This is a genomic window from Pseudomonas sp. 1176_21 (genome assembly GCF_052850635.1).
Map to the genome: position 1 here is coordinate 1 of NZ_VXCV01000016.1, position 57,671 is coordinate 57,671.

The 57,671-nt window shown below is 66.7% G+C and carries 47 protein-coding genes (1 of these 47 running past the window's edge); 23 read left to right on the forward strand and 24 right to left on the reverse strand.

Going from position 1 to position 57,671, the window contains the following annotated elements; translation table 11 throughout:
- From cobJ to FW760_RS24495, 4 genes are all read left to right on the forward strand, one after another.
- A partial coding sequence (cobJ, locus tag FW760_RS24480) for a precorrin-3B C(17)-methyltransferase (RefSeq protein ID WP_446444068.1) occupies positions 1-810 on the forward strand: 810 nt, incomplete at its 5' end.
- Positions 811-938: 128 nt separating this feature from the next.
- Positions 939-1,730, forward strand: coding sequence for a hypothetical protein (locus FW760_RS24485; protein WP_058541565.1), 792 nt, complete (start codon positions 939-941; stop codon positions 1,728-1,730).
- Between the two features lie 55 nt (positions 1,731-1,785).
- Complete coding sequence (locus FW760_RS24490; RefSeq protein WP_116052617.1) at positions 1,786-2,511, forward strand: hypothetical protein; 726 nt, start codon at positions 1,786-1,788, stop codon at positions 2,509-2,511.
- Complete coding sequence (locus tag FW760_RS24495) at positions 2,498-3,151, forward strand: hypothetical protein (protein ID WP_116052620.1); 654 nt, start codon at positions 2,498-2,500, stop codon at positions 3,149-3,151. Before FW760_RS24490 ends, FW760_RS24495 begins: the two co-directional genes overlap by 14 nt.
- A 3-nt stretch (positions 3,152-3,154) precedes the next feature.
- Here the strand turns inward: FW760_RS24495 and FW760_RS24500 are convergent, their stop codons facing one another.
- The 12 genes from FW760_RS24500 to FW760_RS24555 form a co-directional block, all read right to left on the reverse strand.
- Positions 3,155-3,751, reverse strand: a complete 597-nt coding sequence (locus FW760_RS24500) for a MarC family protein (protein ID WP_043860475.1) — start codon at positions 3,749-3,751, stop codon at positions 3,155-3,157.
- 39 nt (positions 3,752-3,790) lie between these two features.
- On the reverse strand, positions 3,791-6,568 hold the full coding sequence (locus FW760_RS24505; RefSeq protein ID WP_043860474.1) for a hybrid sensor histidine kinase/response regulator: 2,778 nt from the start codon (positions 6,566-6,568) through the stop codon (positions 3,791-3,793).
- A gap of 92 nt (positions 6,569-6,660) precedes the next feature.
- Complete coding sequence (gene purD / locus FW760_RS24510) at positions 6,661-7,956, reverse strand: phosphoribosylamine--glycine ligase (protein ID WP_043860473.1); 1,296 nt, start codon at positions 7,954-7,956, stop codon at positions 6,661-6,663.
- A 181-nt stretch (positions 7,957-8,137) separates the two neighbouring features.
- Positions 8,138-9,745, reverse strand: coding sequence for a bifunctional phosphoribosylaminoimidazolecarboxamide formyltransferase/IMP cyclohydrolase (purH, locus tag FW760_RS24515; RefSeq protein WP_123753279.1), 1,608 nt, complete (start codon positions 9,743-9,745; stop codon positions 8,138-8,140).
- Positions 9,746-9,827: 82 nt separating this feature from the next.
- On the reverse strand, positions 9,828-10,148 hold the full coding sequence (gene fis, locus FW760_RS24520) for a DNA-binding transcriptional regulator Fis (RefSeq protein WP_003186237.1): 321 nt from the start codon (positions 10,146-10,148) through the stop codon (positions 9,828-9,830).
- Complete coding sequence (dusB, locus tag FW760_RS24525; protein WP_043860471.1) at positions 10,145-11,158, reverse strand: tRNA dihydrouridine synthase DusB; 1,014 nt, start codon at positions 11,156-11,158, stop codon at positions 10,145-10,147. The genes fis and dusB overlap by 4 nt, the downstream gene beginning before the upstream one ends.
- Positions 11,159-11,365: 207 nt before the next feature.
- Complete coding sequence (locus FW760_RS24530; protein WP_116052626.1) at positions 11,366-12,697, reverse strand: DUF3426 domain-containing protein; 1,332 nt, start codon at positions 12,695-12,697, stop codon at positions 11,366-11,368.
- A gap of 40 nt (positions 12,698-12,737) precedes the next feature.
- Entirely contained in the window at positions 12,738-13,616 is an 879-nt protein-coding gene (gene prmA / locus FW760_RS24535; RefSeq protein WP_116052629.1) for a 50S ribosomal protein L11 methyltransferase, read from the reverse strand.
- 224 nt (positions 13,617-13,840) lie between these two features.
- The gene (locus tag FW760_RS24540) at positions 13,841-14,947 is read right to left on the reverse strand and encodes an acetoin dehydrogenase dihydrolipoyllysine-residue acetyltransferase subunit (RefSeq protein WP_116052632.1); all 1,107 of its coding nucleotides are present in this window, start codon (positions 14,945-14,947) and stop codon (positions 13,841-13,843) included.
- The gene (locus tag FW760_RS24545; protein WP_116052635.1) at positions 14,944-15,963 is read right to left on the reverse strand and encodes an alpha-ketoacid dehydrogenase subunit beta; all 1,020 of its coding nucleotides are present in this window, start codon (positions 15,961-15,963) and stop codon (positions 14,944-14,946) included. The genes FW760_RS24540 and FW760_RS24545 overlap by 4 nt, the downstream gene beginning before the upstream one ends.
- A 39-nt stretch (positions 15,964-16,002) precedes the next feature.
- Positions 16,003-16,980: a thiamine pyrophosphate-dependent dehydrogenase E1 component subunit alpha gene (locus FW760_RS24550; protein WP_043860466.1), complete on the reverse strand. Its 978-nt coding sequence runs from the start codon at positions 16,978-16,980 to the stop codon at positions 16,003-16,005.
- Between the two features lie 22 nt (positions 16,981-17,002).
- On the reverse strand, positions 17,003-18,061 hold the full coding sequence (locus FW760_RS24555; RefSeq protein WP_043860465.1) for an ATP-NAD kinase family protein: 1,059 nt from the start codon (positions 18,059-18,061) through the stop codon (positions 17,003-17,005).
- 268 nt (positions 18,062-18,329) lie between these two features.
- Between FW760_RS24555 and FW760_RS24560 the strand changes: the two genes are divergently transcribed.
- Positions 18,330-20,195, forward strand: coding sequence for a sigma-54-dependent Fis family transcriptional regulator (locus FW760_RS24560; protein ID WP_116052638.1), 1,866 nt, complete (start codon positions 18,330-18,332; stop codon positions 20,193-20,195).
- A 162-nt stretch (positions 20,196-20,357) separates the two neighbouring features.
- Here FW760_RS24560 and accC read toward each other — a convergent pair whose 3' ends face one another.
- From accC to FW760_RS24590, 6 genes are all read right to left on the reverse strand, one after another.
- Positions 20,358-21,713 (reverse strand): acetyl-CoA carboxylase biotin carboxylase subunit, encoded by a 1,356-nt coding sequence (accC, locus tag FW760_RS24565; protein WP_043860463.1) that lies wholly within the window; start codon positions 21,711-21,713, stop codon positions 20,358-20,360.
- 17 nt (positions 21,714-21,730) lie between these two features.
- Positions 21,731-22,189 carry an acetyl-CoA carboxylase biotin carboxyl carrier protein gene (gene accB / locus FW760_RS24570; RefSeq protein ID WP_043860462.1) on the reverse strand — a complete coding sequence of 153 codons (459 nt, stop codon included), beginning with the start codon at positions 22,187-22,189 and terminating at the stop codon, positions 21,731-21,733.
- Positions 22,190-22,280: 91 nt separating this feature from the next.
- Positions 22,281-22,733 carry a type II 3-dehydroquinate dehydratase gene (aroQ, locus tag FW760_RS24575; protein ID WP_043860461.1) on the reverse strand — a complete coding sequence of 151 codons (453 nt, stop codon included), beginning with the start codon at positions 22,731-22,733 and terminating at the stop codon, positions 22,281-22,283.
- A 172-nt stretch (positions 22,734-22,905) separates the two neighbouring features.
- Positions 22,906-24,675 (reverse strand): protein-disulfide reductase DsbD, encoded by a 1,770-nt coding sequence (locus tag FW760_RS24580; protein WP_446444069.1) that lies wholly within the window; start codon positions 24,673-24,675, stop codon positions 22,906-22,908.
- A 165-nt stretch (positions 24,676-24,840) separates the two neighbouring features.
- Positions 24,841-26,802 carry a methyl-accepting chemotaxis protein gene (locus FW760_RS24585; protein ID WP_054916139.1) on the reverse strand — a complete coding sequence of 654 codons (1,962 nt, stop codon included), beginning with the start codon at positions 26,800-26,802 and terminating at the stop codon, positions 24,841-24,843.
- 163 nt (positions 26,803-26,965) lie between these two features.
- Complete coding sequence (locus tag FW760_RS24590; RefSeq protein WP_043860458.1) at positions 26,966-28,582, reverse strand: response regulator; 1,617 nt, start codon at positions 28,580-28,582, stop codon at positions 26,966-26,968.
- Between the two features lie 278 nt (positions 28,583-28,860).
- Between FW760_RS24590 and FW760_RS24595 the strand changes: the two genes are divergently transcribed.
- The 4 genes from FW760_RS24595 (at position 28,861) to speA (ending at position 33,099) form a co-directional block, all read left to right on the forward strand.
- Positions 28,861-29,934, forward strand: a complete 1,074-nt coding sequence (locus FW760_RS24595; protein WP_043860457.1) for a DUF2333 family protein — start codon at positions 28,861-28,863, stop codon at positions 29,932-29,934.
- On the forward strand, positions 29,934-30,470 hold the full coding sequence (locus FW760_RS24600; protein ID WP_116052644.1) for an NUDIX hydrolase: 537 nt from the start codon (positions 29,934-29,936) through the stop codon (positions 30,468-30,470). Before FW760_RS24595 ends, FW760_RS24600 begins: the two co-directional genes overlap by 1 nt.
- A 194-nt stretch (positions 30,471-30,664) precedes the next feature.
- On the forward strand, positions 30,665-31,036 hold the full coding sequence (locus FW760_RS24605) for a translation initiation factor Sui1 (RefSeq protein ID WP_043860455.1): 372 nt from the start codon (positions 30,665-30,667) through the stop codon (positions 31,034-31,036).
- A gap of 149 nt (positions 31,037-31,185) precedes the next feature.
- The gene (gene speA, locus FW760_RS24610; protein ID WP_043860454.1) at positions 31,186-33,099 is read left to right on the forward strand and encodes an arginine decarboxylase; all 1,914 of its coding nucleotides are present in this window, start codon (positions 31,186-31,188) and stop codon (positions 33,097-33,099) included.
- A gap of 100 nt (positions 33,100-33,199) precedes the next feature.
- On the opposite strand, the gene FW760_RS24615 is transcribed toward speA, so the two are convergent.
- A complete protein-coding gene (locus FW760_RS24615; RefSeq protein ID WP_054916714.1) occupies positions 33,200-34,540 on the reverse strand; it encodes an MATE family efflux transporter in 1,341 nt (446 codons plus the stop codon).
- Positions 34,541-34,687: 147 nt separating this feature from the next.
- On the opposite strand from FW760_RS24615, the gene FW760_RS24620 reads away from it, so the two are divergent.
- Positions 34,688-39,637, forward strand: a complete 4,950-nt coding sequence (locus FW760_RS24620; protein WP_116052647.1) for an alpha-2-macroglobulin family protein — start codon at positions 34,688-34,690, stop codon at positions 39,635-39,637.
- A 70-nt stretch (positions 39,638-39,707) separates the two neighbouring features.
- Here FW760_RS24620 and FW760_RS24625 read toward each other — a convergent pair whose 3' ends face one another.
- On the reverse strand, positions 39,708-40,001 hold the full coding sequence (locus FW760_RS24625) for a hypothetical protein (RefSeq protein ID WP_043860925.1): 294 nt from the start codon (positions 39,999-40,001) through the stop codon (positions 39,708-39,710).
- A 104-nt stretch (positions 40,002-40,105) separates the two neighbouring features.
- On the opposite strand from FW760_RS24625, the gene pbpC reads away from it, so the two are divergent.
- From pbpC to FW760_RS24640, 3 genes are all read left to right on the forward strand, one after another.
- Positions 40,106-42,448: a peptidoglycan glycosyltransferase PbpC gene (pbpC, locus tag FW760_RS24630; RefSeq protein ID WP_043860926.1), complete on the forward strand. Its 2,343-nt coding sequence runs from the start codon at positions 40,106-40,108 to the stop codon at positions 42,446-42,448.
- A gap of 286 nt (positions 42,449-42,734) precedes the next feature.
- Positions 42,735-44,231: a collagen-like triple helix repeat-containing protein gene (locus tag FW760_RS24635; RefSeq protein WP_446444070.1), complete on the forward strand. Its 1,497-nt coding sequence runs from the start codon at positions 42,735-42,737 to the stop codon at positions 44,229-44,231.
- Positions 44,232-44,340: 109 nt separating this feature from the next.
- On the forward strand, positions 44,341-46,014 hold the full coding sequence (locus tag FW760_RS24640; protein WP_043860928.1) for a ShlB/FhaC/HecB family hemolysin secretion/activation protein: 1,674 nt from the start codon (positions 44,341-44,343) through the stop codon (positions 46,012-46,014).
- Positions 46,015-46,106: 92 nt separating this feature from the next.
- Here the strand turns inward: FW760_RS24640 and FW760_RS24645 are convergent, their stop codons facing one another.
- A complete protein-coding gene (locus tag FW760_RS24645; protein ID WP_043860929.1) occupies positions 46,107-46,514 on the reverse strand; it encodes a response regulator in 408 nt (135 codons plus the stop codon).
- Between the two features lie 15 nt (positions 46,515-46,529).
- Positions 46,530-46,715: a Flp family type IVb pilin gene (locus FW760_RS24650; RefSeq protein ID WP_043860930.1), complete on the reverse strand. Its 186-nt coding sequence runs from the start codon at positions 46,713-46,715 to the stop codon at positions 46,530-46,532.
- 324 nt (positions 46,716-47,039) lie between these two features.
- Between FW760_RS24650 and cpaB the strand changes: the two genes are divergently transcribed.
- Genes cpaB through FW760_RS24690 form a run of 8 tightly spaced genes read left to right on the forward strand, consistent with a single transcriptional unit; the run spans position 47,040 to position 54,482 of the window.
- Positions 47,040-47,981 carry a Flp pilus assembly protein CpaB gene (gene cpaB / locus FW760_RS24655; RefSeq protein WP_116052653.1) on the forward strand — a complete coding sequence of 314 codons (942 nt, stop codon included), beginning with the start codon at positions 47,040-47,042 and terminating at the stop codon, positions 47,979-47,981.
- 21 nt (positions 47,982-48,002) lie between these two features.
- Positions 48,003-49,298: a type II and III secretion system protein family protein gene (locus FW760_RS24660; RefSeq protein WP_054916708.1), complete on the forward strand. Its 1,296-nt coding sequence runs from the start codon at positions 48,003-48,005 to the stop codon at positions 49,296-49,298.
- Positions 49,295-50,485: a pilus assembly protein gene (locus FW760_RS24665; RefSeq protein WP_043860933.1), complete on the forward strand. Its 1,191-nt coding sequence runs from the start codon at positions 49,295-49,297 to the stop codon at positions 50,483-50,485. Before FW760_RS24660 ends, FW760_RS24665 begins: the two co-directional genes overlap by 4 nt.
- Complete coding sequence (locus FW760_RS24670) at positions 50,486-51,760, forward strand: CpaF family protein (protein ID WP_043860934.1); 1,275 nt, start codon at positions 50,486-50,488, stop codon at positions 51,758-51,760.
- Between the two features lie 35 nt (positions 51,761-51,795).
- Positions 51,796-52,644, forward strand: coding sequence for a type II secretion system F family protein (locus FW760_RS24675; protein ID WP_116055284.1), 849 nt, complete (start codon positions 51,796-51,798; stop codon positions 52,642-52,644).
- 1 nt (position 52,645) lies between these two features.
- Positions 52,646-53,530, forward strand: coding sequence for a type II secretion system F family protein (locus tag FW760_RS24680; RefSeq protein WP_054916706.1), 885 nt, complete (start codon positions 52,646-52,648; stop codon positions 53,528-53,530).
- Between the two features lie 14 nt (positions 53,531-53,544).
- A complete protein-coding gene (locus tag FW760_RS24685; protein WP_043860936.1) occupies positions 53,545-54,228 on the forward strand; it encodes a tetratricopeptide repeat protein in 684 nt (227 codons plus the stop codon).
- Positions 54,225-54,482, forward strand: a complete 258-nt coding sequence (locus tag FW760_RS24690) for a DUF3613 domain-containing protein (protein ID WP_088514179.1) — start codon at positions 54,225-54,227, stop codon at positions 54,480-54,482. The genes FW760_RS24685 and FW760_RS24690 overlap by 4 nt, the downstream gene beginning before the upstream one ends.
- A 240-nt stretch (positions 54,483-54,722) precedes the next feature.
- Here the strand turns inward: FW760_RS24690 and FW760_RS24695 are convergent, their stop codons facing one another.
- Complete coding sequence (locus FW760_RS24695; RefSeq protein WP_043860938.1) at positions 54,723-55,502, reverse strand: response regulator transcription factor; 780 nt, start codon at positions 55,500-55,502, stop codon at positions 54,723-54,725.
- A 134-nt stretch (positions 55,503-55,636) separates the two neighbouring features.
- The gene (locus FW760_RS24700) at positions 55,637-56,107 is read right to left on the reverse strand and encodes an A24 family peptidase (protein ID WP_043860939.1); all 471 of its coding nucleotides are present in this window, start codon (positions 56,105-56,107) and stop codon (positions 55,637-55,639) included.
- 75 nt (positions 56,108-56,182) lie between these two features.
- On the opposite strand from FW760_RS24700, the gene FW760_RS24705 reads away from it, so the two are divergent.
- Positions 56,183-56,626 (forward strand): TadE/TadG family type IV pilus assembly protein, encoded by a 444-nt coding sequence (locus FW760_RS24705; protein WP_043860940.1) that lies wholly within the window; start codon positions 56,183-56,185, stop codon positions 56,624-56,626.
- Positions 56,623-57,671, forward strand: the start of a protein-coding gene (locus tag FW760_RS24710) for a PAS domain-containing sensor histidine kinase (RefSeq protein WP_116052656.1). Its footprint extends 1,627 nt past the window's final position; only the first 1,049 of its 2,676 coding nucleotides appear in the window; it begins with the start codon at positions 56,623-56,625; the stop codon falls past the right edge of the window. The genes FW760_RS24705 and FW760_RS24710 overlap by 4 nt, the downstream gene beginning before the upstream one ends.

A 57,671-nucleotide genomic window follows, 5' to 3' on the forward strand; every position in this document is an offset into this window, starting at 1 on the left:
GCCGGCCAGCCGATCGACCCGCAACGGATCGGGCGCGCCCGTGGCCGCCTGGCGGTGATCGGCCTGGGCCCGGGCGCCGCCGACCTGATGGTGCCGGCGGTCAAGGCCGAGCTGGCACGCGCCAATGACGTGCTGGGTTATGAAACCTATGTGCGCATGGCCGGCCCGTTCCGCGCCGATCAGGTGCTGCACTGCACCGACAACCGCGAAGAAATGCAGCGCGCACGGCATGCCTTCGAGCTGGCCGCGCAAGGCCGCTCGGTGGTGGTGGTGTCGTCGGGCGACCCGGGCGTGTTCGCCATGGCAGCGGCGGTGCTCGAAGCCTTGCACGAGTCGACGGACCCGCAGTGGCACAGCGTCGAGCTGCAGATGCTGCCGGGCGTCTCGGCCTCGCTGGCCACCGCCGCGCAGGCCGGTGCGCCGCTGGGGCATGACTTCTGCGTGCTGTCGCTGTCGGACAACCTCAAGCCCTGGGACATCATCGAGAAACGCCTGGACCTCGCCTGCCAGGCCGACCTGGCGCTGGCCTTCTACAACCCGATCTCGCGCTCGCGGCCCTGGCAGCTGGGGCGTGCCCTGGAGATCGTGCGCCAGCACCGAACGCCAGCCACCCCGGTGGTGCTGGGCCGTGACATCGGCCGCCCCGGCCAGACCCTGCGCACCCTGACCCTGGGCGAGCTGACGCCAGAGCAGGTGGACATGCGCACCATGGTGCTGGTGGGGTCGTCCACCACCTGCACCTTCGCGCGTGCCGACGGTGGCGAGTGGGTGTACACGCCGCGTTGGTATGGCGCCGGCCGCCCTGGATAGCCACAGGGTCTCGTAGGGAAAGAAAGGTGCGCCTGGAAACGGGCGCACCTTTTTTCATGCAGGCCCGGTGATAGTTTGCAGTGGCCTGGCTGTGCCGCGGCAAACCAAAACTGAACAAGGATGATGTTATGGATAACTCGACTGTGTTTCCCTGCGCGGAAAAAAGCGCTGAATTCTTCAGCAACCTGGAAGTACCGGATCTTCAGCATTCGCCGCTGTCCATGCGCGGGCTGCTGGCCAGTGAAGGGCTCGATGACGAAGCGGGCGAAGTGGCACTGATGACCAGCGAAGGCCCGACGATTCTGACCTTTGCCGACAAGCTGTCGGCGGACAAGCGCCAGATGGCCAAGGACGCCACCCTGTTCGCCGAGATGGTGGCCAACACCTCGGGCAGTATCCAGGAGCAGCCCCTGCAATGGCTGGCAGCCTACCGGGAGGCCATGCTGCACGCCGGCTGGTTCATGACCAGTTCGGACCGTCAGAGCTACAACACCAGCAAGCGCGACATCACCATGGACAGCGTGGTGCTGGAAATCGTCGCCTCGGTGGCCGGTGGCAACGCAGCCGCCATGATCCCGCTGGTTTCCAGGGCCCTCGACAAGCTCAAGGGCGACGAGGACATGATCACCCTGTTCAACAACAACAGCACCGGCGCGAGCAAGGACAGTTGCCGCATTCTGCCGTGCCTTGAAACGGATAACGGCGAAGCCGTGACACTGTTCATCGGGCTTGAATACAACAAGCGTACCGACAAGGGCGGCGCACTGTTCTGGAAGTGGGACAACGAAACCATGGACATCACTCAGGTGGCCACCATGGTCAACTGGAACGAACGTGTCTATCAGCGCAACAAAGACGACATCCACGACTACATGGGTATTTCCTCGGATAACTTCTTCAGGAAAATCAAGAAGAAGTAATTCTACCGGCACCGGTGTCAAGGCGCCGGTGCCGCTATCCTCAAGGAGTCGAGGCATGGCAATGCAGTACGAGACATGGGTCAATGGTGCGCAGCTGATTTCATTTCCCGGCGGGTTGAGCGCACCGGACAGGGATGATGTATTGAACTCCCACTTGCTGGCGCAGGTGTCGGCCAACCAGGACGGCCTGGTCACCGCCAACCCCCGGGCCTGGTTCAAGCGCAATGTGGACGGCCTGGGCCAGCTCATGTGGAGCACCCAGACCGTGCAGTCCGATGTGTCCAGGTTCGCCGGCCTGGATGACCTGAGCATCGTCGCGCTGGTGACCAGGCACCTGAAGAAGAAGTTGCCTGCGGCCATCGTGCGGCAGATGACCGGCATGCTGGAGCAGATTTGCGAACTGGCCTACGAGCACCCGGCGCGCCAGCTGTTTCGTGCCCAGGTGCTCGCGCACACCCAGGCCAGCCAGCGCACGGCGATCAACTTCCAGCTCAGTGCGTGTACTGCGCCAGACCAGGTGTTCAGCCTGTTTGTGAGCCTGGCGCTGGTGGTGCCGCTTCAGCAGGACTTTCTGCACCAGACGTTCTGCGGGGTCGACAGCCCGGGCGACGCGCTGTTCTTCTACAGCCACAAGCAGTTGTCGGTTGCGCGGTATGCGCGACTGCGCGAGATGACGGTGGCAGCCCTGGAGGACGATGCCGTTGTGCTCAGGCGGGTGGTGCCGCAGGCCAAGGCCAAGGCCGACGGCTCGCTACAAGGGGGCACCCATGACCTCCACTGAACGTTCGCAGGTGATCGGCGACAACCGGGTGTCGTTCGGTGATGGCATGGACCCTGCCGACATGCAGGACATGATGGACCTGATGGTGTACGCCGAGATGTACGCCAGCAAAGCGGTTGGTCAGCATGCCTCGCCGCAGGCCTGGAATGAGTTCCACCATGCCTGCCTGCTGCGGCATGGTTGCCGTCTGATCAGCTTTCTGTCGTCGGTGTCCACGGCTGCCCACGACCTGGCGCAGGTGCGTGCCTTCGAGGTCACGGTGGTACAGCGGGACGCCGAGGTGCTGTTTCACCAGGTGATCAGCCAGTCGCTGCGCGACCTCGACCTGGAGACCAAGGCCCGACGCCACTTCGAGTCTTCGGCCATGCCCAGGCGCGACGTGGAGAAGGCCATGCACTGCAAGATCACGCCCTGTTTCACCGATCGACGCAACCAGCCCATGCTGTGTTTCTGCGGGCTGGTGATGCGCTTTGAAGTGGACGTCGAACACGGCTTTCTGACCGATACCTACCGGCGCTACGTGACCCTGACGCCCCATGGTGGCTGCTACCTGTTCGATCGCCAGGCGTACGCGAGCCATCGCACGTTCGTACTGGCCCAGACCCGGGCACTCTCGGAAGGTTTCTTCCAGGACCGGTAGGGGCTAGAGCACCAGGTAGCCCTTGATCCCGGTGAAGATGATCTGCGCCGCCAGGGCGCACACGAACAGGCCCATCAGCCGGCTGACGATCTGCAGGCCCTGGTCGCCAAGCAGCCGTTCGATGCGGTGCGACAGAAACAGCACCAGGCCAACGGTGAAGCTGGCCAGGGCGATACTCACGATGGCCAGCAGCTTGTCGTCCCAGTGCGGCTGGCTGACGCCCATCACCAGCAGCGCACCGATGGTGCCGGGGCCGACGGTCAGCGGGATGGTCAACGGCACGATGGTCACGTCCTGCTGCACGTTGTCGGTGTTGACCGCCGACTTGCCCTGGGCCATGCCCAGCGCCGAGATGAACAGCACGCTGCCGGCGCCGATGCGAAACGCGTCGGGGGTGATGCCGAAGATGCCGAAGATTGCCCGCCCGAACAGGTACAGCAGCACGCTGGCGATCAGTACCGCCAGCGCCACGCGCCAGGCCAGCTGCTTGCGCTCCTTGCTGGAGTGGCCGCGGGTCAGGCTGATGAAGCAGGACAGGACGAAGAACGGGCTGTAGAGCACGAGCATCTTCAGGTAGACGCTGAACAACTCATGGAGCATGGCGTGGGCTCGCGGCAAAGGGGGCGTTGGGCAAGTGTATCAGTGGGGGACGGGCGCGTTGTCGGGCTGCTCGTGGGGCTTGCGGTGGGCCACCCAGTATTCGATCAGTTCGCGCAGTTGCGACAGCTCCACCGGCTTGGCCATGTGCCCGTCCATGCCGGCCTGGCGAGCGCGCTCCTTGTGCTCGGCCAGGATGTGCGCGGTCAGCGCCACCACCGGTGTGCGCGGGCGCAGGCTGACCGCCTCCCAGGCGCGCAGCTGCTGGGTGGCCGAGAAGCCGTCCAGCACCGGCATCTCGCAGTCCATCAGCACCAGGTCGTAGCGCTGCGCCTTCATGGCCTGCAGGGCTTCCTCGCCGTTGCTGGCGGTGTCGGGCTCCAGGTTGAGCTTGCCGAGCATGCCGCGGATCACCTTGGTGGAGATGTTGTTGTCTTCGGCCACCAGGATGCGGAAGTCGGCGGGCACGTCCAGCGGGGTGGCCAGGCTGGGCGGCTGCATGCCGAGCATCTGGCCCTTGCTGCGCTGGGCCAGTTCTTCGGCCAGGGTGGTCTTGAGGGTGTAGCCGGCCACGGGCTTGGCCAGGATGCGCTTGACCCCGGCGTTGCGGGCGATGACCTTGCTCGGCGCATTGGTGATGCCGGTGAGCATGATGATCAGGATGTCGTGGTTCAGGCTCGGATCTTCCTTGATCTTGGCGGCCAGTTGCATGCCGGTCATGCCGGGCATGTTCTGGTCGAGCAGCACGGCATCGAAGTAGTCGCGCAGGTGCGCCTTGGTGCGCAGCAGGGCCAGGGCTTCCTTGCCCGAGGGCACGGCGCTCACGTTCATGCCCCAGGCGCTGCACTGCTGCACCAGCACCTTGCGGCAGGTGTCGTTGTCGTCCACCACCAGCACCCGGGCATCGCGCAGCGGGCCGTCGAGGTCGGCGGCGGGCTGTTCGAGGCGCTGCGGGTCCAGCGGCAGGGTCATCCACAGGGTGTTGCCCTGGTTGTGGCTGGTCTTGATGCCGAACTCGCCCTGCATCAGGGCGATCAGTTGCTTGGCGATCACCAGGCCCAGCAGGCCGCCGAGCTTGTTGCTCGACAGCACGTGCTCGCTGTGCAACTCGGCCTGCAGCAGTGCCTCGCGCTCGCTGGGCGGGATCGGTTCGCCGCTGTCCTGCACGGCCAGGCGCAGGCGCGGGCTGCTGCCGCGCTGGTCCAGTGCCACCACCAGCAGGATCTCGCCCTGCTCGGTCTTTTTCAGGGCGTTTTCCAGCAGGCTCAGCAGGGCCTGGCGCAGGCGCGTGGGGTCACCGCTGATGACCCGCGGCACCTGCGGCTGGGTGAAGCTGATCAGTTCGATGTTCTGCTGTTCGGCCTTGGCCCTGAAGATGCTCAGGCAGTCCTCGATCAGGGCGTTGAGGTCGAACTGCACGTCATCCAGCTCGATCTGGCCGGACTCGAGCTTGGAGATGTCGAGGATCTCGTTGATCAGGGTCAGCAGCTCGTTGCCGGCACTGTGGATGGTCTGTACATAGTCGCGCTGCTTGACCGACAGCGGGGTGCCCAGCAGCAGTTCGGTCATGCCCAGCACACCGTTCATCGGGGTGCGGATCTCGTGGCTGATGCGTGCCAGAAACTCTGCCTTGGCGTTGATTTCGGCGGTGCTGGCGGCCAGCTCGCGGCTGGCGCTGAAGCGCGCCTCGCTGATGCTGCGCAGGCGCTCGCCCAGGGCCATGTTGAGCAGAAGGCCGGTGAAGGCGGTGAACCCCAGCAGGATGAACAGCAGCCATTCGGTGGGGGTGCGGGTAAGGCCCAGCAGCGCCGGCAGCACCACCAGGCAGCCCAGGTTGAACACCAGCATGGCCAGGCTGAACAGGCGCGCCGGGGCGAAGCCGCGCACCCAGTGGCAAACGGCCGTGATCAGCATGCTCAGGCTGGCCAGGGCCACCAGCGCGTAGGTGGCCAGGTTCAACGGCAAGGTGTCGACGAACAGCAGCAACAGGCCGCCGATGGCGATCAGCAGGATCTCGCCTTGCAGCAGGCGGGCCAGGCGCGGCTGCTGCAGGGGGGCGAAGAAGCGCAGGGTGAAGGCCAGCCCGCAGAGGCTGGCGAGCAGGGCGGTGAGGTAGGCGGCCGGGGTCTGCGAAGTCTGCCAGAGGTTCCACGGCCCGCTCAGGTTGAGCAGGATCAGCGCGCTGAGCAGCATCAGGCTGTGGTAGCCGGCCAGCCACAGGCTGCTGGTGGAGCGCGAATAGCCGAAGCGCACCAGGTTGTGCAGGATCAGCATGCCCATGCAGCCGAACAGCAACCCGAACAGCAGTGGCTGGCGCTGGTCGGCGGCGGCGCTCACGGCGGGCATCAGGCTGATGCCGGGCCGCAGCTGGTGCTCGGAGACCAGCCGCAGGTAGAGGTCCTGGGCCTGGTCGCTGCTCGGCACCGCCAGCAGGTGATCGTTGGTGGTCAGGCTCACCGGGCCGTTGGTGTCCGGGCGGCCGTTGTGGGACTGCTCGATCAGCCGGGCGCCGTCGACCACATACAGGTTCAGGTGCGACAGGTCCGGGGCGAACAGGCGCAGTACCTGTTCGGGCTGGTGTGGGGGCAGGTGGTAATGCAGCCAGAGCGCCTGCTGGGGCTCGGCGGCATCGAGCTGGTTGAGCTCGATGGGACTGAACTGGTTACGGTAACGCTCGGAACGGATGTCGCTCAGTTGCAGGTTGGCCTGATCGTCGAGCAATACCGACCACCCACTGCCCGAATCGGCCGTGGCCGGGAACAGGCAGAGCAGAGTCAGCAGGCTGACGGTGAGTCCAATGGCAATCCTGAGCCAACGCACGAGATATCCCTTCCTAGCCAAATGCCGGTTTGCAACTATGCGCGGCGTGCCAAGCCGAAGGCAAGGCCCCTTTGGAGCCTTGCCGTGTCAGCTTACTCCTGGTGCTCGCCACGTTCACGGGCGATGGCGCGGTAGCCGATGTCGGTGCGGTAGAAACTGCCGTCCCACTCGATTTCGGCGGCCAGGCGGTAGGCCTGCTGCTGCGCGGCTTCGACGGTCTCACCCAGGGCAGTGGCACACAGTACGCGACCACCGCTGGTGACCACCTGGCCGTCCTTGAGGGCGGTACCGGCATGGAACACCTTGCCGGTGAGCTTGGCTGCGGCGTCCAGGCCGCTGATCGGTGCACCCTTGGCGTAGTCGCCCGGGTAGCCGCCGGCGGCCAGTACAACGCCCAGGCTCGGCTGCGGGTTCCACTGCGCTTCGACCTTGTTCAGGGCCTTGGCGAACGCCGCTTCGATCAGCAGCACCAGGCTCGATTCCAGGCGCAGCATCACCGGCTGGGTTTCCGGGTCGCCGAAGCGGCAGTTGAACTCGATGACCTTGGGGTTGCCGGCCTTGTCGATCATCAGCCCGGCATACAGGAAGCCGGTGTACACGTTGCCTTCGGCAGCCATGCCGTTGACGGTCGGCCAGATCACCTGGTCCATCACGCGCTGGTGGACTTCGGCAGTGACCACCGGGGCTGGCGAGTAGGCGCCCATGCCGCCGGTGTTGGGGCCGGTGTCGGCGTTGCCGACGCGCTTGTGGTCCTGGCTGGTGGCCATCGGCAGCACGTTCTGCCCGTCGACCATGACGATGAAGCTGGCTTCCTCGCCGTCGAGGAACTCTTCGATGACCACGCGCGAACCGGCGTCGCCGAAGGCATTGCCGGCGAGCATGTCGCGTACCGCGTCCTCGGCTTCAGCCAGGGTCATGGCGACGATCACGCCCTTGCCCGCGGCCAGGCCGTCGGCCTTGATCACGATCGGTGCGCCTTTTTCGCGCAGGTAGGCCAGGGCCGGCTCCACTTCGGTGAAGTTCTGGTAGTCGGCGGTCGGGATCTTGTGACGGGCCAGAAAGTCCTTGGTGAAGGCCTTGGAGCCTTCCAGCTGCGCCGCGCCCTTGGTGGGGCCGAAGCAGTCCAGGCCGCGGCTGCGGAACAGGTCGACCACGCCGGCCACCAACGGGCCCTCGGGGCCGACGATGGTCAGGGCGACGTTCTTCTCGGCGAAGTCGGCCAGTTGGTCCAGGGCGGTGACGTCGATGTCGACGTTCTTGCACTTGGCTTCGGTGGCGGTGCCGGCGTTGCCGGGGGCGACGAAGACAGTCTCGACGCGAGGGTCCTGGGCAACTTTCCAGGCCAGGGCGTGTTCGCGGCCGCCGCTACCGATGATCAAAACGTTCATGTCAAAACCTCGATGACGCTAATTCGGATGAGTGCTGTTCTGTGCAGGTCATTGCAAGAGCGAGGTCCTGTGGGAGCGGGCTTGACCCGCGATGGGGGCCACGCGATCAGGAAGTACCGCGTCGCTCGCATCGCGGGTCAAGCCCGCTCCCACAGGGATATGTCTGCACCTTTTCTGTTGGTCAGTGACGGAAGTGGCGCATGCCGGTGAACACCATCGCGATGCCGGCTTCGTCGGCCGCGGCAATCACCTCGGCATCACGCATCGAACCGCCCGGCTGGATCACCGCAGTGATACCCACCTTGGCCGCGTTGTCGATACCGTCGCGGAACGGGAAGAACGCATCCGAGGCCATGACCGCACCCTGTACCTGCAGGCCGGCATGCTCGGCCTTGATCGCGGCGATGCGCGCCGAGTTCACGCGGCTCATCTGGCCGGCGCCGACACCGATGGTCTGGCGGTTCTTGGCATAGACGATGGCGTTGGACTTGACGTACTTGGCCACTTTCCAGGCGAAGATCAGGTCGTGGATTTCCTGCTCGGTCGGCGCACGCTTGGTCACCACCTTCAGGTCGCCCTCGGTGATCATGCCGATGTCGCGGCTCTGTACCAGCAGGCCGCCGGTGACGCGCTTGTAGTCCCAGGCAGCGGCACGCTCGGCCGACCACTGGCCGCACGCCAGCAGGCGCACGTTGGCCTTGGCGGCCACCACGGCGCGGGCTTCTTCGCTCACGCTTGGGGCGATGATCACTTCGACGAACTGACGCTCGACGATGGCCTTGGCGGTTTCGGCATCCAGCTCGCGGTTGAACGCGATGATGCCGCCGAAGGCTGATTCGGTATCGGTGGCGTAGGCCAGCTCGTAGGCCTGGCGGATGCCGCCCTCGGCGTCCGGGCTGACGGCCACGCCGCACGGGTTGGCGTGCTTGACGATCACGCAGGCCGGCTTGACGAAGCTCTTGACGCATTCCAGCGCGGCGTCGGTGTCGGCCACGTTGTTGTACGACAGCTCCTTGCCCTGCAGCTGGGTGGCGGTGGCGATGCCGGCCTCGCTCGGCTTGGCCTCGACGTAGAACGCCGCGCTCTGGTGCGGGTTCTCGCCGTAGCGCATTTCCTGGGCCTTGACGAACTGGCTGTTGAAGGTGCGCGGGAACTGGCTGCGGTCTTCGGTGCTCAGGGTGTCGGCCGCCTGGTTCACGGTGCCCATGTAGTTGGCGATCATGCCGTCGTAGGCGGCGGTGTGCTCGAACGCCTTGAGCATCAGGTCGAAGCGCTGGGCGTAGGTCAGGCCACCGGCCTTGAGGCTCTCGAGTACCTGGCCGTAGTCGCTGGCGTTGACCACGATGGCCACGTCCTTGTGGTTCTTGGCCGCCGAGCGAACCATGGTCGGGCCGCCGATGTCGATGTTCTCGATGGCGGTCGGCAGGTCGCAGCCCGGCTTGGAGATGGTGGCTTCGAAGGGGTACAGGTTGACGGCGACCAGGTCGATCGGCTTGATCCCGTGCTCGGCCATGATGGCGTCATCGGTACCGCGACGGCCGAGGATGCCACCGTGGATCTTGGGGTGCAGGGTCTTGACCCGGCCGTCCATCATTTCGGCAAAGCCGGTGTAGTCGGCAACTTCCACCGCGGCGACGCCATTGTCCTGGAGCAACTTGAAGGTGCCACCGGTGGACAGGATCTCGACGCCGAGCTGTTGCAGCTCACGGGCGAATTCGAGGATTCCGGTCTTGTCGGAAACGCTGATCAAGGCGCGGCGGATCGGCAGGCGGGTAGTCTGGTCGGTCATTTCAGATTCCATAACGCGGTGGAGTCAGCAAAAAAGGCGACCTCATCGAATGGGAGCCGCCTTTTCTGGTGTGGATTCGTTGTTACAGCAGATCGTACTGCTTGAGCTTCTTGCGCAAGGTGCCCCGGTTGAGCCCCAGCAGCTCGCTGGCCTTGGTCTGGTTGCCCTTGACGTAGTTCATCACGCTTTCGAGCAAGGGTGCCTCGACTTCAGAGAGCACCAGGTTGTACACGTCCGTGACAGCAGCGCCCTCGAGGTGCGCAAAGTAGTTGTGCAGCGCCTTCTCCACGCTCCCGCGAAGGGTCTGGCCCTCTTCGCTCGGGGTGTTCAGGTGCTGTTTCAGGTTGACGTTGTCGCTCACGGGCGTTGTTCCACTCACTAAAGTCTCGGTCATCATCGTCATGCGGCCACCCCTTGTCCGTCCTCTGTCTCAAGGCTCTGTTCACGTTCGCGGAAAAACTCGCGAACGTCGGCGCACTGCGCGTGTGTTTCTTCCAAACCATTGAAGCGGGCGCGAAACTCCCTGGCGCCCGGTAACGTTGCCAGGTACCAGCCCACATGCTTGCGGGCGATACGCACACCCATCACATCGCCATAGAAGGCGTGCAGCGCGGCCAGGTGCTCCAGCAGAATTCGTTCCACTTCAGCCAACTGCGGTGCCGGCAACAGCTCGCCGGTGCGCAGGTAGTGCTCGACCTCGCGAAAGATCCACGGCCGCCCCTGGGCGGCGCGGCCGATCAGCAGGCCGTCGGCGCCGGTGGCGTCGAGCACCTGTCGGGCCTTTTGCGGCGACGTGATGTCGCCATTGGCAAATACCGGTATCGACACCGCCTGCTTGATGGCGGCGATGGTGTCGTACTCGGCGTCGCCGGTGTACAGGTCGGCACGGGTGCGGCCATGTACGGCCAGTGCCTGAATGCCTGCCTGCTCGGCGATCTTCGCCACGGTCAGGCCATTCTTGTTGTCCCGGTCCCAGCCGGTGCGGATCTTGAGGGTAACGGGTACGTCCACGGCGGCGACCACCGCCTGGAGGATCTCGTTGACCAGTACTTCATCCTTCAATAAAGCAGAGCCTGCAGCTTTGTTGCAGACTTTTTTTGCCGGGCAGCCCATGTTGATATCGATGATCTGCGCGCCGGCCTCGACATTGGCCCGGGCCGCGGCCGCGAGCATCTGCGCGTCACCGCCGGCGATCTGCACCGAGCGGGGCTCGGGATCGCCATCGTGAATCATGCGCAGGCGCGACTTGCGGCTGTTCCACAGGCTCATGTCGCTGCTGACCATTTCGGACACCACCAGGCCTGCGCCCATTCGTCGGCACAGCTGACGAAAAGGCTGGTCCGTGACCCCGGCCATCGGGGCAAGGATCAGGGCGTTCTGCAGTGTGTATGGGCCGATGCGTACCGCCGACATAGGAGTTCCCTGTTGTGGGGGCCGATCTTAGAGTTCGAAAAAGGGTGGGCATGATACCCGCTCTCGGTGACCGGATAAAGGTCGATCTGGATAAAATATGAACAGTTTGAGCGGCAAGCGACAAGCTTCAAGCCCCAGCCAAAAGCAGGAGTGGCGTGATACCGCGCTTTTCTCTTGCCGCCTGAAGCTTGCCGCTGGTCGCTGGGTTTACTCCGGCGAGCGGAAGCTCAGGCTGTAGTTGACCGCCTTCGGGCCCGGATCGAGGATGTCCAGGGCGATGTGGATCGGGGTCTGGCTGGGCATTTCGGCCTTGCCGGCCAGCTCGCCGCTCAGGTACTCGCCGGGCTTGAAGCGACGGCTGGCGATCAGTTGGCCGTTGAGGTCGGCAAACCGCAGCTCCAGCAGCGGGAATGGCTGCGAGAAGGGCGCACGATTGTAGATGATCGCGTCCACGATCAACGCGCCGGCAAAGTCCGGGTGGCTGCGGACCACCAGGTTGCTGCTCTTGATGCGGGCGATGTCGACCTTGGAAGGCACTTCGCAGCCCAGTTGCGGGCACAGTTGCTGGAACCAGGGGCGGTACTGGTCCTGGCGGGCCAGTTCGTCGAAGTGATAGGCGATGTACTGGCCAGCCAGTGCCGCGCCAGCCAGCAGAGTCAGCAGCGCCCACAGCAGGCGCCGGCCCCAGTGGCTGCGCGGCTTCTGCCAGTCGAGCTGCAGCGGGTCGTCGACGATGTCGACCAGCGCCGGCTTGCGTGGCGAGCGTGCAGCCATCGGGCCAAGGTCGGGTTCGTGGCGGGTATTCGGGACGTCGTCGAACGCCGGGTCCGGCGTATCGGGCTCATCACCCGGGTCGCGTGCCGACAGGTGCTCGGCCACCACGTCGGGGTCGTGGAGGGGCTGCTCGCGCAGCGGGGGCTCGTCATCCAGGCCGTCCAGGTCCAGCGACAGCGAGGGTTCGGTGCGCTCGCCCGGCAGCGCCACGGCAGCCGGGACGGGTTCGTCGACCAGCGGCGGCTGCGGCGTTGCCTGGGTTTCGCGTTCGTCGGCCGGGCTGCTGAACAGGCTGTCGGTGTACGAGGTGTCGTCCGGGCCGTCGCGCTGGGCGCTGAGGCTGTCCTCGCGGCGTGGCGCCAGGTCGAAATCTTCGGCCTGGCTGCGCTTGAACTCGCTGATCGGCTGGATTTCGCGTTGCTCCAGGCGGGCGAGTTCCTGGTCGAGGTCCAGTTGGTCGAGGTCGACGTCCAGCGCGCTGGCCGTCCATTCGCGCTGGCTGATCGGCGCGGGGGCCGACGGCGCTGGCTGCGGTGCATGTTCGGGTTCGGCCACCGGCGCAGGCAACGGCGTTGCCGGCGGCAGCGCGGGGGCGACCTGCAGCGCCTGTTGCGCTGCACTCTGCTCCAGCAGTTGCTTGGCGGCGTTGAATACCTGCAGGCAATTGCCGCAGCGCACTACCCCGCGGGCCACACTCAATTGAGTGTGGCTGACGCGAAAGCTGGTCTGGCAATGCGGGCACTGGGTGACGAAACTGTCGGTCATGCGGCGGTCCGGGTTGTGCAGAGTTGTAGTCTAGGCGCAGTTAGCGCCGGCGACCACTGATGCGTACCCAGCCATCGCGCACGGCGATCGGGTCCAGGTCGAAGTCCTTGGCGTAGGCGGCGGCCACTTCATCGCCCTGTTCGGCGAGGATGCCCGACAGCGCCAGCAGGCCGCCGGGGCGTACCAGGCCGGACAACTGCGGGGCCAGCGAGACCAGCGGGCCGGCGAGGATGTTGGCCACCAGCACGTCGGCCTGCATGGCCGGCATGTCCTGGGGCAGGTACAGGTCGAACAGCGCGTCGGCGATGCCGTTGCGCCCGGCATTGTCGCGCGAGGCCTCGATGGCCTGCACGTCGATGTCGGTGCCCACCGCCTTGCGTGCGCCCAGCAGCAGCGCGGCGATGGCGAGGATGCCTGAGCCGCAGCCGAAGTCGAGTACTTCAGTGCCGTTCAGGTCCTGGCCGTCGAGCCATTCCAGGCACAGGGCGGTGGTCGGGTGGGTGCCGGTGCCGAACGCCAGGCCCGGGTCGAGCAGCAGGTTGACGGCGTCCGGCTCGGGGGCGGCGTGCCAGCTGGGCACGATCCACAGGCGCTGGCCGAAGCGCATGGGCTGGAAGTTGTCCATCCAGCTGCGTTCCCAGTCCTGGTCTTCGATCACTTCGACCTGGTGCTCGGGCAGGGCGGCCCCGGTCAGCAGTTGCAGGTGGGCAAACACTGCCTCGGGTTCGGCGTCGGCTTCGAACAGGGCCAGCAGGTGGGTGTGCGACCACAGCGGGGTGGTGTTGAGGTCCGGTTCGAAGATCGGCTGGTCTTCGGCGTCCATGAAGGTGACGGAGACGGCGCCGACTTCGAGCAGGGCATCTTCGTAGGTTTCGGCTTGTTCCGGGCTGATGGCCAGACGTACTTGCAGCCAGGGCATGGCGGGCACCTTTGGGTAATTCGTGGAGGGCAGCCGCTGGGGGCTGCGCGAAGCGCGCCAGTTTACTTGAGTGCGAGGGGTTTGTATCGGGGGCGCTGCAGTGTCTGTACTGGCGTGATCGCGGGTCAAGCCCGCTCCCACAGAGACGGCAGTGATCCCTGTGGGAGCGGGCTTGACCCGCGATCGGGCTGCAGAGCAGCCCTCGAGACACAAACCGGTGCTGGTCAGTGCCCGCGCAAAAACGCCAGCAGCCGCGCATTGACCTGCTCGGCCGCTTCCAGCTGCACCATGTGCCCCTGGCCCGGCAGTATCGCCACCTCGGCTGGCAGGCCGTCCACATGGGTGGCCGGGATGATCGCGTCATCGCTGCCCCACAGCACCAGCGTCGGCTGCTGCGCCACCACCGGGCGCAGATCGTGACGCTGCACGCCGTCGCTGGCCAGTGCGTCGGCCAGTTGTCGCAGGGCCTCGTCCACCCCCTCCAGGCGCTTGAACCTGAGCATGTCCTCGAGCATCTGCCGGGTCACCAGCCCGGGGTCGGAGAACAGCTGCGTCATCTGCGGCTTCAGGGCGTTGCGGTTGGCCGCCGCAACGATGCCCTGCAGGTAGCCGCCATTGATCTCGCGCCCCAGCCCGGCGCTGGCGATCAGGCTCAGCGACTGCACCCGCGCAGGTGCCAGCCGCGCCAGGTTCAAGGCCACCGCACCACCCATGGAGTGCCCGGCCAGGTGCACGCGCCCCAGGTCCAGGTGATCGAGCAGGGCCAGCACGCTCTGGCTCAGCTCATCCAGGTCGCCGCGTTGCAGGTGCTTGCCCGACTCGCCATGCCCGGGCAGGTCGAGGGCGATCACCCGGCGCTCGGCGGCCAGCGCCGGGTGGTTGAACATCCAGTTGTTCAGGTCGCCGCAGAAGCCGTGGATCAACACCAGCGGCGTACCGCCTTCGCCGAGGTCGAAGTAGCGCACCCGGTGCCCGTCCAGCTCGACTTTCTGCGGCGCCGGGCCGCTGTCCTGCTCGGCGCTGTCACCGGGCACGAACTCGGCCTGAAAGCGCTGCACCACCGCATCGATCTGCGCGTCGCTGGCCTCGCCCTCGACCACCACGGCCAGCAGCGCCCCCACTGCCAGGGTTTCGTCGGGCCTGGCGATCTGACGTCGCAGCACGCCGCTGAACGGGGCCTCGACGCTGCTGGAGATCTTGTCGGTCTCCACGTCCAGCACCTCGTCGCCCTTGCTGATGTGCTCGCCTTCCTGCTTGAGCCAGGTGTCGATGCGCCCCTCGGTCATCGACAGGCCCCACTTAGGCATGGTCAGGGTATGGATCTGGCTCATGCCGCGTCCCTCCCTTTCATCACTGTGTGCACGGCAGCCTCGATCTTGGCGGCGGTGGGGATGTAGAGGTCTTCCAGCGCGTCGGAGAACGGCACCGGGGTGTGCGGCGCAGTGACCATCTCGATCGGGCCCTTGAGTGCGCCGAAGGCTTTCTGCGCCACCAGCGCACTGATGTCGGTGGCCATCGAGCAGCGCGGGTTGGCTTCGTCGATCACCACCAGGCGGCCGGTCTTTTCCACGCTTTCGAGAATGCTGTCTTCATCCATCGGGCTGGTGGTGCGCAGGTCGAGCACCTCGCAGTCGATGCCCTGGTGTGCCAGGTTGGCCGCCGCCTCCATGGCCAGGTGGACCATGCGCCCGTAGGTCACCAGAGTGATGTCGTCGCCGTCACGCAAGAAGTTGGCCTCGCCGAACGGCACGGTGTAGACCTCTTCCGGCACTTCGCCCTGCAGGCTGTATAGCAGCTTGTGCTCGCAGAAGATCACCGGGTCGTTGTCGCGGATCGCCTGGATCAGCAGGCCCTTGGCGTCATACGGCGACGACGGGCACACCACCTTCAGGCCCGGGATGTGGGTCCACAGCGAGGTGAGCATCTGCGAGTGCTGGGCGGCGGCGCGCAGGCCGGCGCCGACCATGGTGCGCATCACCAGCGGGGTGACCGCCTTGCCGCCGTACATGTAGCGAAACTTGGCTGCCTGGTTGAGGATCTGGTCCAGGCAGCAGCCGGCAAAGTCGACGAACATCAGTTCGCACACCGGGCGCAGGCCCTGGGTGGCGGCGCCGACCGCTGCGCCCACATAGCCGATTTCCGATAGCGGCGCGTCCAGCACGCGGCCGGGGAACTGCCCGTAAAGGCCCTTGGTGACGCCGAGCACACCGCCCCAGGCGTCATTCTCGCCCGGTGCACCGGCACCGCCGGCGACGTCCTCGCCAATGATGAACACCGTGGGGTCGCGGCGCATTTCCTGGGCCAGGGCTTCGTTGATGGCCTGCTGGTAGCTGATTTTTCTCGCCATGATGATTCTCCGATTGTTCTTGTTGTAAGGGCAGCGTGCTCAGGGGTAGGCGACGTACACGTCGCTGAGCAGGTCGGCAGGCTGGGGCTTGGGGTCGGACTTGGCGCGGCGCACGGCGTCTTCGATCAGGTCCTCGACCTGGGCATCCACCAGGTCCAGCTGGGCGTCGCCGAGCAGCCCAGCGCGGGTGGTGCGCTGGCGGAACTGCATCAGGCAGTCGCGGGTTTCGCGCAGGTTCTTCACCTCGTCCGGGGCGCGGTAGGTTTGCGCGTCGCCTTCGAAGTGGCCGTAGTAGCGGGTCAGCTTGACCTCCACCAGCGACGGGCCCTGTCCGCTGCGGGCACGCTCGATGGCGGCGCCGGCCGCCTCGTGCACGGCAAAGAAGTCGTAGCCGTCGATGGTCACCCCGGGCATGCCGAAGCCGGCGGCGCGGTCGGCGATGTGGTCGCACGCCACCGACCAGTTGGAGGCGGTGGCCTCGGCGTAGCCGTTGTTCTCGGCCACGAAGATGCACGGCAGGTTCATGATGGCGGCCAGGTTCATGGCCTCGAACACCGCACCCTCGTTGGAGCCGCCGTCGCCGAAGAACACCACGGCCACGTCATCGGTGCCCTTGAGCTTGGCCGCCAGGGCAGCGCCGGCCACCAGGGGCGCGCCGGCGCCGACGATGCCGTTGGCGCCGAGCATGCCCTTTTCCAGGTCGGCGATATGCATCGAGCCGCCCTTGCCGCCGCACACGCCGGTCTTCTTGCCGTAGATCTCGGCCATCATGCCGTGCACGTCCACGCCCTTGGCGATGCAGTGGCCGTGGCCGCGGTGGTTGGAGGCGATGCAGTCGCTGTCGCGCAGGTGCGCCATGACCCCGGCGGCCGACGCCTCTTCGCCGGCATACAGGTGCACGAAGCCTGGGATCTCGCCGGTGGCGAACTCGATGTGCAGGCGCTCTTCGAAGGCGCGGATGGTGCGCATGACCCGGTAGGCATGCAGGAGTTGCTCGGTGTTCAGGTGAGTGGACATCTTGTTGTTCTCCAGGGTTGTCTCAGCACTGAGGGTGCGCAGGGTGTTGCGGGTGTTCGCGGCCTACCGCCAGCAGGCGATGGCGGGCGGCGAAGGCCAGTACGGCCTCCACGTCGATGCTCAGGGGGCCGTGGGCGTCGAGGGTGACGGTGGGACGGTCGTGCTCGCTGAACTCGATCTCGCGCTCGCCGTCCAGCGCCAGGGTGCCGCTGGACAGGCTCAGGGAGTAGGCGACGCCCGGTGCCAGCGGGCCGGCGGCGGTGATGCCGCAGCCTTGCACCAGGCCAGGGGCCAGCGGCGCCAGCAGCGCCTGTTCGGCCTGGCCGTTAAGACGCACCCAGGCCCCTTCGGCGGCGTGGCGCGACACCGGGCACCACAGCCCGCACAGCGCCGAGAGGCCGATGGCATGGGGTTCGGCGAAGGTGGCGAAGACTTCGGCGAGGTCTTCGGCGCGGCTCAGGGCGCGGGCGCCGATGAAGCGCTGCGGCGACACCGCGACTTCCACCAGCGCCCATTCGCACAGCTCCCGCGCCGGGTCGCGCACCAGCAGGCGCTTGTTGCGGCGCAGGCCCACCTGGGCCGGGATGCGCCCGGCGGCGAACAGCCCGCCGGCCAGCCCGGCGCTGGTGGCTTCGCGCAATTCGGGGAAGGCGTTGTTGGTACCGGTGGAAAGGGTCAGCAGCGGAATGTCGCCGACCTCGGCGGCCACCGCCTTATGGGTGCCGTCGCCGCCGAGCACGGCGATCAGTGCGACCCCGCGGGCGAGCATCTGGCGCGCGGCCAGGCGGGTGTCCTCCACGGTCTGGCGCAGCGGCATGTCGAGGATGTCCAGTTGCGGCCAGCGCTGGCCGGCGGCCTGCGGGCCGTTGCTGGCCTTGAGCACGGCGGCGGCGATGCCGGTCATGTCCGGCGGCAGCAGCACGCGCCGGATGCCGGTGGCGGCGAAGGCGGCCAGCAGGCGTTGCACGGCCGAGGCCTTGTCGGTGCTGGAGTACAGGCCGGCGCTGGCGGTAAGCCTGCGCAGGTCGCGGCCCGAGGCCGGGTTGACGATGATGCCCACGGTGGGGGCGGGATGGCTCATGGCGCACCTCTGGTTCTTGTGTACCAGGGCTGGAGCAAGGGTGGTGCCAGGTTGGGTGAAAGGCTTGACCCAGAGCCTTTGCGCAGCATTCCAAGGGCGTACTCGCGGGGTGTCGGCAAGACGCTGCGTTGCAGTGCGGGCAGCGCCGCGGCGAGACGCCGAGACGCTGCGTCTCACGGCGCCGCTTGCCCAGGCGGTGCTTGTCGGGGCCTGGCAAACGGCGCTTAATGGGCCGCATAACGACAAGAACACGAGAACCGGAGGCCCCATGCTTGCCGCGAACTCCAGAGCCCACGTCGACTGTGTCAGCCGTGTGCTCAAGAATGCCGACCGCCAGCCCCAGGCGCCGGTACCGCCGTTGATCCTCGACTCCTGGCGCCGCTCGATGGAGCAGCACCGCCTCGACCCTTCCTCGCAGCAAGGGCCGCGCATCCTGTCGCAAACCCTGCTCAACGAATGCCGCGAACGCGCCGAGCTGTTCATGCGCATTGCCAGTGATGCGGTGGCGCGCCTGCACGAGCGGGTGCGCGGTGCCGACTACTGCGTGCTGCTGACCGACGCGCAGGGTCGCACCATCGACTACCGCGTCGACGCCGCGCTGCGCAACGACTGCCGCAAGGCCGGCCTGTACCTGGGCACCTGCTGGTCGGAAGGCGAGGAGGGCACCTGCGGGGTGGCGGCGGTACTGACCAGCCAGGTGCCGGTCACGGTGCACAAGCGCGATCACTTTCGCGCCGCGTTCATCAGCCTGACCTGCTCGGCGGCGCCGGTGTTCGACCCGCAGGGCAAGCTGCTGGGGGTGGTCGACGTGTCGGCGCTGCAGTCGCCGGACGACCGGCGCAGCCAGCACCTGATCCGCCAACTGGTGGTGCAGACCGCGCGGGAGATCGAGAACGCGTTTTTCATGCACAACGCCCAGGCGCATTGGGTGCTGCGGGCGCACAGCGCGCCGGGGTATGTGGACAGCCAGCCGGACTTTCTGCTGGCCTGGGATGCCGACGGACGCCTGCAGGCGCTCAACAGCCTGGCGCGCTCGGCATTGCTCTCGCGCTACGGCGAGCTGCCGGCGCATATCGGCCAGCTGTTCGACCTGGACCAGTTGCGCGCGGTGACTGACGAGTCGGCCCAGCGCCTGAGCTGGCGCGCCGATGGCGATGCGCTGCATGTGCGGGTCAGCTCGCCACAGCGTCCGGCGCGGGTGGTGCCGGTGCCGGGCGGGGTGGATGCACGGGTGGAGGAAAGCCTGCGCCTGGCGGTGCGGGTCAAGAACTGCAACCTGGCGGTGCTGGTGGTGGGCGAGACCGGTGCGGGCAAGGAGGTGTTCGCGCGCCAGCTGCATGAACGCAGCGCGCGGGCCGGCAAGCCGTTCGTGGCGCTCAACTGCGCGGCGATTCCCGAGAGCCTGATCGAGAGCGAGCTGTTCGGCTATGTGGCCGGGGCGTTTACCGGGGCCTCCAGCAAGGGCATGCGCGGGCTGCTGCAGCAGGCCGATGGCGGCACGCTGTTTCTCGACGAGATCGGCGACATGCCGCTGGCCTTGCAGACCCGCCTGCTGCGGGTGCTGGCCGAAGGCGAGGTGGCGCCGCTGGGTGCGGCCAGGCGCGAGCGTGTGGATATCCAGGTGATCTGCGCCACGCACCGCGACCTGGCGGCGCGGGTGGCCGACGGGCGCTTTCGCGAAGACCTGTACTTTCGCCTGGCCAATGCGCGCTTCGAGCTGCCGCCGCTGCGCGAGCGCAGTGACCGGCTGGCCTTGATCAACCGCTTGCTGGCCGAGGAGGCGGCCGGTTGCGGGGTGGACGTGGGCTTGAGCGAGGCAGCGCTGGAGTGCCTGCTGGGGTATCGCTGGCCGGGTAACCTGCGCCAGTTGCGCCAGGTGCTGCGTTACGCCTGCGCGGTGTGCGCCGGTGGCACGCTGCAGTTGCAGGACCTGCCGGCGGATGTGCGCGGGGCGCAGGTGCAGGGCCAGGTGCAGGCCAGCATGAGCCCGCAGCGCCAGGTGCTGCTGGAGGCGCTGGTACGCCATCGCTGGAAACCGGGGGAGGCGGCCAAGGCGCTGGGTATTTCGCGGGCCACCTTGTACCGGCGGGTGCATGCGCATGGCATCGAGATGCCGCGCATGGGGCGGGACTAGGCGGCGCATTCATCGCGGGTCAAGCCCGCTCCCACCGGTATAGCGGTGATCCTGAGATCAATGGCGTTCCTGTGGGAGCGGGCTTGACCCGCGATGGGCGTACCGCAGTCCAAAAAAAAGACCCCGGCACCAGGCCGGGGTCTTTTTCACATCACACCTGCATCACTCGTCGTTGGCGAGCTTGTGTTCCAGGTAGTGAATGTTCACGCCACCTTTGCAGAAACCTTCATCGCGCACCAGTTCGCGGTGCAGCGGGATGTTGGTCTTGATGCCGTCGACGACGATCTCGTCCAGCGCATTGCGCATGCGCGCCATGGCTTCGTCACGGTCCTTGCCGTAGGTGATCAGCTTGCCGATCAGCGAGTCGTAGTTCGGCGGTACCGCATAGCCACTGTACAGGTGCGAGTCGACGCGAACGCCGTTGCCGCCCGGTGCGTGGAAATGCTTGACGGTACCCGGGCTCGGAATGAACTTCTTCGGGTCTTCGGCGTTGATCCGGCACTCCAGCGAGTGACCGCGAATCACCACGTCATCCTGGGTGAACGACAGCTTGTTGCCAGCGGCGATGCTGAGCATCTCCTTGACGATGTCGATACCGGTGACCATCTCCGAAACCGGGTGCTCCACCTGAACACGGGTGTTCATTTCGATGAAGTAGAACGCGCCGTTCTCGTAGAGGAACTCGAAGGTGCCGGCACCACGGTAGCCGATGTCGATGCACGCCTTGACGCAGCGGGCGAAGACTTCCTGGCGGGCCTTTTCGTCGATACCCGGGGCTGGCGCTTCTTCCAGCACCTTCTGGTGGCGGCGCTGCAGCGAGCAGTCGCGGTCACCCAGGTGCACGGCGTTGCCCTGGCCGTCGGACAGTACCTGGACTTCCACGTGACGCGGGTTGGTCAGGAACTTCTCCAGGTACACCATCGGGTTGCCGAAGGCGGCGCCGGCTTCGCTGCGGGTCAGCTTGGCCGAGGCGATCAGGTCCTCTTCCTTGTGCACCACGCGCATGCCGCGACCACCACCGCCACCGGCGGCCTTGATGATCACCGGGTAGCCGACTTCACGGCCGATGCGCAGGGCTTCTTCCTCGTCTTCCGGCAGCGGGCCGTCGGAACCCGGAACGGTCGGTACGCCGGCCTTGATCATCGCGTCCTTGGCCGACACCTTGTCGCCCATCAGGCGGATGGTGTCGGCCTTGGGGCCGATGAAGGCGAAGCCGGAGTTCTCGACCTGCTCGGCGAAATCGGCGTTTTCCGCGAGGAAACCGTAGCCTGGGTGAATGGCGGTGGCGCCGGTCACTTCAGCGGCTGCGATGATCGCCGGGATGTGCAGGTAGGAGTGGGTGGCCGAAGCCGGGCCAATGCATACCGATTCGTCGGCCAGGCCCAGGTGCATCAGCTCGCGGTCGGCGGTGGAGTGCACGGCGACGGTCTTGATGCCCATCTCTTTGCAGGCGCGCAGGATCCGCAGGGCAATTTCCCCGCGGTTGGCGATCAGGACTTTTTCCAACTTGGCTGGCATCGTTGGTTCTCCGCGGTTCAAACGATGGTGAACAGCGGCTGGTCGTACTCAACCGGCTGGCCGTCTTCTACCAGAATGGATTCGATCACACCGCTGGTTTCAGCTTCGATGTGGTTCATCATTTTCATGGCTTCGACGATGCACAGGGTGTCGCCTTTCTTCACGGTCTGGCCGACTTCGACGAAGGCAGGCGAGGTAGGCGAGGCTTTGCGGTAGAAGGTACCGACCATTGGCGAGCGGGCCACGGTGCCGTTGAGCTTCGGCGCGGCTGGCGCTTCGGCGGCAGCCGGGGCAGCGGCGGCCACAGGGGCGGCGGCCGGTGCGGCAGCCATCGGGGCTGGCGCGTAGTACTGCTGGGCCGGGGTCTTGCTGTGGCGGCTGATACGGACGGACTCTTCGCCTTCCTTGATCTCCAGCTCGTCGATGCCAGACTCTTCCAGCAGTTCGATCAGTTTCTTGACTTTACGGATATCCATTAATCATCAACTCCCAAGGGTCGGTCAGGGTCGTATAAACGTGAATGTTAACGTTCGTACACGGCCCGGCCTGCGGCCAGGCTTCGGTTATTCAGGGTTTGGCGTGCGCTGCCAGGTGTTCCAGGGCGGACTCCAGGGCCAGGCGATAGCCGGTGGCGCCCAGGCCGCAGATCACCCCTACGGCGACGTCTGAAAAGTAGGAGTGGTGGCGAAACGGCTCGCGCTTGTGCACGTTGGACAGATGCACTTCGATGAATGGGATGCTCACCGCCAGCAATGCGTCACGTAATGCGACGCTTGTGTGCGTGAAAGCCGCCGGATTGATCAGGATGAAGTCCACCCCTTCGTTGCGTGCGGCGTGGATGCGATCGATCAGTTCGTACTCGGCATTGCTTTGCAGGTATTGCAGATGGTGGCCGGCGGCGCGTGCACGCTGCTCCAGGTCCTGGTTGATCTGGGCCAGGGTCACGGCCCCGTAGACGCCCGGTTCGCGGGTGCCTAGCAGGTTCAGGTTGGGGCCATGCAGCACCAGTAGCGTTGCCATCTGCGGTTCCTTTTATTGTCGGGCAAAAACGTAGCGCGGCGACTATGCCGCAAACTGCCGAGCACTGTCCAGTTACCTGCAATAGCCAGCACGATGACCGAGATTCGCGCGAAATTTATGACTATCTTGCCAATTTCGGTCATCCGTGGCGCTTTTCAAGCGGCCCCAGCAGTTATAGACCCACTTCGCTGCGAATGCGCGCCAGGTGTTCGGCAAATTCGCCGGCTTTTACCTCGCCTATCACCCTGCTGTCGGTTTTTTCGCTGCCGTTCGCGGCAAACACCAGGAAGCCCGGCGGGCCGAACAGCTGGTAGCGGTCCAGCAGCGCGCGTTGCTCGGTGTTGCTTTGGGTGATGTCGAACCGTACCAGGCGGTAGCCCTGCAGTTGCGCCTGCACGGCCGGATCGCCGAGCACGTCATGCTCGATCACCTTGCAACTGATGCACCAGTCGGCGTACCAGTCCAGCAGCAGCGGTTGCCCGGCCGCCCTGGCTTCGGCCAGCAGGCCATCCAGGGCGGCGGGGGTGTTCACCGTCTGCCAGGCGCTGACCGGTGCGGCCGAGGGGGTGCTGGCGGGGGCGGGGAGTGGCCGCAGCGGGTCGGCCTGGCCACTGAAGGCGCCGTACCAGCAGGCCAGCGCGTAGGCCAGCAGCAACAGGCCGAGCAGCTGCGCCAGGCGCTGGCCGGTGGTCTTCACGCCGAATTCCAGGGCGCCGAGGAACAGCGCCACGCCGGCTGCAAGCAGGCCGATCAGCAGCAGGGTGAGCGGGCCGGGCAGCACGCGGCTGAGCAGGCCGATGGCCAGGCCCAGCAGCAGCACGCCGATGGCGTTCTTCACCGTGACCAGCCACGGCCCGCTTTTGGGCAGCCAGGCCGCACCGCCGGTGGCCACCAGCAGCAGCGGCGCGCCCATGCCCAGGCCCAGCGCGAAGAGTTTCAGCGCCCCGCCGATGGCATCGCCGCTGGCGCTTATATATAGCAGCGCACCGGCCAGTGGCGCCGACACGCAGGGCGAGACCAGCAGGCTGGAAACCACCCCGAGTACGGCGGCGCCCAGCAGCGAGCCGCCCTTGGTCTGCCCGGCCACGCGGTCCAGGCGGCTGCTGATGAACTGCGGCAGCTTCAGTTCGAACAGGCCGAACATGGCCAGGGCGAATACCACGAAGAATGCCGCGAAGGGCACCAGCACCCAGGCCGATTGCAGGCGTGCCTGCAAATTGAGCTGGGCACCGAACAGGCCCATCAGCGCGCCGAGCAGGGCGAAGCAGGCGGCCATCGGCAGCACGTAGGCCAGCGACAGGGCCAGGCCGCGACCGCCACCGACCTGGCCACGCAGCACCACCCCGGAAAGGATCGGCAGCATCGGCAGCACGCAGGGGGTGAAAGTCAGGCCGACGCCGGCAAGAAAGAACAGCAGCATTTCCTTCCAGCTCCAGGCATTGCTGCTGGCCGGGGCGGCGGCGGTGGACGCGGCCCCGACGCCGTCGATGCTCAGGCGCTCGGTTTCCGGCGGGTAGCACAGGCCCTTGTCGGCGCAGCCCTGATAACTCACCACCAGGGTGAAGGGGCGCTGGTCGGCAGTGCGTGGCAGGTCGATGTCGAGGATGCCGTGGTACACCTCGACGTCGCCGAAGTACTCGTCGTGCTTGGCCTCGCCGGCAGGTAGCTGCGCGGTGCCCAGGGCGATGTCGGCAGGTTCGGTACGGAACTGGAAGCGGTGGCGATAGAGGTAGTAGCCCTCGGTGGTGACGAAGCGCAGCTTGATGGCCTGGGCGTCGCCCTGGATCAGGTTGAGCTTGAAGGCTTCGCGCACGGGCAGGAAGTCGGCGCTGTTGTTCAGGCCCGGTGCGCCGAGGGTGGCGCTGGGGCGGTTGTCGAGCAGCCCGGCGCCCATGGCGGGCAGGGCCAGGACCAGAAGCAGGAGGCAAAGCAGGCGACGCATGAGCGGTCTCGCTGGGGGGAACGTGGGGGCAATGATAACGGAGTTTGAGCAGGAGCAATCGAGTTGAACCCATCGCGGGTCAAGCCCGCTCCCACAGACAATGCATCTGGCTCAATCAGGATGCATACCTGTGGGAGCGGGCTTGACCCGCGAGAGTCCCCTGGATCAGACCCGGAACGCCTGCACGGCGGTGTTCAGTTCCCCGCCCAGGCGCAGCAGATGCTCACCCTGCTCGCGCCCCTCGCCAATGCGCTCCAGGTTGTCCGCGCCCAGTTCGTGGATCCGTTCGCTATGGTCGCGAATCTCGCTCACCGCACCGCTCTGCTGCGCGGTCACGTCGGCGATGCGTACGGCGGTCTGCGCAATGGTCTGGATCGCCGCGACAATCTCGTCCAGCGCTCCATCGGCCGACTGCGCCTGCTGGGCAGTGGCCTCGGCGTGCTCCAGTTGCGCGCGCATGCCTTCCACCGATTCGCGTGCCGCCTGCTGCAGGCGCGCGATCAGGGTCTGGATCTCGCCGGTGGCTCCGGTGGTGCGCTGGGCCAGCGAACGCACCTCCTCGGCCACCACGGCAAAGCCGCGGCCCATCTCGCCGGCCCTTGCCGCCTCGATGGCCGCATTCAGGGCCAGCAGGTTGGTCTGTTCGGCAATCGAGCGGATCACCGTGAGCACGCCGCCAATGGTCGCCGACTCCTGGGCCAGGCCCTCGATCATCTGTGCATTGCCCTGCACCTCGTCCACCAGCAGGCGCAGCCCGCTCAGGCTCTGGCCGATCACCGCCTGGCCCTGTTCCACCGCCAGCCCCGCGTGGCGGCTGGCGTCGGCGGCCTGGCTGGCATCGCCGGCCACCTGGGTGATGGTGGCCTCCAGTTCGCCCAGCGCATCGCGGATCTGCGCGGTGTCGCCGGCCTGGCGCTCGGCGCCGTCGTGCAGCGCGCTGCTCATGCCGGCCAGGGCGTGGCTGCTGCCGGCCACCTGCTCGGCGTTGCTGCGGATGGTGCCCACCAGGTCTACCAGGTAGGCACGCAGGCGGTTGAGCGAGTCCTGGATGTCGTGCATTTCGCGGTTGCTGCGCCCCAGCGCAATGGCCTGGCTGAAGTCGCCGCCGGCCCACTGCGAGAGCGCCGGCGCCAGGTTGCCCAGCACCCGCGCCAGGCGCCGCTGCAAGGTGTCGATGAGCAGGGCGATCAGCAGGATCAACCCGATCATCAGGCCCTGGATCACCCGCACTTCGCCCTGGATCTGCCCATGCTGCGCGCGCACCCCCGGTTCCAGGTCGGCGATGGCCTGCTGCACGGCGGCCATGCGCGCCTGGGTGGTGGTGGCCAGTTCGGTACGGCGCTCGATCTGCGCGCGGGTGCGCTGCAGTTCTGCCGGGTAGCGCGCCAGCAAACTGCCCAGCTCGCGCTTGAGGGCCACGCCGACGTCTTCGGCGCTGGTGGTGGCCTCGCTCTGCAGGCCCATCATCGCGGCGAAGTCGTCGGCGCCGGATTCCACCGCTGCGGTCACGCCCAGCAATGGCAGGGCGTCGAGGGCTTTGGCCTGGGTGATGATCAGTTGCAGTTCGCGCTCCACCTCGTCGGCCAGCTCGCTGCGCCCGCTGCTCACCAGCTTGTCACGCGCCAGCGACAGGCGGCCCAGGTGCAGGCTGGCTTCCAGCAGTGCCGACTGGTAGTGCGCCGCCTCGGGGTGGCCGCTGTCGTGGGCGTAGCGGGCGAGCTGTTCGAGGTTGGCGCCCAGTTCGCGTTCGGCCTGCAGCAACAGGGCCTGGGGGTCGCCGGCGAGCTTGCCGGCGGCCAGCAGCTCATTGGCGGTGAATGCCTGCAGGGTGTCGAGGCTGGGGCGCAGTTGCGCGGCCAGCTCATCGGGCAGCTGGGCCAGTTCCTGTTGCAGGTCCTGGGTGCTTTGCAGGGCGGTGGCGTGGCGCAGGGCATCGCCACTGTTCAGGTAATCCTGGGTGTTGCGGGCCACCTGGTTCTGGAACTGCTGGGACAGCGCCAGGTAACGCTCCATCAACAGGTAGGGCTGTTCCAGGGCACGTTGCGACCACCACAGGGTCGCCCCCAGGGCCAGGCACACGGTTACCAGCAGCAGGGTGTTCAGATTGGTCAGCAACTTCAGGCGCATGAGCGGGCTCTACCAACGGCGGGATGGCAAGTGCCTGAAGTTATTGCGTTTTTATGACGTGGTTATGACGATGGCAGGGGTGTTGCGAAATAAAGTGGCTAAATGGTGGCCCTTTCGCCGGCAACGCCGGCTCCTACAGCGGCCAGGTTGCTGGCGAAAAGGCTCAGGCCTCGACCCGCTGTACGCAGTTGCGCCCCGCACCCTTGGCCAGGTACAGCGCCTCGTCCGCTGCGGTGGCCATGCTCAGCGCATCCAGCCCGTCGCTCAGTTGCACCACCCCGGCACTGAAGGTGCACGACAGGTCACGCGGCTGCGCCGGGTAGTGGATCTCGGCAAAGCGCCGGCGAATCTCGTCCAGCACCTTGTGCGCCGCGTGCAGGTCGGTGTTGGGCATCACGATGGCGAACTCTTCGCCGCCATAACGTCCGATGAAGTCGGTCTTGCGCAGGCGCTGCTTGAGAAACAGCGCCAGGCTCTTGATCACCCGGTCGCCCATGGGGTGGCCGTGGCTGTCGTTGACCTTCTTGAAGTGGTCGATGTCGAGCATGGCAAAGCTCAGCGGGCGGTCTTCGCGCCGCGCCCGGAAGCTGCAGTCTTCGAGCAGTTGCAGGATGTGCGTGTGGTTGTACAGCCCGGTGAGGCTGTCGCGCACCATGCGCGCCTTGAGGTTGCGCGCCCTGGCCGCACGGTTGCGCACGGTGGTGATCAGGTGGCGCGAACGGATCGGCTTGGTGAGGAAGTCGTCGCCACCCTCGCTCATGGCATCGAGCTGCTTGTCCAGGTCGTCCTCGGCCGACAGGTAGATGATCGGCACGCTCACATAGCGGTCGTTGTGGCGGATCACCTTGGCCAGCTCGGTGCCGGTGCAGGCGGGCATGTACATGTCGAGGATGATCAGGTCGGGCTGAAAGTCGGCCAGCTCGGCCATGGTCTGGATCGGATCGGTGAGGGTGCGGGTGACGATGCCGGCATTGTTGAGCAGGCGCTCGGTGTGCAGTGCCTGGGCCCGCGAGTCGTCGATCACCAGCACCTTGAACGGTTCGTACTGGGTCACGCTGGTGAGCAGCTCGACCTTTTCCAGCAGGCTGGAGGCCTCCAGGGTACCGGTGAGAAATTCCTGGCCGCCGGCGCGTACCGCGGCAAGCCGGGTGGGGGTGTCGGTTTCGTGCAGGCTGAAGAACAGCAGCGGCACGCGCTGCTCCAGGCCCTGCTGGGCCTGGGCAGCCAGCTGCAGGCCCTGGCCCTGGCCGCCGAAGTCGACATCCATGACGATCGCCGCCGGCAGGCGCTCGGCCATCGAGGCCTGGAACGCCTCGGGGCTGTACAGCGGCTCGACCCCCAGGCCGAAGAACTCCAGCTGCTTGGCCAGGCGCTCGGCGCGCTCGTGGTCCTGCAGCATCACGTAGATGGGCTTGCGCAGCGGCGGCAGCGGGGTGCGCTCGAGCTGGTCGCCCTGGCGCAGCCCGGTACGCGACAGGCGCTGCATCAGGCGGTTGAGTTCGTTGATCAGGCTGCTGCTCAGGCGCGCGCTGTTGGCCTCCACCGCCGCCAGGGTCTGGCCGATGGCATCGGCCAGCAGGCTGTGCTCGGGCTGCTCGAAGCGTTCGGCGTAGCGCTGCAGGCGCAGGTTGGCCTCGCCCAGCTCGCTCAGGTCGCAGCTGGTCCACTCGCTGCGCTGCAGGCGCTGCCAGATTTCGAGAATTTGCCGGGCCTGGTGAATGACCCGCTGGGCAAAGTGTTGCTTGAGGCGCGCACGATTCGGGTCTTCTGGCTCGGTCATGTCCTGACTACTTGTAAGGGGTGAGGCAATTCGAGTGATGGCTCTATGCTAGCACCACTTTTCCGGCAATCGAGTGTGCTGCATCAATTAACTGGGGTGGCGCTAAATTCCTTTCCTGACCCGTTAGTCACTTATGCGAAGCGGCGCGCTTGATTTATAGTGCAGGCTTGGCTGGCGCCCCGGCCGCGCACGCTGGCACACAATGCTGGCCGGCGTGGGCACGAAGCGGGGGCCGCGCGGTCGAACCCTGGACACGACCTGACAGAAAGGACAACGCCATGCTGGACTGGAAAAACCGTACAGGCAAAGCCGAGGCACGCGAGCGGGTGGACGCCCGTGGCTCGGGCACCCGCAGCTACTTCGGCGGGCTGTTGTTCAGCCGGGCGCTGGGCACCCTGATCGGTCTGTACCTGCTGGTGACCATCGCCCTGGGCTGGTACTGGAGCCAGGAGCCCGACCTGTTCCCGGTGCAGCAGAACGCCCAGGCCGCCGCCGAGCGCAACGGCCAGCAGATGGTCGTCGGCTACACCACCGTCGAAACCCTCAAGACCGTGGTTGCCACCCTGCTCGACAAGCCAGGCGGCTACATCTCCAACGACCGCTTCCCGCCGGGCCTGTGGATGGACAACATGCCCAGCTGGGAATATGGCGTGCTGGTGCAGGTACGTGACCTCAGCCGTGCCCTGCGCAAGGACTTCGCCCGTTCGCAGTCGCAGTCGGCCGAAGACGCCGACCTTGCCAAGGCCGAGCCGCGCTTCAACTTCGACAACAAGAGCTGGATCCTGCCGTCGAGCGAGTCGGAGTACCAGGAAGGCATCAATTCGCTGAACCGCTACCAGAAGCGTCTGGCTTCGCCAGACCAGCAGGGCGCGCTGTTCTACACCCGTGCCGACAACCTCAACAACTGGCTGGGCGATGTGGCCACGCGCCTGGGCTCGCTGTCCCAGCGCCTGTCGGCCAGCGTGGGCCGGGTCAAGCTCAACACCACCCTCAAGACCGAATCGGTGGTGCCGGGCCAGGTGCCGCAGCTGGACGAGGAAGTGGTCGAGACGCCGTGGCTGCAGATCGACAACGTGTTCTATGAAGCCCGTGGCCAGGCCTGGGCGCTGTCGCACCTGCTGCGCGCCATCGAGGTCGACTTCGCCGACGTGCTGGCCAAGAAGAACGCCACCGTCAGCGTGCGCCAGATCATCCGTGAGCTGGAAGCCTCGCAGGAGCCGCTGTGGAGCCCGATGGTACTCAACGGCAGCGGCTTCGGCATGTGGGCCAACCACTCGCTGGTGATGGCCAACTACATTTCCCGCGCCAACGCCGCAGTGATCGACCTGCGCCAGCTGCTGTCCCAGGGCTGATGCTGTTCAGCCAGAGCGAGGCGGCGCACCGCGCCGCCTCGGATGCCGAACGCATCGCCTGGGTCGACGAGCAGGACAACCTGCTCGGCGCCAGGCCGCGGGCCGAGCTGCGCGAGCAGGGGCTGATCGGGCGGGGTACCTACATCCTGCTGTTCAACAGTGCCGGCGAGCTGTGCGTGCACCAGCGTACCCTGAGCAAGGCGATCTACCCCGGCTACTGGGATGTGGCCGCCGGCGGCATGGTCGACGAGCACGAAAGCTACGAGCGCTGCGCCGCGCGCGAGCTGGCCGAGGAGCTGGGGGTGAGCGGCGTGTCGCTGAGCTTCCACGAGCGCTTCTTCTTCGACCAGCCTGGCAACCGGCTCTGGTGCGCGGTGTTCTCGGCGGTCTGGGACGGGCCTTTGCGCCTGCAGCCCGAGGAGGTCAGCCAGGCCCGCTTCATGCCCTTGCAGGCAGCCCTGGACGACAGCCTGAGCACCCCCTACTGCCCCGACTCGCTGGCGGCGCTGAACCGTTTCGTGGCGCAGCGCGGCTGACGTCGCGAAAGCCAAGCAAAATGGCGCAGTTTTGCACTTAGCATTCGGCGCAATTGTGGTTACACTGCGCGGCCTTTTCACCCTGCCACGGCTTGCCGCGGCAGGTGCGCTGCCCCTGCCAGAGTGGGGCTTCGCGGTCGGTACCTCGCCCCGGGGCATCGACCAGTTTTTGTCCTCAACGCAGAGGATCAAAAGTGGCCAAGAAAGCCGCATCATTCGCCGCCCTCGGTGGCCTGGTGTTCTCCACCGATGCAGGCCGGCATTGCCCGGACTGCAGCAAACCCGTCGATGCCTGCATCTGCAAGCAGACACTCATCCCCGAAGGCGACGGCATTGCCCGTGTGCGTCGTGAAAGCAAAGGCCGTGGCGGCAAGACGGTGACCACCATCAGTGGCGTACCGCTCCCCCTGGATCAACTCAAGGAACTGGCCACCACGCTCAAGCGGCGTTGTGGTACGGGCGGCGCGTTGAAAGACGGCGTCATCGAGATCCAGGGCGACCACGTCGAGTTGTTGCTGGCCGAGCTGATCAAGCAAGGCTTCAAGGCGAAAAAGTCCGGCGGCTGATGGCCGCTGCGAGGTTTTTCCTGCAGCACTTCTAAACTCGTTCCCTGGGCAGGGGTCTATGCCTGAACAGGGAGAATCGTCATCTTCATTTTCTACACTGGCCAGCACGCCCTGGCCGGTGTTCACGACTTTCTTTATAGGGGACTTCGATGTCCGTACGACGCACACGCAAAGACGATGGCAGCCAATGGACCGTGGCCGACAGCCGCAGTGTTTACGGCATTCGCCATTGGGGCGCGGGTTACTTCGCGATCAACGAGGCCGGGCGCGTCGAAGTACGCCCCAACGGGCCGGACAGTGCGCCGATCGACCTGTACGAGCAGGTCGACGAGCTGCGCCAGAGCGGCCTGTCGCTGCCGCTGCTGGTACGTTTCCCCGACATCCTGCAACACCGCGTGCGCCAGCTGACCGGCGCATTCGACGCCAACATCGCGCGCCTGGAGTACCAGAGCCAGTACACCGCGCTGTACCCGATCAAGGTCAACCAGCAGGAAGCGGTGGTGGAGAACATCATCGCCACGCAGAACGTGTCCATCGGCCTTGAGGCCGGCTCCAAGCCCGAGCTGCTGGCGGTGCTGGCGCTGGCGCCCAAGGGCGGCACCATCGTCTGCAACGGCTACAAGGACCGCGAGTTCATCCGCCTGGCGCTGATGGGGCAGAAACTGGGTCACAACGTGTTCATCGTGATCGAGAAAGAATCCGAAGTGGCACTGGTGATCGAGGAAGCCGCCGACCTCAAGGTCAAGCCGCAGGTCGGCCTGCGCGTGCGCCTGTCGTCGCTGGCTTCGAGCAAGTGGGCCGATACCGGCGGCGAGAAGTCCAAGTTCGGCCTGTCGGCTGCGCAGCTGATTTCGGTAGTGCAGCGCTTTCGCGATGCCGGCCTGGACCAGGGCATTCGCCTGCTGCACTTTCACATGGGCTCGCAGATCGCCAACCTGGCGGACTACCAGCACGGCTTCAAGGAAGCCATCCGCTACTACGGCGAGCTGCGTGCGCTGGGCCTGCCAGTGGACCACATCGACGTGGGCGGCGGCCTGGGCGTGGACTACGACGGCACCCACTCGCGCAATGCCAGCTCGATCAACTACGACATGGACGATTACGCCGGCGTGGTGGTGGGCATGCTCAAGGAGTTCTGCGACGCGCAGGGCCTGCCGCACCCGCACATCTTCTCCGAGAGCGGCCGCGCGCTGACCGCGCACCACGCGATGCTGGTGGTGCAGGTAACCGACGTCGAGAAGCACAACGACGAAGTACCCGAGATCGAGGACAAGCAGAGCCTGCCCGAAACCGTGCAGTGGCTGGCCGACCTGCTGGGCCCGACCGACATCGAGATGGTCACCGAGACCTACTGGCGTGCCACCCACTACATGAGCGACGTGGCCGCGCAATACGCCGACGGCAAGATCACCCTCGCGCAGAAGGCCCTGGCCGAGCAGTGCTACTTTGCCGTGTGCCGCCGGTTGCACAACTCGCTCAAGGCGCGCCAGCGCTCGCACCGCCAGGTGCTGGACGAGCTCAACGACAAGCTGGCCGACAAGTACATCTGCAACTTCTCGGTGTTCCAGAGCCTGCCCGACACCTGGGCCATCGGCCAGGTGCTGCCGATCCTGCCGCTGCATCGCCTGGGCGAAGAGCCGCTGCGCCGTGCGGTGCTGCAGGACCTGACCTGCGACTCGGACGGCAAGATCAACCAGTACGTCGACGAGCAGAGCATCGAGACCAGCCTGCCGGTACACGCCATCAACGAGGGCGAGGACTACCTGCTGGGGATCTTCCTGGTGGGCGCGTACCAGGAAATCCTCGGGGACATGCACAACCTGTTCGGTGACACCGACTCGGTGAACATCTACCAGAACCCCAACGGCAGCGTGTACCACGCCGGCATCGAGACCCACGACACCATCGAGGACATGCTGCGCTACGTGCACCTGTCGCCCGAAGAGCTGATGACCCACTACCGCGACAAATGCGCCAGCGCGAAGATCACGGCGCGTGAGCGTACCCAGTTCCTGGATGCCTTGCGCCTCGGGCTGACCCGCTCGTCCTACCTGTCCTCCTGACCGTAATCGCGGGTCAAGCCCGCTCCCACAGGTTTTTCATCATCCTTGAAGCTGATGCAGTACCTGTGGGAGCGGGCTTGACCCGCGATAGGGCCGGCACTTACACCACAAACCACCCGTCACGCCGCTGCAACCGCCACCCCATCACCCCCAGCGTCACCGCCCGCAGCCCCATGAACAGCAGAAAACCCAGCCACAGCCCGTGGTTGCCCAGCCCGCTGGCCGCATAGGCGAACGGCAGTGCTATCGCCACGCTCAGCAGCATGCCGTTGCGCATCTCCCGTGCCCTTGTCGCGCCGATGAACAACCCGTCGAGCAGGTAGCTCCACACCGCCACCAGTGGCAGCAGCGCCAGGTATGGCAGGTACTCGAACGCCGTCTCGCGCACGCTGGGGATATCCGTCTGCAACTGGATGAACCAGTGCCCGCCCAGCAGGAAGACCCCGGCAAACCCCAGGCTGACGATCAACGACCAGCCACACGCCACCGTCATCGAACGGCGCAATGCGCCGCGGTCCCCGGCGCCGATCGCATGCCCGCACAGTGCCTCCACCGCATGCGCCAGACCGTCCAGTGCATACGCGGTCAGCAGCAGGCCGTTGAGCAGCAGCGCATTGGCCGCCACCGTCGCCTCGCCCAGGCGCGCACCCTGCACGGTGATCAGGAAGAACACCCCCTGCAACGCCAGGCTGCGAATGAAGATGTCGCGGTTCACGCTCAGCAGCGGGCGCCAGCTCTGCCAGCGCCTGAGCAGCGCCCAGGCCACCTGCCCGGGGTAGGCGCGCAGGGCCGGGCGCGTGAGCGCCAGGCCGAGCAGCGCGGCCGACCATTCGGCGATCACCGACGCCCGCGCCGAGCCCAGCACACCCCAGTCCAGCCCCAGCACGAACCACAGGTTGAGCACGATGTTGAGCAGGTTGGTGGTCAGCAGGATCGCCAGCGGGGCACGGGCGTTCTGCGTACCCAGAAACCACCCCACCAGGGCAAAGCTGGCCAGCGCTGCCGGCAGGCCGAGCAAGCGCGTGTGGAAGAACGCCAGGGTGTTTTCCTGCAGCGCGGCACTCGGTTGCATCAGGCCCAGTGCCAGGTGGCTGAAGGGAATCGCCAGTGCCCCCAGCAGCACGGCGAACAGCAACGCCAGCAGCAGCCCCTGCACCAGCACCTGGCGCAGCGCGGCGCCGTCGGCGCGTCCGGCCGCCTGGGCGGCAAAGCCGGTGGAGCCCATGCGCAGGAAGCCCATCAGAAACGCCAGGAAGGTATACAGGCTGGCGCCCACCGCCACGGCGCCGAGCTGGTGCGCGTGGGGCAGGTGGCCGATCACGGCGCTGTCCACCAGTGCCACCATGGGCACGGAAATGTTGGAAAGAATCATCGGCGCGGCCAGCGCCCAGACCCTGTGGTGGGTCGGACGGTCGCGCCAGTCGCTGAGTAGTCGGGACATGCAGGCTCCTTGAGAACCGGCATTGTAGCCGCCCCCGGCACTAAAACTGGTGAACGCTGTCTCACGCCGGGCGCCTCGATCAGCGATGCCCGCGAGCTTGCTATATAGTGCTCGTCTCAGACCCTGCTACCGGAAGAGTTACCCTCCATGCTCAACAAAGGATTGTGGCTGGCGTGCGCCATGGCGCTGCTCAGTGCTTGCGACTCGTCTACTGATAAACCGGCCCCGGCCCCCGCGCCAACGGAACAGGCCGCCCCGGTAGCCCCGGCGCCGGCCCCCGCCGAACCGGCCGCGCCCGCAGCTGCACCGGCCCCGGCGGCGACCCCGGCGCCCACCCAGGCGAGCCTGGGCGAGCGCTACGCCGGTCGCGAGCTGACGGTGGTAGACGTTTCCGAAGTGCAGGTCGACGGTGCCAGCGCCTTGTCGGTGACCTTCTCGGTGCCGCTGGACAAGGACCAGAACCTTGCCGAGCGCGTGCACCTGGTGGACACCACCCGGGGCAAGCTCGACGGCGCGTGGGAGCTCAGCGAAAACCAGATGGAGCTGCGCCTGCGCCACCTGGAGCCGCAGCGCAAGCTGGTGCTGACCGTGGATGCCGGCCTGCTCGGGGTGAACGGCAAGAAGCTCCCCAGCGAATACGTCAGCCGCCTCGAAACCCGCGACATGCAGCCCACCGTGGGCTTCGCCAGCCGCGGCTCGCTGCTGCCCACGCGCCTGGCCGAAGGCCTGCCGGTGATCGCGCTGAACATCGACAAGGTGGACGTCGAGTTCTTCCGCATCAAGCCCGAGTCGATGTCCAGCTTCCTGGCCAGCTGGGGCCGCAACACCTCGCTCGAGTACTACAACTCCGAAGAACTGTTGAGCAAGGCCGACCTGGTGTATGCCGGCCGCTTCGACCTGAACCCGGTGCGCAACACCCGCGAAACCCTGCTGCTGCCGATTGCCGGGATCAAGCCGTTGCAGGAACCGGGGGTGTACCTGGCGGTGATGCGTGCCTCGGGCCGCTACAACTATTCGCAGCCGGCCACCCTGTTCACCCTGAGTGACATCGGGCTGTCGGCGCATCGCTACACCAACCGCCTGGACGTGTTCACCCAGGCGCTGGACGGCGGCAAGGCCTTGGACGGGGTCAACCTCGAACTGCTCGACCGCGAAGGCAAGCTGCTGGCCCAGGCCAAGACCGACGGCGATGGCCATGCGCAATTGCCGATGCCGCCCAAGGCCGACGTACTGCTGGCCAAGCAGGGCGTGCACACCACCTTGCTGCGCCTGAACAGCGCCGCGCTCGACCTCTCCGAATTCGCGCTGACCGGGCCGCAGGCCAACCCGCTGCAGTTTTTCGTGTTCGGCCCGCGCGACCTCTATCGCCCGGGTGAAACCGTGCTGCTCAACGGCCTGCTGCGCGACCAGGACGGCAAGCCGGTGAAGGCCCAGCCGGTCAGTGTCGAGGTGCGTCGTCCGGATGAACAGGTCAGCCGCAAGTTCGTGTGGGAGGCCGATGCCAATGGCTTCTACCAGTACCAGTTGCAACTGGCCAGCGAAGCCCCGACCGGGCGCTGGCAGCTGGTGTTCGACCTGGGCGGCGGCAAGAAGCAGGTGTTCGAGTTCCTTGTCGAAGACTTCATGCCCGAGCGCCTGGCCCTGGAACTCAAGGGCAGCGCGACCCCGCTGAGCCCGGGTGAAACCGCTGAAATCCATGTCAATGGCCGCTACCTCTACGGCGCCCCGGCCTCGGGCAACCGCCTCAGCGGCCAGGCCTACGTGCGCCCGCTGCGCGAAGCGGTGCCGGCTTTGCCGGGCTACCAGTTCGGCTCGATCACCGAGGAAGACCTGAGCCACGACCTGGAACTGGACGAAACCACCCTGGACGCGTCGGGCGATGCCACGCTGCAGATCGAAAGCCGCTGGTCCGAGGCGCATTCGCCGCTGCAACTGAGCGTGCAGGCCAGCCTGCAGGAGTCCGGTGGCCGGCCGATCACCCGGCGCCTGGAGCAGCCGATCTGGCCGGCCGAGCGCATGCCCGGCCTGCGTGGGCTGTTCGACGGCGAAGAGGTCGACGGCAACACCCCGGTCGAGTTCGAACTGCTGATGGCCGACCGTGACGGCCACAAGCTGGCCGCTGACAACCTCAAGGTGCGCCTGATTCAGGAGCGCCGCGACTACTACTGGAACTATTCCTCCAGCGATGGTTGGGATTACAACTACAACGAGAAATTCCTGCTGCAGTCCGAGCAGCCGGTCAGCATCAAGGCCGGCAGCACTGCCAAGCTGAGCTTCCCGGTGGAATGGGGCCCGTACCGTGTCGAGGTCGAAGACCCGAGCACCGGCGTGACCAGCAGCGTGCGCTTCTGGGCTGGCTGGCGTGCCCAGGACAACACCGACGGCGGCGCCGTGCGCCCCGACCAGGTCAAGCTGGCGCTGGACAAGCCGGCCTACGCCGATGGCGCCACCGCGCAGATCACCGTGACCCCGCCGGCTGCCGGCAAGGGTTACCTGATCGTCGAGGGCAATGACGGCCCGCTGTGGTGGGAAGAAATCGACGTGCCTGCCGAGGGCAAGACCTACGCGGTCAAGCTCGACCCCAAATGGGCCCGCCACGACCTGTACGTCAGCGCCCTGGTGATCCGCCCTGGCGAGCGCAAGGCCAATGCCACGCCCAAACGTGCCGTGGGCGTGCTGCACCTGCCGCTGGATCGCGCCGAGCGCAAGCTGGCGCTGACCCTCAAGGCCCCGGAAAAGATGCGTCCCAAGCAGCCGCTCACCGTCAAGGTGCAGGCGCGCAATGCCGATGGCAGCATCCCCAAGCAGGTGCAGGTGCTGCTGGCCGCGGTGGACGTGGGCATTCTCAACATCACCAGCTACGCCACCCCCGACCCGTTCACCGGCATGTTCGGCCGCAAGGCCTACGGCGCCGACCAGCTGGATATCTACGGCCAGCTGATCGAAGCCGGGCAGGGCCGCCTGGCCAGCCTGGCATTCGGCGGTGACGCGGCCATGGCCAAGGGCGGCAAGCGTCCCAGCACCAGCGTGACCATCGTGGCCCTGCAGAGCGCCCCGGTGACCCTGGACGCCAAGGGCGAAGGTCAGGCGACGGTGGACATCCCCGACTTCAACGGCGAGCTTCGGGTGATGGCCCAGGCCTGGACCGACGAGCGCTTCGGCATGGCCGAGGCCAAGACCGTGGTCGCCGCGCCGCTGATCGCCGAACTGTCGGCCCCGCGTTTTCTGGCCGGCGGCGACCGTACCGAGCTGGCGCTGGACCTGTCCAACCTGTCGGGCAAGGCGCAGAAGTTCACGGTCAAGGTGACCACCGAGGGCCAGTTGAACCTGCTGACCCCGTCCGAGCAGCCACTGAGCCTGCGTGACGGCCAGCGCGTGACCTCGCTGCTGGGCGTGCAGGCCGTGGGTGGCCTGGGCCAGGGCAAGGTCAAGGTGCAGGTCAGCGGCCTGGTGCTGCCGGGCGAACCGAACACCGCCTTCACCCGCGAGTGGACCCTGGGCATTCGCCCGGCCTACCCGGCGCAGCTCAGGCACTACCGCGCCGCGCTCAAGGACCAGCCATGGACCTTGCCCGCCGAGGACCTGGCCGCGTTCGAACCCCAGGGCCTGGAGGCGATGCTGTCGCTGTCGAGCCGCCCGCCGCTGAACATCGCCGAGCAGATCCGTGCCCTCGAGGCCTACCCCTATGGCTGCCTGGAGCAGACCACCAGCGGGCTGTACCCGTCGCTGTACGCCGATGCCGAGACGCTCGAGCGCCTGGGCATCAAGGGTGAAGAGCCCAAGGTGCGCCAGCGCAAGATCGAGATGGGCATCGAGCACCTGCTCGGCATGCAGCGCTACAACGGCAGCTTCGGCCTGTGGAGCGCGGACGACAGCGAGGAGTACTGGCTGACTGCCTATGTCACCGACTTCCTGCAGCGTGCCCGCGAGCAAGGCTATGCGGTGCCGCCCGAGGCGCTGAAAAAGGCCAACGAACGCCTGCTGCGCTACCTGCAGGAACGCAACCTGATCGAGCCGTACTACACCAGCAACGCCGAGCACAGCCGCTTCGCGGTACAGGCGTATGCGGCGCTGGTGCTGGCGCGTACCCAGCAGGCCCCGCTGGGTGCCCTGCGCAGCCTGTTCGAGCGCCGCGCCGATGCACGCTCGGGCCTGCCGCTGGTACAGCTGTCGATCGCACTGGACAAGATGGGCGACAAGCCGCGCTCGGCGCAGGCCCTGCAGGCGGGCCTGGCGGTCAAGCGCCAGGACGTGTGGCTGAGCGACTATGGCAGCCCGGTACGTGACGAGGCGCTGATCCTGGCCCTGCTCGAAGAGAACAAGCTGGCCACCGACCAGCTCGACCAGCGGCTGTTCGAGCTGTCGGACAAGATGGCCAGCAGCTCGTACCTGTCCACCCAGGAGCGCAATGCGCTGTTCATGGCCGGGCGTGGCATGCTCAAGCAGCCTGAAGGCCGCTGGAGTGCACGCCTGGACAGCGCGGGCGAGCTGCGCGACCTGGGCCCGACCCAGGCCGGGCTCAAGCTGGAGGGGCCGTTGCTGGCCTCGCCGCTGACCGTGACCAACACCAGCGACAAGACCGTGTACCAGCAGTTGACCGTGTCGGGTTACCCGCGCTTCGCACCCCGTGCGGTGGGCACCAACATGAGCATCTACCGCGAGTACCTGGGCATGAATGGCCGGGCACTGAACATCAAGTCGCTCAAGAGTGGCGACCTGGTGCTGGTGCACATTGGTATCCGCGCCAACGAGCGGGTGCCGGACGCGCTGATCGTCGACCTGCTGCCGGCGGGCCTGGAGCTGGAAAACCAGAACCTGGCGCAAAGTGCGGCCAGCCTGGACAACGCCAGCAGTGCAGTGAAGGAATGGCGTGAAGCAATGCAGAACGCCAACGTGGTGCACCAGGAGTTTCGCGATGACCGCTACGTGGCGGCGATGAACGTCGACCCGTACGGCGTGACGCACCTGCTGTACCTGGCCCGTGCGGTCACGCCGGGCACCTACCGCGTGCCGCCGGTGCAGGTGGAGTCGATGTACCGGCCCAACTGGCAGGCGGTGGGCGAGAGCCCGGGTGACATGGTGATTCTGGGGCGCTAGCAGTTGCCCCTTCGCCGGCAAGGCCGGCTCCTGCAGACGCCTGTAGGAGCCGGCCTTGCCGGCGAAGCTTCTAGCGCACCACCCAGCTCAACACCCACAACCCCAGCATCAGCCAGATGATCCCCATGATGATCGAGGCGCGCATGAACGCGCGCACCGCCGAGTACAGCAACAGCAGGCCGATCACCAGCATCAGGATGCTGACCAGCGAGGTGTCCATGCCCAGTGTGCGTGCCAGGCCGTCGATGAAGTTGCCGCCGGCATTGGCCAGCAGATTGAACAACCCGCTCAGGGCATCCACCACGAAGCGGATCACCGCGCCGAGCGCTTGCCCCAGCCATTCGAAAAAACCTTCTACATGCATAATCGCTTCCTGATCGACGCTACGGCGCAGTCGCCGTGCCCAGAGCTTTGGCCATCATCCTGCCGGCTCGGTTCCTCACCCACGCAAAAAGGTGTCCGCGCCTGATGTTCAGCTTAGCCCGACCCCGCTCGCGCATCGCCCGGCTGCTGTGCGCCGCCTTTGCCTGCGTGCTGTTGCTGTGGCTGGCTGATCGCCTGTGGCCATTGCCGATGCCGGCCGACGATCTGGCGCGGGTGGTGCTGGCCGAAGACGGCACGCCGCTGTGGCGCTTTGCCGATGCCGAGGGCGTGTGGCGCTACCCGGTCACCCTCGATCAGGTGTCGCCTTACTACCTCGAAGCCTTGCTCACCTACGAGGACCGCTGGTTCTACCGGCACCCCGGGGTCAACCCGCTGGCCCTGGGCCGTGCCGCCTGGCAGAACCTCACGGGCGGGCGCGTGCTGTCGGGCGGCAGCACGCTGTCGATGCAGGTGGCGCGCCTGCTCGACCCGCACTCGCGCACGCTGCCGGGCAAGTTGCGCCAGGTGTGGCGCACCGCCCAGCTGGAATGGCACCTGTCCAAACGCCAGATCCTGGAGCTGTACCTCAACCGCGCACCGTTCGGCGGCACCCTGCAGGGTGTGGCGGCGGCCAGCTGGGCGTACCTGGGCAAGTCGCCCTTGCAACTGACCCCGGCCGAGGCCGCGCTGCTGGCGGTGCTGCCCCAGGCGCCCAGCCGTCTGCGCCCCGACCGCCACCCGGAGCGCGCGCGCCTGGCCCGGGACAAGGTGCTGCAACGCCTGGGCGAGTACCAGGTGTGGCCGCAGCAGCGCATCGCCGAAGCGCAGGAAGAACCGCTGCTGCTGGCACCACGCCAGGAGCCGGCGTTGGCTCCGCTGCTGGCTCGCCGGCTGAACCGTGCCGACAGCCCGCCGCTGATCCACACCACCCTCGACGCTGCGCTGCAACGGCGCCTGGAAGACCTGCTGCTGGGCTGGCGCGCACGCCTGCCCGAGCGCACTTCGGCGGCGATCCTGGTGGTGGAGTCGCAGACCATGGCAGTGCGCGCCTACCTGGGGTCGGTGGACCTTGGCGATGAGCGCCGTTTCGGCCACGTCGACATGATCACTGCCCTGCGTTCGCCGGGCTCGACCCTCAAGCCGTTCCTGTACGGCATGGCCATGGATGACGGCCTGATCCATTCGGAGTCGTTGCTGCAGGATGTGCCACGCCGCTATGGCGACTATCGCCCCGGCAATTTCTCGATGGGTTTCAGTGGCCCGGTGGCGGCCAGCTCGGCATTGGCGTTGTCGCTCAACCTGCCGGCGGTGCAGTTGCTCGAAGCCTACGGGCCCAAGCGCTTTGCCGCGCAGATGCGCATGGGCGGCATGCCGCTGAGCCTGCCGACGGCGGCCGAGCCGAACCTGTCGCTGATCCTGGGCGGCGCCGGCAGCCGCCTCGAAGACCTGGTCAGTGGCTACAGTGCGTTCGCCCGCGACGGCATGAGCGCGCCGCTGCGCCTGCAACCGGATGCGCCGCTGGTCGAGCGCCGGCTGCTGTCGCCGGGCTCGGCGTGGATCATCCGGCGCATCCTCAGTGGCCAGGCGCGTCCCGACCGCGACCCGCACGCCGAACTGGTGCAGCGCCCGCAGCTGGCCTGGAAGACCGGCACCAGCTACGGCTTTCGCGATGCCTGGTCGATCGGCGTGGGGCCGCGCTACCTGATCGGCATCTGGATCGGCCGCCCCGACGGCACCCCGGTGCCGGGGCAGTTCGGCCTGGCCTCGGCCGCGCCGCTGATGCTGCAGGTGCATGACGTGCTGAGCAACCGCGACAGCCAGCGCGGCATTGCCGCCCCGGTGCCGGCAGTGCCGGGCAACGTCGGGGTGGCCGCGATCTGCTGGCCGCTGGGCCAGCCGATGGCACGCACCGACCCCAACTGCCGGCGCCAGCGCTTTGCCTGGACCCTGGACAACACCACGCCGCCGACCCTGCTCGCGCAGGACCAGCCCCTGGGTGTGGGGCTGCTGGAGAAGGTATGGGTGAATGCCCGGGGCCTGCGAGTGGATGCAGCCTGTGCGGGGGCCGCGCCGCGCGACATCGCGCTGTGGCCGGCACCACTGGACCCGTGGTTGCCGCGCCTGGAGCGGCGCGAGGCGCGTTTGCCGGCCATCGACCCGAGCTGCCCGCCGCAGGTACCGGCCAGTGCCGCGCCGTTGTCGGTGGTGGGGATACGCCCGGGCGACCAGTTGCGCCGTCCCGCCACCAGCCGCGATGCCCTGCACCTGAGCGTTTCGGCGCTGGGTGGCGAAGGCCAGCGCTGGTGGTTCCTCAACGGCGCACCCCTGGGCGAGACCACAGCCCAGGCGGCGCTGGCCGTGAACCTGGAGGAGGTGGGGCGCTACGAGCTCAGCGTGCTGGATGCCAGCGGGCAGACCGCGCGGGTCGAGTTCCAGGTCAACGACTGACCCCGCACCCGTAAGATGGATATAACGCGAAAGGGGAAGGGCTGCCAAAGCACCTTCCCCTTGCTTTCAAGTGCCTGAAGCAAAAGGGCTTTTGCTGGTGCTGCGACTGTATATATCGGGTTAATACCAAGCTCAGAATTGTTCCCCTTGCGCCTGCGCGCTCAGATAGCTGCAACGGACGTGGAGTGGCCGGAAACCCGGTGCTTCACACCTATAAAAGCAGCGGCAGCAGTAGCAGGGAGTCGCCATGAAAACTCAAGCGTGGATCAAAGCAAGTACGGCAGTGATGTTGATCTTGACCGTGAGCCTGGCCGGTTGCAGCAGCGGCGGTGGCGGTCACAAGAGTCACGTAAGCAGTTCCACACCCGATTCGGGTACCGATGGCGGCAGTGGTGGTGGCGGTACCGGCGGCGGTACTGACGGTGGTGGCGGCACAGGTGGTGGCGGTACGGACGGCGGCGGTGGTACTGGCGGTGGCGGTACGGACGGCGGTGGTGGCACCGGCGGTGGCGGTACGGATGGCGGCGGTGGCAACAATGGTGGTGGCGGCAACAACGGTGGTGGCACGACCTCGACCACGGTCGTCGGCCAGGTGGTGGCCCAGGTTGGCAGCGGCGTGTCGGGCGTGGGCACGGGCGTGTCCGGCGTGGGCAACGCCGTCAGCGGCGTACCGGTAGTGGGCAGCACCGGTGCCGGCGACCTGGTGACGGCCACCGGCAACGCCGTCACCAGCATCGGCGATGGCCTGGGCAAGGGCTTGGGTACGCTTGGCACTGGCAGCAATGCCCTGGGCGAGACGGTCAAGGGCGTGGGCAACGGGGTGTCGGATATCGGCGGCGGGGTCAAGTCGGTGGCCAGCAGCCAGTTGATCGAACAGATACCCGTGGTCAACGGTGTGGTGGACAAGGTCGGCGACGTGGTGGTGATGCTTGGCGATACCCTCAGCACCCAGAGCACCACCGGCAAGCTGGGCAACCTGAACCAGCAATTGAGCAACCAGGTGGTCAAGGTGGTGTCGCTGGTGGAAGGCGCCACCGGCAAGGTGGGTGATGCCACCGGGGTGGGTGCACCGGTCAGCGGCCTGTTGAACAAGGTTGGCAGCGCAGTCGACGGGGTGGGCGACAAGGTCGCCAGTGCCGGCAACGGCAACCCGCTGACCACCGCCGTCGGCGGGCTGGTAAGCCATGTCGGCACGGCGGTCGGCACCAGCGGTGGCCTGGTCAACACCGGCACCGGCAGCGGTGGCAGCGCCCCCGGTGCGGGGCTGCTGGAAACCGCCGGTGGCGCCGTGGCGGGCCTGGGCAGCGGGCTCGGCGCCGGCAGCAGCAACGGCCTGCTCGACGCCGCAGGCAGCACGGTCAACAAGGTGGGCCAGACCGTGGCCTCGCTGGGGCCGGTACTGGGCGGCAATGGCGTGGCCAGCGTGCCGGCCGGGGTGCCCACCGCTGCGTTGGGCAACAGCGTGGGCGCCGGCCTCACCCCGGTGGTGAGCGGTGTGACCAGCGTTACCCAGCAGGTAGGCGCTGCAACCGGCATCGGTGCGCCGGTCAACGGCCTGGTCACCCAGGTGGGCAGCGCAGTCAGCGGGGTGGGCAATCAGATTGCCGCAGCCGGCAACAACCCGGTCACCACCCAGTTGGGGGCGACGGTCAATGCCGTGGGCGGCACCGTGGGCCAGGTCGGTACCCTGGTCAACGGCAACGGGCAAGGGGGCGGCGGCGTGGGCGGTCTGCTCAATGGCCTGACCACGGGCCTGAAAGGCGGCCTCGGGGGTAACAAGTAACTAAATGGCCATCATCGATTAGACGATTTTACGGGCAACACCTACGCTTGAGGCTGACGAGGGAACCGTCTTTGGTTCCCTCGTATTTTTCAGGATCATGGAGTGTCCTATGCGATCGATGTTCGTCGCGTTATTGGGTCTGTCCTGGGTGGCTTCGCTGCATGCCGAGCCCCTGCCGAGCTTCCTCAACAGCAACGAGACCGAGCGCAAGCTGCCAGCGCCCAACCTGCCCGCCGATGCCTTTCGCCCCGTCACTCCCCAACTGAACCTGCCCGCACCGGATGCCGGCCAGCAGCCACAGCCGCTGCTGATGGGCACGCGGGTGCGCGTGCAGCGGGTGCGCATCGAAGGCGGCACCATCTACCCGCTCAGCGAACTGCGCGACAACTACCAGGGCCTGCTCGACCGCGAGGTGACCCTGGGCGAGCTGATCGAGGCCACCCGCCGCCTCACCCAGCGCTACCAGCAGGATGGCTACCTGTTGTCGTATGCCTACCTGCCGCCGCAGGACTTTGCTGAAGGCCGTCTGCGCGTGGTGCTGGTGGAAGGCTACATACGTGATTACGAACTGCAGGGCGATGTGGGGCCGGTGTCGGCCTACCTCGACAAGCTGGTGGGCAAGCTCAAGGCCGAGCGCCCGCTCACCCGCAAGACCTTCGAACGCTACACCGCGCTGATGAGCCGGGTGCCGGGCCTGACCTTGCAGGCCCAGGTGCCGCCGCCGGGTACCACCGACGGCGCCACGCGGCTGATCGCGCAGGCCTCGCGCAAGCCGTTCACCAGTACCTTGAGCCTCACCGACGGCAGCCGCGACGACACCCAGGCGCTGCTCGGCCTGAACAGCAACGCCCAGACCGCGGTGGCCGAGCAGTTGAGCTTCAGCGCGCTGTTCCCGCCGGGGCAGGATGACGAACGCTACTACCGTCTCGACTACTCGCAGTACGTGGACGCCGAAGGCACCCAGCTCAATCTTTCGGCCTCGACCTACCGCAGCAACCCGGCGGCACGGGTGCGCCTGGAGAACGGCATCGACCTCAAGCAGCACCGCGAGAACGACCGTTACTCCATCGGCCTGAGCCAGGCGCTGATCGCCTCGAGCAACGAATGGCTGAACGTGGCAGCGCGCTTCTACGCGGTGAACGACAGCACCGACTACCGGGTGGTCGGCCTGCCATTGAAGGTCAGTACCCGCACCGATGTGCGCGCCTTTGCCTTCGAGGCAGACTGGAGCAAGTCGGATGCGCAGCAGCTGCGCATCCTCAGTGCCGGTGTGTACCAGGGCCTCGATCACTTCGGTGCCAAGACCGACAGCGACTACGACCTGGACTTTTTGCGCCTGCGCCTGTCGGGGGTGCAGAGTGACCGGTTCTTGCAGAATTGGCAGGGGGTGGCATCGGCGGCGCTGTACTGGACCGACGACAGCCTGCCCGACAGCGAGCGCGCGGTGTTTGGCGGGCAGAACTTCGGCCGCGGCTACCCCAGCGATCAGGCTTCCGGCGACAAGGGCTGGGGTGCGGCATACGAGGTCAACTACAGTTTCAAGCGCGATGGCAGCTGGCTCAAGGTACTGCAGCCGTACGTGGTGGTGGACGCCGCGCGTACCTGGTTCAACGAGCTGGCGGTACGTGATTCACGATTGTCGTCGGCGGCGCTGGGGCTGCGCTTTGGCGATGCGCGCTACTACAACATCTCGCTGGAGGCGGCCAAGCCGATGTCGGATATCGCGCTGGACAGCTTCAATCGGCGGCCACGGTACACGTTGAGTTTCAGTTACCAGCTGTGACGACCGATCGCGGGTCAAGCCCGCTCCCACAAGGTATGCGCACTACCTGTGGGAGCGGGCTTGACCCGCGAGGGCCGCGTGGCGGCCAGGCGTTACTGAACCAGTTGCAGGCGGGGCTTGGGGAACAGGTTGTCCAGGGTTTCCAGCAGGCGCAGGTGGTAGATCGGCTTGCGGAACAGGTCGAGTACCTGCAGGCGCAGCAGATCGCTGACCGCATCCATGTCGGCATGCCCCGAGGTGACGATCACCGGCAGGTGCTGACGCGCCGTGTGCTCGCGCAGGCGCCTGATCAGCGAGATGCCGCTCTCTTCCGGCATGTTCAGGTCGGTGATCACCAGGGCAATGTCGGGATGTCGCGTCAACTGCTGCAGGGCGAGCTTGACCGAGGTTGCCGTGTGACAACAGAAGCCCTCGCCCTCCAGCAGCTCGGCCAGCTCCAGCAGTGCGTCTTCTTCGTCATCCACCAGCAGCAGCTGTTGACGTGAGTGGGAAGCCGGCATGTTCAGGTCCTGTCATCAGGCTGAGGGCAGGGCGGCGACGATGTCGTCGAAGACCTTTTTCACCCCGCCCCCCACATCGGTCGAGACCCCGATGATCACCACGGCCACCATGGCGGCCACGATGGCATATTCGATACCGGACGCGCCGTCCTTGCGATGGAAGAACAGCTTGCAGTGCTTGAGGATGCGGGAAAGGACCATGGTACTTCTCCTTGCGCCACAGGCGCGGGTAATGGGGCCCGGAAACGGTGATTCCCCTTTGCCATCACAGCATCGTCAAGCGGTTCGAAACCGGCAAATGTAAGAAGGCATTAATACCAAAGTAAGGGTGTCAACGCTGGCGCCAATAAGCTGTTGTTTTCAGGGGGTGTCGGGTTTCGGACCGAAAAAAAACTGACGGGTAATGGCGTTTTGTCCTAGCTGCGCTACCGTCAAATAGCGAAATAGTTACTTGCAACTTCATGTTTGCGGGCCAGTTCGCACACCGCGCGGCCGAAGGGATGTTCAGGCAGAGGGAGCGCCGACATGAGCAGTCGCATCACCATGATCCTTGCCGTGCTGTTCCTGATCGGTGCCGTGCTGGCAGGTTACTGGGGGCTGGTGCTCAGCCGTGCATCCGAGGCACCGGAGCCGCCGCAAGCGGCGGCGCCAGGGCCGGCCGACCCGGCTCAGCCGGGGGACCAGGCCACGGAGACTGGCACCGATGCATTGCGCAAGCCCGTGCTGGTGCTGCGCCGCGACGTACCCGCCTACACCGTGCTGACAGCCGAGGATCTGAGTGTCGAGCGCCTGCTGGTGGCCCCGGCCGGCAGCTTCCAGCGCCCCGAGCAGGTGCTGGGCCGCACCAGCTGGCGGGCCCTGCCTGCAGGTACCTGGCTGGAGGAGAGCAGTTTCGAGGCCGGTGGGCCGCTGGCGCGCATGATCCACCCCGGCGAGCGCGCCCTGGCGGTGGCGGTGGACGAAGTGGTCGGCGCCGCCGGACAACTGCGCCCCGGCGACTACGTGGATGTGCTGCTGTACCTGCGCGAAGACAACCTCAACCCGCAGGCCTCGGCCCAGGTGGCCGTGCCGGCCTTGCGCCTGCTCAGCGTGGGCGAGCAACTGGGGCTGGCCAACGATGGCCGCCCGCCGGAGGCCGACACCGATGCCAAGGCGGCCCAGGAACAGCGTCGCGCCATGGCGCGCACCGTGGTGCTGGCGGTACCTGAGGCCCTGGCCAGCCGCCTGTTGCTGGCCGCCCAGGCAGGCAGCCTGCGCCTGGCGGTACGCAGCGCCGAAGAGAAACGCCTGGCCAGCTACTGGGCCGACCCGCAGGCCGCTGCACCGCAACTGGACAACGCCAACCGCGACCTCTTTCGCTTCAGTCAACTGGCCATGACCCCGGCCGCAACCCCGGTTGCAGGCCAGGCGCCCAGGCACCAGATGCAGATCATTCGAGGCCCCCAGGCTTCAACGCCCACCCCCTGATCGAAGCAAGGATGCCCGTTGATGAGCAGTCGTTCCGAGCTGATGTTCAAGCGTTCCATCCTGACCCTGTTGTTGCTGGGGGGGCCGGCTGCCCATGCCCTGGCGGCGCCGTCGGGTTGTGCCGGGCTGAGCCCGGTGCCGGCCAGCATCGAGCTGGACCAGGGCCTGCAGCAGGAGATCCGCCTGCCGGTGCCGATCACCCGGGCGGCGGTGGGCGACCCCAACATCGCCGATGTGCAGGCCAGTGGCGAGCGCGGCGTGGTGGTCAGCGCCGTGGGCCCCGGCGCCACCAGCCTGATGCTGTGGACCGCATGCGCCAGCGTGCCGCGCCAGAGCATGCTGTTCATCAAGGGCCGGGCCACTGCCGAGATGGCCGACAGCGCCTTGCCGCCCAGCCTCGACCCCTTGCTGCCGAGCCAGGTGCAGGCCGATATCCGCTTTGTCGAGGTCAGCCGCACCAAGCTCAAGGAGGCCGGTACGCGGCTGTTCTTCAAGGGCTCCAACAACTCGCTGTTCGGCTCGCCGGGCAGCGTGCCCAACACCACGGTGTCGCCGGGCTACGTGCCGGGTGCGGTGACCAGCCCCGACGGTGGCGGCGTTGGCGGGCTGGTCAAGGTGCGCCCGAGCATCCCGCTGAACAACGATGTGTTCAATATCGTGTGGGGCGGCGGCAGCAGCCGCTTCCTGGCGGCCATCGATGCGCTGGAGAGCAGCGGCTTCGCCTACACCCTGGCGCGCCCCAGCCTGGTGGTACTCAGCGGCCTGACCGCGAGCTTTCTGGCCGGCGGCGAAATCCCCATTCCGGTGCCCAGCACCGGCAGCGACACGGTGACCATCGAGTACAAGGAGTTCGGCATTCGCCTGGCGTTGTCACCCACGGTGGTCAGCCGCGACCGCATCACCCTCAAGGTGGCGCCGGAGGTCAGCGAACTGGACTACAACAACGCAGTGCGCATCGCCGGCGTCACCGTGCCGGGCCTGACGGTGCGGCGCACCGACACCAGCGTGTCGCTGGCCGATGGCGAGAGCTTCATCATCAGCGGCCTGATCAGCAGCAGTGCGCGCTCGGCGGTGGACAAGTTTCCGGGCCTGGGCGACGTGCCGATCCTGGGCGCGTTCTTTCGCCAGTCGTCGATCAGCCGTGAGGAGACCGAGCTGCTGATGATCGTGACCCCGCGCCTGGTGCAGCCGCTGGCGGCCAATGCCAAGTTGCCCGAGTTGCCCGGCGAGCGCCTGCGCACCTACGACCCGAGCTGGGGGCGTCTGTTCTTTCTCGAGAACGGCAACTTCGAACAGCGCAGTGGATTGAGCCAATGAGCCAGAGCCTGAGCCAGACCTTCCTTGCGATCACCCGTGACGACGGTGACCTGCAATGGCTGAAAACCGCCCTGGCACCGCTGGGCCAGGTGGTGGGGGCCGGCAGCGGCAGCCTCGACGAACTGCTCGCACTGGTGGATGTGACCTTCGCCAACCTGGTGTTCGTGGGCCTGGACCGCGAGCAGGTGGTGAGCCAGTGCGCGCTGATCGAAGGGGTGCTGGAGGCCAAGCCGATGCTGGCGATCGTTGCCCTGGGCGATGGCATGGACAACCAGCTGGTGCTCAATGCGATGCGCGCCGGTGCGCGGGACTTCGTCGCCTACGGCTCGCGCTCAAGCGAAGTGGCCGGGTTGGTGCGCCGCCTGAGCAAGCGCCTGCCACCGGTGACCAGCAACCCGCACCTGGGCGGCCTGACGGTGTTGTACGGCACCCAGTGCGCCAGCGACGGCGCCCTGCTCACCAGTCACCTGGCGCGGGTGGTGCAGGGCAGTGGTCAGCAGACCCTGTTGCTGGACCTGGGCCTGCCCCGTGGCGACAGCCTGGCGCTGCTGGGGCTGGAGGCCTCGTTTCACTTCGGTGATGCGCTGCGCCACCTGCGCCGCCTGGATGCCACCCTGATCGACAGCGCGTTCGCCCGCGAACCCTCGGGCCTGCGCCTGCTGGCCTATACCGACAGCGACGAGGCACTGGAGCGCACCAGCGCGGCCGAGCTGTACATGCTGCTCAGCGCGCTGCGCCAGCACTTCCAGCATATCGTGGTGAACCTGGCCGGGCAGCCCGACAGCGAGCCCTTGCGCACCTTCGTCAGCCATTGCGACAAGCTGATCTGGTACACCGACCAGAACGTGCTGGACTGCCGGCGCAACCTGGAGGTGCTGACCCTGTGGCGCGAAAAGGGCATGAAACTGGAACACGCGAGCCTGCTGGTGGACCGCTACCTGCGCAGCGTGGCGCCCGACTCCGACGCGCTGGGCAAGCGCTATGGCCTGCCGGTGCTGGTGGTGCTGCCCTACAGCCCCGAGGTGCGCCTGAACGCCAAGAACCAGGGGCTGTCGCTGTTCGAGGTGGCCCCGCGGGAGGCCTTGACCCAGGCGCTCAAGGCCTTGGGCGAGCGGCTGGCACGACGTTCGGAAAGCCTGCAACCGAAGGCGGGCAACTGGATGAAGCGACTGTGGGGGCACAAGTAGATGAGCGGCGACGAGCTGTTCGGCGGCCCGCGGCAAAACCCGGGCAGCGACCCGCAGGGGCTCAAGCGGGCCTTGCACCGGCACATCATCGATGCCATCGAGGACACCGGCCTCAACCTGCTGGAGGGCGCGCGCCCGGCGCTGGCGCAGTTCGTGGTGGAGCAGGTGGGCGACTACATCGCGCGTCAGCACCTAGCCGTGTCGCGCTACGAGATGGAGCGCCTGGCCGAGGAGATCGTCGACGAGCTCACCGGCTTCGGCCCGCTTGAGGTACTGCTGCGCGATGCGGGCGTCACCGAGATCCTGGTCAACGGCCCGCACCGGGTGTTCATCGAGCGCGCGGGCGTGCTGCAGCAGACCGACCTGCGCTTTATCGACGCGCATCACGTGGAGCGTGTGATGCAGCGCATCCTCGCGCCGTTGGGGCGGCGCCTGGACGAGTCGTCGCCGATGGTCGATGCGCGCATGCCCGACGGCAGCCGGGTGAATGCGATCATCCCGCCGGTGGCGCTGGACGGGCCGTGCCTGTCGATCCGCAAGTTTCGCAAGGACATGCTCAAGAGCGCCGACCTGCTGGCCACCCGGGCCATCGACCAGGCAATCCTCGACTTTTTGCAACGTGCGGTGGGCAAGCGCTGCAACATCCTGGTCAGCGGCGGCACCGGCACCGGCAAGACCACCTTGCTGAACATTCTCAGCCAGTTGATCAGCCCCCGTGAACGCCTGGTGACCATCGAGGACGTGGCCGAGCTGCAGCTGGATCACCCGCACGTGGTACGCCTGGAAACCCGCCCGCCCAATGCCGAGGGGCATGGCGAGATCAAGGCCAGCGAGCTCATTCGCAACGCCCTGCGCATGCGTCCGGACCGCATCATCCTGGGCGAGATCCGTGGAGTCGAGGTGCTCGATGTACTGACCGCGATGAACACCGGCCACGACGGTTCGATGAGCACGGTGCACGCCAACAACGCGCAGGACGCGCTGCTGCGCCTGGAGACCCTGGTGGGCCTGACCGGTCGCCAGGTGGCCGAGAAGACCTTGCGCCAGATGATCTGCGCCGCGCTCGACGTGGTGATCCAGCTGGCCCGCCTGCCCGATGGCCGTCGCTGCGTGAGTGAGGTGCTGGAGGTGGTGGGGGTGCGCGACGATGTGTATGTCACCAACACGCTGTTTCGCCTCGACCGGCGCGGCGGCGACACCTTCCTGCGCGAGGCGGTCAACCCGGCCAGCGACAAGCTGCGCCGTGACCTCAACGATGCGGAGCCCGGGCCGTGAGCGGCGCGGTGTGGTTGTGGCTGGGGGGCGTGGTCATGCTCGGCATCTCGATGCGCCTGTTCTATACCAGCCTGCACCGCTCGGGCAACGAACGCATTCTGCAGCGCCTGGGCCAGCACCAGCAGGCCGCCGACAACAGCGGGCCACGTGGCCCTGACTGGCTCGAGCTGATGCTGTTGCGTGCAGGTTTCGACCGCCGCAATGACCGGCTGATGGCATGGGGGGCAGGCTGGCTGCTGCTGGCCGTGTGCGCCGGGCTGTACGGCGGCTGGCCTGGCCTGCTGCTGGTGCTGCTGGCGGGGCCGTTGCTGTTGCGCCTGTTCCTGGCCTGGCGCTACCAGCACCGGGTACGCCGCCTTATCGAACAGTTGCCGGTGCTGCTTGACCATTGCGTGCGCAGCCTGAAGGCCGGGCGCACGCTGAGCGATGCGGTGCTGGGGGCCATCGATGCCTCGCGCGAGCCGTTGCTGGGGGCCATGCAGCGAGTCAAGCGCAACGTGCAGTTGGGGGTGACCCTGGACGATGCGATGTCGGATCTGGCCGAACTGTATGCGCGCGAAGAGCTGCGCCTGTTCGCCCTGGGCCTGCGCATCAACCACCGCTATGGCGGCAATGCCAGCGAGTTGCTGGAGAACCTGATCAAGGTGATTCGCGAGCGCGAGCAGGGCGCGCGGCAGCTGCGCGCGATGACCGGTGAAACCCGCATCACTGCCGTGGTGCTGGCGGTGCTGCCGGTCAGCGTGGCCGGCTACTTCATGTTCAGCAACCCCAATTACCTGCTGACCATGTGGCATGACAGTGTCGGCCAGCGCCTGCTGTTCAGTGCCTTCGTGCTGCAGGCGCTGGGGTGTCTGGCGCTGTGGCGCATGTTGCGGAGTATCTGAGATGGCCTTGTTGCTCAGTGCGGTGTTGTTGTTTGGCGCGTTCGCCCTGCTGCTGGGTCAGTGGCTGCGTCAGCGGCGCAGCCAGCGCCTGGTGGAGCAACGCCTGCAGGGGCGTGCGCCGGACGAGCCGGCACTGCGCGGCTGGTTGCAGCGCATGGGCGACAGCCGGCTGGGGCAGCGTTCGCTGAACCTGGACGGCGAGACCCGCCAGTTGCTCGACCGGGTGGGTTGGCGGCGTTCGCGCCAGCGCTCGCTGTTCGCGGCCTGCCAGGTGGGCTTGCCGCTATGCCTGATGGGGGCGGCGGTGCTGGTGCAGGAGGTGTTCTTTCGCGAGAGCCGTTCGCCCTGGTTGTTCCCGCTGATGGGGCTGGGGTTGGGCTACCTGCTGCCCAAGCGGTTGCTGGCGCTGCTGGCGGCACGCCGTCAGCGCCAGGTGGCGCAGGAGGTGTCGACCTTCATACCGCTGCTGCGCATCATGTTCGAGTCGGGCCTGGCGGTGGAGCAGAGCCTGCGCCTGCTGAGCCTGGAGGGGCAGCGCCTGCTGCCGGTGCTGAGCGAGGAGTTGCGGCTGTTGCTGGCACGGGTCGATTCGGGGCTGGCGCTGGCCCCGGAGCTGGAGAAGACCGCGCAGTTGCTGGGGGTAGAGGCGTTCAGCGACACCTGCATCATCCTGCGCCAGTTGCTGACCCAGGGGGGCGGGGCGATGAAGTCGCTGCTGGCGCTCAAGCAACTGCTCGATGACCGGCGCCTGACCACCTTGCAGGAACGGATTTCGAAGATGTCGGGAAAGATGTCGGCAGTGATGATGCTGTTTCTGTTCCCGGCGTTGCTGATCGTACTCGCCGGCCCGGGCTTCACCGCCCTGGCCAGGGCATTCGGGGCTTGAGAGGAGTGGACGCAATGAAGGCATGCATCGCGGCGCTGGGGTTGTTGTTGCTCGGTGGTTGCGCCACGGATGGCTCGGCGCCGTGGCTGGCCATGCCGGGCTCGACGGCCAGTTGTGCCAAGCCCGATTCGAGCCAGGAGCTGTCGCTGAACATGGCCGACGAGATGCTTGCCGACGGGCGCCCGCATGCCAGCCTTGCGCACCTAGAGGCGCTGCCGGCCGATCTGGCCCAGGTGCGGGTGCGCAAGGCCAAGGTGCTGCGCCTGCTTGGACGCAGCGAGGCCGAGCCGCTGTACCGCAGCCTGCTTGGCGGGTGCCTGGCGGCCGAGGGTGAGCATGGGCTGGGGCAGATGGCGGCGGCCCGCGGCGACAACGCGCAGGCGCTGCAGCATCTGCAACGGGCCATGCAACTGGCCCCCACCGACGAGAAGATCCGCAACGACCTGGGGGTGGTGTACCTGAACCAGGGCAAGCTGGAGCAGGCGCGCTTCGAGTTTCTGACCGCAATCGAACTCAAGGACAGCGACCGTCTGGCGGCGGTCAACCTGGTGACCTTGCTGCTGTACCAGGACAAGTGGCAGCAGGCGGCCGACCTGGTGAGCCGGCTGGGCCTGAGTGCGGCGCAATTCAACGAAGCGCAGGCGCGCGCCCAACAACTCAAACCTGGCAGTGTGGCTGCCGTGCAGAGGTCGTCATGAACAGTCGGATACTGGTGATGCTGGTAGTGCTGCCGGGCCTGGCCCAGGCGATCGAGCCCGGGCCTTCGTCCAGGGCACAGTCGGCCACCGAGGCGTGGTTGCAGGTGCAGGCCAGCGGCGCGCAGGCCTCCAAGACACCGCAGAGCGCCACACCCAAGGAGCGCGACCAGAGCATGCAACGCTGGCTGGATACCTACAAATACGTGATTCCGGATTTCTTCCGGTGGGAGAAGACCAGCAATAGCGACAAGTGAGAGCGCATTGCACCAGCGGTGGGAGCAGCCCTGTATCTGAGCGGATTCATCCGCGATCTGGCGCACAGCGGCAGCTAGGCCTGCGCCCCGGTCTGCCTGATACACCGTGCACTCGAGCTTAGCGACCGCTTCGCGCTCGATTCGCTGGCAAGCCAGCTCCCACGGCCTTCGGCCAGAAGCAGTCCTTGCACAGAGCGAAAACCCGTGAGAGCGGGTGACTCCGCTCCCACAAGAATTCGATCAATGCGCCGTGATGCGCTGACGCAGCGCCGAGGGGTTGGGCGCCAGCGCCAGGGCCAGCTGGGTGCGGTTGTGCATGTGGGTCAGGCGCAGCACCTGCGACACATACAGCTTCACCGTGTTCTCGGTAATGCCCAGCTCGCAGGCGATCTGATAGTTGGTCTGGCCCTTGCCCACCAGCCGCGCGACGTCCAGCTGGCGCGGTGACAGCTGGTCGAAGATCGCCGGCATGCTCTCGGCTGCCGTTGCATCCTCGCCACCCAGGCCCGTGCCCACCACCTGCTCGCGGGCCTTGCCCAGGTCCTGGTAGAGGTCGTCGATGGATTCGGCCAGGTACTGCAGCTTCTGGTTGAGGTGGCCCAGGTGCTGGAAGTTCTTCTGACGCTCCAGCAACGCGGTCTCCTGGCGCTTGAGCCCCTCGAGCAATTCGGGTAGGTCCACCGGCTTCTGGTAGTAGTCGGCGAACCCTTCGCGCAGCGCCTTGATCACATCCTGCTTCTCGGCCCGCCCGGTGAGCATGATCGCCTCGAAGATCCGCTGCTTGCCGGCAATGGCCTTGAGCGCCTTGACCAGCTCGATGCCGTCACGCTCGGGCATGTGCAGGTCGCACAGCACCAGGCCGATTGCCGGGTCTTCGGTAAACCGCTCGATGGCCTGCTGGCTGCTGTGGCACGGTACGCACCGGTACCCGCTGCCCTCGATGAATTCACACAGCTCTTCGACGATCAACGGCTGGTCGTCGACGATCAACACCTTGAATGGACTCACTGGCTTGTTCACACGCAACTCCCTGCTGACGTGCCCTTCCTGGTACGGCCATGACGCTTGTGGTATCGAGGGGCAGTGACTAGAAAAATAGACGCAGTTGGCGGCTATGTACAACGTATGTACAGCAGGTTAGACGGGTTGTTCGATCAATGGATCCATACCGCAGCCAATAAAAAGCCGGCCAGCACGAAGGGGGCGAAGGGCTGTTTTTTTGACGCTTCTTCGATCACCTGCCTGAAGCGTTGCTTAACCTTCTGACTCAGAAGGGACCACAGCCAGCGGCGGCTGAGCAACCAGATCACCACCGCCACCCCGGCACCGATAAAGGTGCCCAGCAGGTACATCCGATCAGTGGCAAGCGCCAGCGCACCCAGCAGTTTCACATCGGCGGCGCCCAGGCGCCCGAGCATGTAGCCGGGCAGGGTCAGCAGCATCACGATCAGCAGCGCCCAGCCGCCCTCGCTGGCATCGGCGCCGATCCAGGTGTGCCCGGTGATGAAGAGATAGGCCAGGGCGCAGGCTGCGGCGCCAAGGGTCAAGGTGTTGTTGATCTGCCTTTCTCGGGCATCCTGTTCGGCACACAATGCGAGCCACAGCAGCAGGACGATGCTTTGCATAGGCGAAATGCCATCCCTTGGTCGTGATTGATTCTATGCTTGATTGCGAGTGTCATTGTCAGGGTAGACGCGATCATGAAAGCAGGCCTTGCAAGACGGCAAAAAGGTGCGGCGGCGATCGAATTCGCCGCCGTGTTCGTGGTGTTCTTCGCGGTGTTCTACGGGGTGGTCAGCTACGCCCTGCCACTGCTGATGCTGCAGTCGTTCCACCAGGCCAGCAGCGAGGCGGTGCGTCGCTGCATGGCGCTGGACCCGACCAGCGCCACCTACCGCACCGATGTGCCGGCACTGGCCCGCGAGGTACTGGCCCAGCAGCTGGCGTGGATGCCGGGAACGCTGAAGTTCCAGCCCGGCACCGACGCGGTCGTGACCCTGAGCAACACCAACCTGCTGACCGTGCGCATCAACTACGCCAAGGCCCGGCTCACGACGGTGCTGCCGGTGCTCGACCTGCCGGTGGTGGGCGAGGTGCCACGCCTGCCGGCAACCCTTGGCGCCACCGCGAGCCTTCAGCTTTGAGCGGTGGCCACGGCCTGTTCGATCGCTGGCGCGGGCGCCCGGCCGCCGCGGTGGCCGCACCGCAGGCCCCGGTACCGGCGGCGGTGGGCCTGCAGCTGTGGCTCGATGACAAGGGCCGCGTGCTGCGCCTGGGCGGCCCGCTGCGCAGCGCCCTGGCGCTGCCCGCGCAGGCTGCTGCGCGGGTGCAGGATTACGTGCAGGCGCACAGCCTGCTGGTGCTCGAAGGCGAGCCCGCCGACTGGCAGGCACAACCGCTGGACCTGGACTTCAGAACCGCCAATGGCAGCACCCTTCACACCCGCGGCTGGTTGCTGGCCCAGGGCGAGGACTGGCTGTTGCAGTTATTCGATGTGGGCGATCTGCTGCAGCAGCGTCAGCAGGGCCAGGATGCCCGGCGCCAGCAGCAACTGGCCCGCCAGGTCGGCGCAGCACTGCGCGATTGCAGCCTGGAGCGCCTGCCCCAGGTGGCCGCCGAGCAGTTGCAGCGCCTGGCCTGGCACTGGCGCATGGGCTGGGCGGCGCTGCTGCTGCGCACCCCTGGCGGCTGGCAGACCTTCGCGCGGGATGCATCGAGCGTGCCCTGGGCCGACGATGCACGCCTGAGCGCGGTACTCGACCACCTGCCGTCGGGGCGCGTGCTGTGCAGCGCCGAGTTTCCGGCCTTGCAGGTGCTCTGCCCGACTCACCCGCTGTATGTGGTGGGCCATGCGCAGCAGCATCAGGCCCAGGCCTGGCTGCTGTGCGCGGACGAGGGCGGGCAGGCCCGGCCCGAGGCGGCCCCCCTGCTGCTCGATGCCATGGCCGAGCCGCTGCTGGCGCGCCTGGCGGGCGACCGGCTGCAGGCCAGCCAGCAGCGCCTGAACAATGTACAGGGGTTGCTCGGTGCGGGCTGGTGGGAGTGGTCGCTGCACGAGCCCTACCTGCACCTGGCACCGGGGCTGGCGGCCAGTTTCGGCGTGAGTGCGCAACTGGCGCTGCCGGCCTGGTGGGCGCTGCTGCACCCGGCCGACCGGGAGGCGGCGCAACTGGCGTTCGAGGCGCTGCA

Bases quoted from the DNA above. Each gene is read 5' to 3' on its own strand.
- FW760_RS24625 (WP_043860925.1), bottom strand. From the start codon at position 40,001: ATGCATGTAGAAGGTTTTTTCGAATGGCTGGGGCAAGCGCTCGGCGCG.
- FW760_RS24670 (WP_043860934.1), top strand. From the start codon at position 50,486: ATGAGCGGCGACGAGCTGTTCGGCGGCCCGCGGCAAAACCCGGGCAGC.
- FW760_RS24635 (WP_446444070.1), top strand. From the start codon at position 42,735: ATGTTGATCTTGACCGTGAGCCTGGCCGGTTGCAGCAGCGGCGGTGGC.
- accC (WP_043860463.1), bottom strand. From the start codon at position 21,713: ATGCCAGCCAAGTTGGAAAAAGTCCTGATCGCCAACCGCGGGGAAATT.
- purD (WP_043860473.1), bottom strand. From the start codon at position 7,956: ATGAACGTTTTGATCATCGGTAGCGGCGGCCGCGAACACGCCCTGGCC.
- FW760_RS24585 (WP_054916139.1), bottom strand. From the start codon at position 26,802: ATGCGCCTGAAGTTGCTGACCAATCTGAACACCCTGCTGCTGGTAACC.
- FW760_RS24600 (WP_116052644.1), top strand. From the start codon at position 29,934: ATGCTGTTCAGCCAGAGCGAGGCGGCGCACCGCGCCGCCTCGGATGCC.
- pbpC (WP_043860926.1), top strand. From the start codon at position 40,106: ATGTTCAGCTTAGCCCGACCCCGCTCGCGCATCGCCCGGCTGCTGTGC.
- FW760_RS24550 (WP_043860466.1), bottom strand. From the start codon at position 16,980: ATGTCCACTCACCTGAACACCGAGCAACTCCTGCATGCCTACCGGGTC.
- FW760_RS24485 (WP_058541565.1), top strand. From the start codon at position 939: ATGGATAACTCGACTGTGTTTCCCTGCGCGGAAAAAAGCGCTGAATTC.
- FW760_RS24705 (WP_043860940.1), top strand. From the start codon at position 56,183: ATGAAAGCAGGCCTTGCAAGACGGCAAAAAGGTGCGGCGGCGATCGAA.
- FW760_RS24650 (WP_043860930.1), bottom strand. From the start codon at position 46,715: ATGGTCCTTTCCCGCATCCTCAAGCACTGCAAGCTGTTCTTCCATCGC.
- prmA (WP_116052629.1), bottom strand. From the start codon at position 13,616: ATGCCCTGGCTGCAAGTACGTCTGGCCATCAGCCCGGAACAAGCCGAA.
- FW760_RS24540 (WP_116052632.1), bottom strand. From the start codon at position 14,947: ATGAGCCAGATCCATACCCTGACCATGCCTAAGTGGGGCCTGTCGATG.
- FW760_RS24685 (WP_043860936.1), top strand. From the start codon at position 53,545: ATGAAGGCATGCATCGCGGCGCTGGGGTTGTTGTTGCTCGGTGGTTGC.
- dusB (WP_043860471.1), bottom strand. From the start codon at position 11,158: ATGTCGGCGGTACGCATCGGCCCATACACACTGCAGAACGCCCTGATC.
- FW760_RS24640 (WP_043860928.1), top strand. From the start codon at position 44,341: ATGCGATCGATGTTCGTCGCGTTATTGGGTCTGTCCTGGGTGGCTTCG.
- FW760_RS24500 (WP_043860475.1), bottom strand. From the start codon at position 3,751: ATGCTCCATGAGTTGTTCAGCGTCTACCTGAAGATGCTCGTGCTCTAC.
- speA (WP_043860454.1), top strand. From the start codon at position 31,186: ATGTCCGTACGACGCACACGCAAAGACGATGGCAGCCAATGGACCGTG.
- FW760_RS24530 (WP_116052626.1), bottom strand. From the start codon at position 12,697: ATGACCGACAGTTTCGTCACCCAGTGCCCGCATTGCCAGACCAGCTTT.
- FW760_RS24645 (WP_043860929.1), bottom strand. From the start codon at position 46,514: ATGCCGGCTTCCCACTCACGTCAACAGCTGCTGCTGGTGGATGACGAA.
- fis (WP_003186237.1), bottom strand. From the start codon at position 10,148: ATGACGATGATGACCGAGACTTTAGTGAGTGGAACAACGCCCGTGAGC.
- FW760_RS24595 (WP_043860457.1), top strand. From the start codon at position 28,861: ATGCTGGACTGGAAAAACCGTACAGGCAAAGCCGAGGCACGCGAGCGG.
- FW760_RS24555 (WP_043860465.1), bottom strand. From the start codon at position 18,061: ATGAGCCATCCCGCCCCCACCGTGGGCATCATCGTCAACCCGGCCTCG.
- FW760_RS24580 (WP_446444069.1), bottom strand. From the start codon at position 24,675: ATGCGTCGCCTGCTTTGCCTCCTGCTTCTGGTCCTGGCCCTGCCCGCC.
- FW760_RS24665 (WP_043860933.1), top strand. From the start codon at position 49,295: ATGAGCCAGAGCCTGAGCCAGACCTTCCTTGCGATCACCCGTGACGAC.
- FW760_RS24700 (WP_043860939.1), bottom strand. From the start codon at position 56,107: ATGCAAAGCATCGTCCTGCTGCTGTGGCTCGCATTGTGTGCCGAACAG.
- FW760_RS24680 (WP_054916706.1), top strand. From the start codon at position 52,646: ATGGCCTTGTTGCTCAGTGCGGTGTTGTTGTTTGGCGCGTTCGCCCTG.
- FW760_RS24490 (WP_116052617.1), top strand. From the start codon at position 1,786: ATGGCAATGCAGTACGAGACATGGGTCAATGGTGCGCAGCTGATTTCA.
- FW760_RS24660 (WP_054916708.1), top strand. From the start codon at position 48,003: ATGAGCAGTCGTTCCGAGCTGATGTTCAAGCGTTCCATCCTGACCCTG.
- FW760_RS24560 (WP_116052638.1), top strand. From the start codon at position 18,330: ATGCTTGCCGCGAACTCCAGAGCCCACGTCGACTGTGTCAGCCGTGTG.
- cpaB (WP_116052653.1), top strand. From the start codon at position 47,040: ATGAGCAGTCGCATCACCATGATCCTTGCCGTGCTGTTCCTGATCGGT.
- FW760_RS24495 (WP_116052620.1), top strand. From the start codon at position 2,498: ATGACCTCCACTGAACGTTCGCAGGTGATCGGCGACAACCGGGTGTCG.
- aroQ (WP_043860461.1), bottom strand. From the start codon at position 22,733: ATGGCAACGCTACTGGTGCTGCATGGCCCCAACCTGAACCTGCTAGGC.
- FW760_RS24545 (WP_116052635.1), bottom strand. From the start codon at position 15,963: ATGGCGAGAAAAATCAGCTACCAGCAGGCCATCAACGAAGCCCTGGCC.
- FW760_RS24615 (WP_054916714.1), bottom strand. From the start codon at position 34,540: ATGTCCCGACTACTCAGCGACTGGCGCGACCGTCCGACCCACCACAGG.
- accB (WP_043860462.1), bottom strand. From the start codon at position 22,189: ATGGATATCCGTAAAGTCAAGAAACTGATCGAACTGCTGGAAGAGTCT.
- purH (WP_123753279.1), bottom strand. From the start codon at position 9,745: ATGACCGACCAGACTACCCGCCTGCCGATCCGCCGCGCCTTGATCAGC.
- FW760_RS24590 (WP_043860458.1), bottom strand. From the start codon at position 28,582: ATGACCGAGCCAGAAGACCCGAATCGTGCGCGCCTCAAGCAACACTTT.
- FW760_RS24620 (WP_116052647.1), top strand. From the start codon at position 34,688: ATGCTCAACAAAGGATTGTGGCTGGCGTGCGCCATGGCGCTGCTCAGT.
- FW760_RS24675 (WP_116055284.1), top strand. From the start codon at position 51,796: ATGCTCGGCATCTCGATGCGCCTGTTCTATACCAGCCTGCACCGCTCG.
- FW760_RS24690 (WP_088514179.1), top strand. From the start codon at position 54,225: ATGAACAGTCGGATACTGGTGATGCTGGTAGTGCTGCCGGGCCTGGCC.